The organism is Streptomyces sp. NPDC051684 (assembly GCF_044453445.1).
Taxonomy (GTDB): domain Bacteria; phylum Actinomycetota; class Actinomycetes; order Streptomycetales; family Streptomycetaceae; genus Streptomyces.
Map to the genome: position 1 here is coordinate 1 of NZ_JBITCS010000033.1, position 54,662 is coordinate 54,662.

Genomic DNA, 54,662 nt, shown 5'->3' on the forward strand with positions numbered 1-54,662 from the left:
CGACGACGCTCCGCGTCGCCTCCCTCCTCCGCCTTGCGATCGTACGCACCAGGCCCCGCTCCCTGATCCGGCCTGATCCAAACGACAAGCCCTAGTCGGTCCAGGCGTGCTCCAGCAGCGTACGGAAGCCGACGGGCTCGCGGCCGATCAGCTCGGCGAGCGTCGGGTCGACGGCGCTGAACTCGCCCTCGCGCCCCGCCACGAAGACGCTCAGCATCAGGTCGGCGGCCGGGGCCGGGACGCCGTGCGACAGCGCCTGCTCGCGGAAGGTGTCGTCGGGGACGACGGTGCGGGTGAAGGGGCGCCCCGCGGCCTGGGCCGCGAGCCCGGCGACGGCGTCGAAGTCGAGCGCCGCGGGGCCGGTGAGCGCAGGGGTGGGTCCTTCGAATCGGCCTTCGTCGGTGAGGATCGCGGCGGTGGCCTCGGCGAGGTCGTCATGTCCGGTCCAGGCGACGGGGCCGTCCGCGGGCAGACCCATGTCGCCGCTGTGGCGGGAGGGCTCCAGGAACTGGAGGGCACTGGCGGCGTAGAAGCCGTTGCGCAGCGAGGTCCACGGCAGACCGGTGGCGCGCAGCAGGTCCTCGGTGCGGGCGTGGTCGCGGCACGGCTGGAAGCGCGAGTCGTGGGCGGCGCCCATCTGGCTGGTGTAGAGGATGCGCCCGACGCCGGCCTTCACGGCGGCGTCGATGGCGGTGCGGTGGCCCGCGACGCACGCGTCGCCCGTGCGGTCGAGGGAGACGAGAAGCGCCTGGGCCGCGCCCTCGAAGGCGTGCACGAGGGAGTCGGGGTCGTCGAAGCTGCCCTGCCGTACGCGCACGCCGCGGTCGGCGAGGTCCTGGGCCTTGCGGGGATCGCGCACGCTGACGCCGAGGCGGTCGGCGGGGACGCGCTTCAAGAGGCGCTCGACGATGCGGCGGCCGAGCTTGCCGGTGGCTCCGGTCACGATGATCACGGGATTCTCCGAACGTCGTTTCCATCGGAATCACCGCAACGATAACACTGGAACTAACACCGGAATCAAAACGCCGTTATCATCGATACATGCCTACCCGTGACACCGCAGAGAGCCCCCGCCGCCGCATCGTCGAAGCGGCGGTGGAACTGCTGGAGGCCGGAGGGTCGGACGCGGTGAGCACCCGCGCGGTCGCCGCCGCGGCCGGGGTGCAGCCGCCGGCGATCTACCGCCTCTTCGGCGACAAGGAGGGCCTCCTGGAGGCGGTCGCCGAGCACGGCTATGCGCAGTTCCTGGAGAGCAAGCGGGCCCAGCTCGCCCCCGCGCCGGAGGATCCGGTGGAGGAGCTGCGGCGCGGCTGGGACATGGTGGTGGAGTTCGGCGTCTCGCGCCCCGAACTGTTCGCGGTGATGAACAGGTGCACGGGTCGGGAGGTGAACGTGGCTCACCGTGCTGGTCTGGAGATTCTGCACGGCCGGGTGCGCCGGCTCGCGGCCGGAGGGTGGCTGCGGGTCGACGAGGAGCTGGCCGCGCAGATCATCCAGGCCACGGGGCAGGGCGCGGTCATCACGTGGCACGCCACCCCGGCGGAGCGCCGCGATCCGGCGCTCCTTACCGTCCTGCGCGAATCCATGATCTCCGCGGTCACCCGCACGGAACCCACCTTCTCCTCGACCGAGGCCGGCCCAGCCCCGGCGGCCCGGGCGCTGCGGGCGGCGCTGACCGACAAGGCGGAGGTGTTGAGCGAGCCGGAGCAGGCGCTGCTGCGGGAGTGGCTGACGCGCCTGGCGGCGGACGGCGGCGGGCAGCAGCCCTGATTCCACGTCAGCAACCCTCTGCGGTGTGGGGCATGTGGCCGACAGGGCCGGCACTGTCCTGCCCGGGTTGACCGCCTCCGGCAGGCGGTGCTGGAGGCGGCACGTGGACAGCACCCCCGCCAACCGGGGGCTCTGGAACCGGATCAGCAGTCCCTACCGGCACGAGCACGACCCGCGGATCGGTGCCGCACCTCGGCTGCGGCGCGGGGCAGTGGCCCAGGGCACTCGCCGCGGAGGGCGCCGCCGTGTCGCCAGTCCATGGTTCGAGGCCTGCTACGGCGAAGCTGCCGGCCGTGTGACCACGACGCTTCAGCCCGGAACTGCTCTGCGTCACCCACGAACCGTGAGTCCCGCCGCGCCGAGCGCCAAGGGGTGCCCGCGCGCGGTCAGCCCGTGGTGAGGGACACCTCGGTCGCCTTGATGAGCGCGGTGACGGGGGAGTCGACGGTCAGGCCGAGGTCCGTGACGGCCTCCTTGGTGATCGCGGCGGTCAGTTGGCCTCCCGCGACGTCCACCTTGACGGTCGCCATCGCGGTACCCGCGGCGATGTCGCGCACTGTTCCGGGTAGCCGGTTGCGGATGGACAGACCCTCCACCGCGCCCGTGGTGAGCGCCACCTCCGTCGACTTGACCAGCGCGCTCACCGCGGAACCCTCGCTGATTCCGAGGTCCTTGACAGCGTCGACGGTGATGGCGGAGACGAGGTTCTGGCCGCCGTCGAGGCGGACCTTCACGGAGGCCATGGCCTCACCTGTGGTGACAGCGGTGACGGTGCCAGGGATCTGGTTGCGGATGCTCAGGCTCATGGGAACGCCTCACGGTGCTGGGGTGATTCGCGGTGATTTCGTCCGCCTGTGCCGTTCACCTTAGCCCGGCCCGGGCGCCAGGTTTCCGGCGAAGGTGCGGCGACTGGGCGCGAGTCGTCGGTGCAACCTCCAAGTGGAGGCCGCTCGCTGCCCAGGAATTCGACTCTTCCCCCAAGCATCCGCCAGCCCTCTATGGAAAACATTGCCGCAGATGCAAGATGGAAGGCGTAGTTCGGTGCGCAAATGCTGCTGCTCCGGCAGGTTCTATCCCGCAGGGCGAGGTACCCATGGTCATGCGCACGCACGACGGCAGCGCCGGTGACGTCGACTACGGCGCCATCGGCTCCGGCCACGTCTCCTACCGCCGCCCCGACGTACGCATCGCCCACACCATCGCCCAGGCCCTCGGTGACACGCGCAACGTGCTCAACGTCGGCGCGGGCACCGGCTCTTACGAGTCCGCCGCGCACACCGTCACGGCGGTCGAGCCCTCCCTGGCCATGCGCGCCCAGCGACCGGCCGAACTCGCCACCGCCGTCGACGCCGTCGCCGAGCACCTGCCCTTCGCCGACGGGCAGTTCGACGCCTCCATGGCTCTGTTCAGCGTCCATCAGTGGTCCGACGCCGAAGCCGGGCTGCGCGAAATGCGCCGCGTCACCAGCGGCCCCGTCGTCCTGCTCACCTGCGACCCCCTGCGCGTACGCGACTTCTGGCTCTACGACTACGCGCCCGACGTGCTCGACACCGAAGCCCGCCGCTATCCGCGGCTCGGCGCGCTGACGGAGGCACTCGGCGGCACGGTCTCCATCGAGCCCGTCCCCATCCCGCTCGACTGCACCGACGGCTTCAACGAGGCGTACTACGGCCGCCCCGAACTGCTCCTCGACCCCGCGGCCCGCCAGGCCTGTTCGGCGTGGAGCTTCATCGACGACCGGGCCCGCCAGGACTTCGACACCTCGCTGCGTCGCGCATTGGGCTCGGGCGCCTGGGACGAGGCCTTCGGCCAGCTGCGCGGCCGGCCGACCTACAACGGCTCGCTCGTCCTCCTGCGTGCCACTCCCTGACCCGGAAAGGGGCCCACGGTGGACCCACTCGCACGCCACAAGATGATCGCGCAGGTCCAGGTCGAACGAGAGCGGCTGATGCCGCAACACGCGGAGGCGACCCGGACGACGATCGACATGCTGCGCGCCGGCACGGGCCACGACCGGGACCCGCACGTCGTCCCGTACGTCAACCTCGCCTACCTGCTCGGCGTCAAGAACACCTACGGTGAGGACGAGTTGATGGCCTTGGCCCTGTCCGTGGCGAACTGGGCGACCACCGCGATCAACGACCTCGCCCGCAACACCGGCCGCACCCCGCAGCAGATCATCGACCGCTACGAGACGGACGTCATCGCGGTCGAGCAAGGACTCGACTGATCAGGACCACCGCTTGACGATCCTCGCGGGAGCCTCCGGGCGTACGCGGGATCAATCCGCCGCCATGGCGCTCAGTTCCCCGGCCATGGTCCGAACGTTCCCTCCCAGCCGCCCCCGCACCATCGAGGAAGTCCTGGCCGCCTCCGCAGGTGAACGGGCCTGCGGCAGCCTCCCCTTGAGGTGGAATCACCCACGAAGGAAAGCAGGGCCGCTACAAGGCCGGTCAGACTGAGGAGATGACCACACACCCCGACCGCGTCGACCACGAGCTGATCCAGGCAGCGGCGCACGTCGCGGCCACACGCTGCCGCGGTGACAACCACACCATGGCGGCTGCGGCCCGTGCCCGGGACGGCCGGATCGTCACCGCGGTGAACGCCTACCACTTCACCGGAGGACCGTGCGCTGAGCTGGTCCTGATCGGGACCGCTGCCGCCGAGGGCGTCTATGACCTGGACACCATGGTCGCCGTGGGCGACCGTGACCGGGGCGTGGTGCCCCCGTGCGGCCGCTGCCGCCAGGTCCTTCTTGACTACTTCCCGGAGCTGAACGTCATCGTCGGGACGAACGACGGCCTCCGGATGGTGCCCGTCTCCGGCCTGCTTCCCGAAAGCTACATTTGGGCGGATCACCAGATCGCGCCGCCGCACGCCGATCCCACGCCATAAGGACGCCTGATACCCCCATCGCGGATTCCTGCCTTCCGCCGCCGTGAGCATCGTGTTTCCCTCACATGAACTCACGCCGTGGTGAGAGGAAACCCCGTGACCGCACTGCACACCGCGACAGCCATCCTCGTGGTCGTCCTGCTCATTCCCGTGCCGAAGGTGGAACCGGTGATCGCCCTGGTCATCGGCTCGCTGTATCTCGGCATCGCGACCGGCCTCGGTTTCGAGGGCACCATCAAGACGATCGTCGACGGCTTCGGCGACATCATGGCCGAAGTGGGGCTGCTGATCGGCTTCGGCGTCCTGCTCGGCTCACTGCTGAACTCCATGGGGGCGCTGCAGAAACTCGTCGAGAAGCTGCTGCGCGTCCTCGGACCCGGCAAGCTTCCCTACGCACTCGCCGGCGCCTTGAGTAGCTGTTTGTATTCCTGTTGGCGCTTGGTGGGGTGGAGCCGCAGGTTCGCGTGGGGTGCGGTTTGTCGGGAATGCGTAGTGGGCTCGTAGGCTGGCGGGGTGGATGACCTGTTGACCGATCTGATGTCTCGTGTGCGGGGTCGTGGGACGGCGCTGGCGCGCTGGGCCGCAGAGTCGGACGAGACGGGGGTGCGGATGGAGGCTCCGGCCCCGTTGACGTTGATTGCGGTGGTCCGGCGCGGTTGCGCGGTTGCCCTGGAACGTCAGGACGCCGTGATCGTGGCGGCCGGTGAGGCGGTTCTGCTGTCCGGCGCCGGACCGTACACGGTCGCGCCCCTTGCGGGTACGGTCCCCGATCTGGTGGTGTCGGGCCCCGACCGGTACACGGACGCGGCCGGGCGTCCTGTGCCGGGGCTGACGGTCACCGGCACCCGCACTTGTGGGTATCCCTCGGACGCGGGGACGTCGTTGATCGTGACGGGTTCCTACGGGTGGGCCGCCGATGTGGGTGAGCGGCTGCTGGCCGCCCTGCCGCCCGTGACGCTGCTGCGGCAGGAGGAGCTGCCCGCCGAGTTGCTCTCCCTGCTCGTGCAGGAGACCGCCGTGGACGCGCCTGGCCAGCAGGCCGTTCTGGACCGGCTGCTGGATCTCGTGCTGGTCCGCGCGGTCCGCGCTGTCTTCGCCCGTCCTGGCACGGTGTCGCCACGGTGGTGGCTGGCACGGGCAGATCCGGTGGTGGGTCCGGCTCTGCAGGCTCTGCACGAGTGTCCGACCGAGCCGTGGACGGTGCCGCGGCTGGCGGACACGGTCGGGGTGTCGCGGTCGACGCTGGCGCGGCGGTTCGCCGACCGGTTGGGCACGAGCCCGATGGCCTACCTCGCGGACTGGCGGATGACGCTTGCCGCTGATCTCCTCGCCGACCCGCACACCACGGTCGCAGCAGTGGCCCGCGCGGTCGGCTACCGCGACGAATCCTCCTTCGCCACCGCGTTCAAGCGTCTGCGCGGCCACTCCCCGACCTCCCGCCCTCTGACTCCGGCCCCGCGGGGGTTCGGGCAGCCGCCGGGGCGGGTCTGAGCCGATCACGAAGGTGCATGAGCGTTGCGCACCTGGCCGGGGCCGCCGATCCCGGGTGTGCTGGAGGCACAGAGCCTCTGGCCGCCGGGCCGGGGCGCGCAACATGGAACGGAGACGGTCGCATGCTGACTGACCAGGTCAAGAAGCAGGTCCTGCAGCGGTACGTGGACTGCTGGAACGCCGACGACGTCGAGGGAGTCCTGGCCCTCTACGCAGACGAGGCGACGGCCGAGGACCCGGTCGGAACCGAGGCAGCAGTCGGCATCGAGGCGATCCGGGCGAAGATGCTGCCCGGCAAGGGACAGGTCATTCGGATCACCCTGGACGGACCTATCCGCACCACCTACACCAACCGGGCCGCGATGGCCTTCACCCTCGACTGCTGGTTCGGCGAAGAAGCCAAGCGCGTCAAGGTCATCGACGTCATCAGCTTCGACGACCACGGCAAGATCCTCGCCCTCGAAGCCCACTGGGGCGACGACGACATCATGCCCCTCCCCGCCGACCAGCACTGAGAGGCGCCGGATCACCGGGAAGCGCTGGTCCAGTCGGCGCGGGGGCCCTTGCGGGTCAGCCGCCGGCTCATGAGCGTGATGAACGCCCAGTTCAGATGGGCTTCGGCGTGCTGGGGAAGTCGCTCGTAATCGCGGCAGTTCCGGCGGGCGTTCATGATCCAGCCGATCGACCGCTCGACCTTCCACCGGAGGCAGGACGACGAAGCCACGAGTTCCCTTGGGCCGGAGCACGGGCCGCAGGGTCATCCAGGGGTGGCCTGCGGTCCAGGCGGGCAGCAGGTCCCGGCCGACGGTCGAAGCCGCCTTCAACGACTGTGAATCGACGATCAGCGTCACCGGGAACGGGCAGCGGCCCTTGCCCGTGCGGATGCCGCGCCGCAGCTGGTCCCGAATGAAGGTGACCACCCCAGCCCGGTTCCACCGGGCAAAGAAGCCGTAGACGGTCTGCCACGGCGGGAAGTCCGCGGGCAGGGATCTCCACTTCGCCCCGTTGTCGACCAGGTAACGAATCGCGTCGACGATCTGTCGGCGGGGCCACTTCTCGGGATGGCCGCCGGTCTTGGTCCGGCATGCCTCGACTGGCAGCAGGGCTTCGAGCAGGGCCCATTCGGCGACGGTGGTGTCGGACGGATAGCGGCGAGGCCGGTGACGGACAGTGGTCGGCATGACGGGACCCGGGTCAGGACCGGGAGGGCTTCGCGAGCTGGGCGAGGGTGGAGCGGACGCCGGTGAGCTGGTCGGTGACCAGTTGGGCCCAGTCGTCATCGGGGTAGCGGGCCAAGTGGGGGGCGAGCGTCCCCGTGATCATCCGGGTCAGCCGGCCCAGGACCTGGGCCAGCTGCTTCTTCTCGTACTCGATCCAGTCCGCGGGGTCGTCGGAGAACATGTAGCCGTCCTTGCGCCGCCAGATGATCGGGGTGAGGTGCTCGGCCGCCCCGACGTCGCGCAGGTGCCGGATTCCCCGGGCGACCTGGGAGCGGGTAATGCGCGTGGCCACCATGAGCTGGTAGGTGTGCAGGCCCGCAGGCCGTGCTTCCATCAGCGCGACGCGTACCAGGTCGCCGTAGTGCTCGGACAGCGGCCGCGCCGACGGACGCCGGCCCATCGCCTACTCGCCCTTGAGCAGCTGGGTCAGCTGCTCGTCCAGGGTGAACTCGCCGTGGTCGAGGGCGCTCTCCAACCAGTCGGCCGCAGCGCGGACCCGTGCCAGTTGACGCCGGACCGTGTCGCGCTCGTCGTCGGTGAACTGCTGGCCGCGCATCTTGGGGACCAGCCGCCCCAGGGTGGCTACGAAGCCGTGGCACGAACCGACGAGGTCCACGTACTCGAGGGTGTGCTCGATCTTGCGGACGGCCGGGACGCGGTCACGGATCTTCTCGCGGCTCTCGGCGGTGTTGTCGAACTGAGCGCGGTTCACCAGCATCCGGGTGGTGTCGTCGCGCATCGTGGAGCGGGCCACCGCCGGTCGGCGCAGCAGGTCACGGGTGACTTCCTGGGCGGTGTCGTCGTCGCGGGTCAGCTCGGTGACCACCCGCATCCTCTCGGCCGGGGTGACGTGCTCGGTCACCTTGGGCCGCCTCAAAAGGTCGGTGGCGACCTGGGCGGCGACCTCATCGTCCCGGGTCAGATCAGCGACGGCCGCGACCTTCTCATCCAGCGTGACCGGGCGGTCGACCCGCTGGCCGACCACGCGCTTGGCGCCGTCCGGCGTCCACTGCCTCGCTCCGGTGCGCGGGTTGAACGGCGCATCCTCGATCGCTGCCCACCGCTCGTCTTCGTCCGCGACCGAGGCCAGGATGCGGTGCACGGTGAACGACACCCCCTCCTTACGCTTGTCCTTGGGCCACCGGTTGGCGGTATAGCGCCAGTCCACAACGGTTTTCCGCTCGACACCAACATCGTCGGCGAAGATCTGCAGCGACTCCTCGACGGTGAACAGGTCATCCGTGCCGTTGGGCATCGACCCGCCCACCGGGCGCATCGGCTCGATCTCCAACGCCATGTCGCCCAGGGCGAACTGGGCGCGGGCGACCTATGCGATCAGTTCCTTGGCCTGGGCCACGAGCTGTTCGTAACGCTGCCGGGTGACGTTCCCCACCCGGTCCGTCACCTCGGTCATGACGACCACCGCCCTCACCGGGCCCGGCCCGGCCGCCCACGAGGCGACCGGTCACAGGGCACCGGCCCCGGTCACCGGCCACCCTCGCGCGAGGCCGCCCGGCGCAGACAGAGCACAAGAAGGGGGTATTGGAAGCACCCGCCTGAAAATTCCAACTCCCATGCCAAACAGGGGGTGTTGAAAGGATCTGCGAGGCGTTCGCCTACGGCGTTTCCGCAACACCAAATCGCGACGCCCGCCGCTGACGGCAGGCCCGTACCCGGCAACGGTCCGAGCAGTACACCGCCGCCCTCGACCGCTCCACCCCCACCGTCCACGACCGCCCGCACACCGGACACACCGCCTGCTCACCCCGCTGAATCGCGGCCACCCGCAACCGCGTCCGCCGCATCCTCCGCCACCGCCGCGACCTGCACCGACTTGAGCAGAACACCGCGGCCGCCGCCATCGTCACCGGCAACGGATCACCACACTCCCGGCAATACCGCCGAGTCGTCCCGCCAGCCCCCACACCACAGATCATCCAGCCGTACGCACCTCACGGCCAGAGATGAAAGACAGCTACTGAGCGCCGTCTTCCCGTCGATCTACGTGGACGTCCAACTCGTCCTCGCCGCCCCGCTCGCCACGTCGGCCGCGCCCCGCATGGGGCGCTACGGACTGCCGATGATGGGCGGCGCCCTGAGCGCCGGAATCCTCGTCGGCTACGTGTTCGTCGTGCCGGGCCTCGGCACCCTGGCGGTCGCCGGTCTCCTGCATGTGCCGCTCGGCACGATGCTGGTGTACGGCTTCGTCCTCGGCCCGCTCGCCGCGCTGCTGACCACGTTCCTGTACGGTCGGCTGCTGCGCCGCGGCCTGTGGAACCCGGCGACCGACGAAGTGCCCGACGCCGAGGATGCAGTGGGCGAACGGGCCGCTGACACCGACGCCGTGGCCGTACCTGACGTATCCGAGAACGACCACCCGGGGGCCCGCCGTCCGCTGCCGCCGCTGTATCTCTCCCTGCTCCCGATCCTCGTTCCGCTGCTGCTCATCGCCACTGGCGCCATCGCCGACGCCGCGGGCGTGACCTCGGATCTGCTCGCCTTCCTGGGTAACCCCGCGTTCGCGCTCTTCGCGGGACTGGTCGGCGCGTACGCCCTGGCGAAGCGGGTGCTCACGGGCGAGAGGGTGGAGCAGGCGGTGACCGAAGGCTTCCACAGCACCGGGCAGATCCTGCTCGTCACCGGCGTGGGCGGATCGCTCGGAGCCGTCATCGGCAAGACCGGCCTCGACAAGGTGCTCTCGGGGATCTTCTCCGCTGACGCGGGCATGTCCACTGTGGTGACGATCCTGCTGGTGTGGCTCATCGCGGCGCTGCTGCACCTGGCCATCGGCTCGATCGGCGTCGCCGCCATCGCCGCGGCGGGGATCATCGCCCCGATCATGGGAGACCTCGCCGTGCCACCCGCGGTGCTCGCCCTGGCGATCGGCTCCGGCTCGCTCTTCGCCCTACAGGTCAACAGCAACTTCTTCTGGATGTTCCAGCCGCTCCTCGGGGTGACCACCCGGGGCGCGCTCAAGGCCCTCACCTTCGTGACCGCGATGGCTTCGGTCGTCTCGCTGGTACTCGTCGTCGCCGTGAGCTTCGTGGTGTGAGACCCGCGCGCCGCGCCGGCAGCAACCAGGCAGCCCCACAAGCACGTACGAAAGAAACAAGCACATGCAACCCCTCCGCGACATCACCGTCGTCTCGCTCGAGCAGGCCATCGCCGCTCCGTACGCCACCCGACAGCTCGCCGACCTCGGCGCCCGCGTGATCAAGGTGGAACGGCCCGGCGCGGGCGACTTCGCCCGTGCGTACGACAGCCGCGTGCGCGGACTCAGCTCGCACTTCGTGTGGGTCAACCGCAACAAGGAATCGCTCACCCTCGACATCAAGGACCCGCAGGGCATGGACGTGCTGCACCGGCTCCTCGCGGACGCCGACGTCTTCGTGCAGAACCTGGCGCCCGGCGCGGCCGAGCGGGCCGGTCTCGGCTGGGCCGAACTGCACGCGGCCCACCCCCGCCTGATCGTCTGTGACATCTCCGGCTACGGCGCCCCCCGGCCCGTACGCCACCGCCAAGGCGTACGACCTGATGGTGCAGAGCGAAGCCGGACTCCTCTCCGTGACCGGCAGCGCCGAGGAGATGGCGAAGGTGGGCATCTCCGTGTCCGACATCGCCGCCGGGATGTACGCCTATAGCGAGGTCCTCGCGGCCCTGCTGGAGCGGGCCCGCACCGGCGAGGGCGTACATGTCGACGTGTCGATGCTGGAGGCCACGGTGGAGTGGCTGGGCTTCCCGCTGTACTACGCGTACGACGGCGCCGAGCCGCCGCCGCGTGCGGGCGCGGCGCACGCGACCATCTATCCGTACGGCCCCTTCACCGCCGGCGACGGCAAGGTCGTCATGATGTGCATCCAGAACGAGCGCGAGTGGGCGGCCTTCTGCGAACGCTTCCTGGGGCAACCGGCGCTGGCGACGCACCCCGACTACGCGGGCAACGCCGCCCGCAACGCGCACCGCGAGGCCCTGGGCGCGATCATCGCGGCGCGGTTCGCCGAACTCACCGCCGCCGAGGCCGTCGACCTCCTCGCCGCCGTCCCGGTCGCGCACGCCAGGGTCAACTCGCTGGCCGAGGTGTGGGAGCACCCGCAGCTGACCGCCCGCGACCGCTGGCACCAAGTGGGGACCCCGGCCGGGCCGATCCCCGCGCTGGCCCCGCCGGGGCTGGTCGACGACACCCCGCGCATGGACCCGGTGCCCGGCCTCGGCGAGCACACCCGCAGCATCCTCGCCGAGGTCGGCCTGACCGCCACCGAGATCGACGAACTCGCCGCCCGGGGCGCCGTATGACCGGCTCTGCGGACCCGCTGGCCACGGCCGTGACGTGGCTGTTCGTACCGGCCTCCCGCCCCGACCGGTTCGCGAAGGCGGTCACCAGCGGTGCCGACGCAGTTCTCATCGACCTGGAGGACGCCGTGGCGGCGGGCGACAAGGCGGCCGCCCGCCTGGGCGATCTACATCGTCGTGGGCCTGTCCCTCGCCTACTTCGCCTACCGGCACGACCTGCCGTTGTCGATCCGCAGCTCGCTGTATCCGCTGCTCGGCAAGCGCATTCACGGACGCACCGGAGACGCGGTCGACACCCTGGCCGTCTTCGGGACGATGTTCGGCGTCGCCACCTCCCTGGCGTTCGGAGTCCTCCAGGTGAACGCGGGCCTCGCCAGCCTCAACATCCTGCCGCAGTCGACCACCGTCGAATTGGTACTGATCGCCGCCATTACGCTGGTCGCCACCTTCTCCCTCCTGTCGGGAATCGACAAGGGAATGCTCCGCCTGTCGGTCACCAATCTCTGCTTCAGCCTCGTCGTCATGACGTTCGTCCTGTTCGCGGGGCCCACGATCGATGTGTTGTCGAGTTTCGTGCAGCAAGTCTGCGACTACGTCCAGACGTTGCCGCAGACGACGCTGTGGACGGACTCCGGGGCGCATTCCGGATGGCAGGCGTCATGGACCATTTTCTACTGGGGATGGTGGGTCAGCTGGGCGCCGTTCGTGGGCATGTTCATCGCCCGGGTATCGCGTGGGCGCACCATCCGTGAATTCGTCTTCGGCGTGATGCTCGTCCCCGCCGCCCTCACGTTCTTGTGGCTCGCCGTCTTCGGGAACACCGCCTTCTCCGTCGACGCGGCGACCGGCGGAAAGCTGTCGGAGAAGGTGGCGCAGGACCCCGCGATCGCCCTGTTCGGCCTGCTCGACGAGCTGCCCCTCGCCAAGACCGTGACCGCGCTCGTGGCCCTGTACTTCGTCACGTCCTCGGACTCGGCAGGACTGGTCATCGACCTGCTGACCTCGGGAGGCAAGGTCGACGCCCCGAAGATCCAGCGGGTGTTCTGGTCCGTCCTGGAGGGAGCCGTCGCGGCCGTCCTGCTGCTCGCCGGATCCGGTGGCCTCGTGGCGCTGCAGACCGCCTCGATCACGACCGCGCTGCCGTTCAGCCTGGTCATGATCGTGATGTGTTACGGCCTGGTGCGCGCGCTGTACGCGGACGACCGTCAGATGTCGCTCGACCGCGTCACGCTCTCCGAGCCGAAGCACGAACGGGTCCCCGAATGCGAGGACCCGAAGGCCAGTCCGTTCCGGGACGAGGTGCAGGGCGCGCCCTGCACCACCGCCGTCCGTGGCCGGGTCCCCCGGGCCCGGCCGCCACGACGTAACGCGGCCGTGCTCATGTCGCCGGCCCGCACTGCGGCTGCGTGGGTACGGCGGACAAGCCCGTGGGCCGGTCGGCACCGGGTTCGTGCTCCACGGTGACGGTGATCCGGGCGCCGAGCGCCTTCGCGTAGTGCCCCATCGTCTCCAGGTCGAGTGTCTCGCCGCCCTCGATCTGGGCCGCCCACAGTCGGGAGACCCCCGCGGCGGCGGCCGCCTGCCCGAGGGGCACTCCCTGCTCCTGGCGGATCTCCCGCAGGCGCCGCCCCAGGAGGTAGGTGTGCGCCGCCGGATGTGTGTGCCGCCCGGGCCGCACGATGTCGATCTCCTGCGTGTCCACGAAGTCGTCCGTCACGCCCGGCCCCCGTAGACCGCCGCCAGCCCGCGGTCCAGTTCCGGTGCCACGGTCTCCGCGCCGAGGGCGACCACCCTGTGAGTGCGGGACAGGAAGCGGTGCAGGACCTTGGTGTCGAAGCGGAGCATGGCCACGCCGAGTTCGGAGTGGAGTTCGACGACGGTGTACGAGGATCCGCGCGGCGCGACCCGCACACAGCCCACCCCGGCGGGGCCGGCGAGCCCTTCCGTGAGCAGGGTGCGGGCGAAGGTCCACGTCGAGTCCTCGCCGTCGGTCGTGACGCGCGCCGGGAAGTCGAAGTGGACGGCGAGGGGGTCGGACGAGGTGTAGCGGAGGTTCACCGGAACGGGCAGTTGCCCGTCCATGGTGACGAGGACCGCACTGGTGGAGAGCTCCAGTGTGATGTTCATGAGGGGGCTCCGATGGGACGTCTGGGGTTACAAGGGCGGGTGTGGCCCTTGCGACGTGAGAGCACCCATAGGGCGGGGCATTACGCGGTTCGTGACGGTCATTTGATATGACCTGCGTCACAAGTCGTGGGGGTGGATCGGTGCGGTGCGTCGCGTGGCCGTCGTTACGCTCGCAGGCTCAAGGCACCGTGAGCACGATCTTGCCCTGGATGTGCCCCTGGGTGGCGCGCTTGTGTGCCGCTTGGGCGTCCGCGAGCGGGAACGTGCTGTCGATGGCGACGCGGAGCGTGCCTGCGTCCATCAGGCGCCCCAACTCCGCGAGCTGAGCGCCGTTCGCTCGTACCTGCGTGCCGGACACGGTGACGTCCAGCCTCGCGTTCTCCTCGTCGTCGAACTCGCCGAAGTACACTGGGAAGAGCGCGCCGCCGCGCTTGAGCGTGGGCAGGAACCGTCGGCTGGCGGGGCCGCCGACGGCGTCCAGTACGAGGTCGACGTCGCGGACGACGTCCTCGGGGCGCTGCTTGGTGTAGTCGATGTACTCGTCGGCGCCGAGGTCGCGGAGGAAGGTCTCGTGGGCGCCGGAGGCCACCGCGATGACGCGGACCCCCTTCCACTTGGCCAGTTGCAGGGCGAGGTGGCCGACGCCGCCGCCGGCCCCGTTGATGAGCACCGTGGTGTCGCTCCCCAGTGACACGGGGCGGTGCCCGGCCTCCTGGAAGGGCGAGGGGTGGTCGTGCCCGACGTCGATCAGGTACTGCCACGCCGTCAGTCCCGACATGGGCAGGGCGGCAGCGTGCGTGTGGTCGACGGTGGCCGGCTTGGGTGCGAGGTCGGATGCGGGGGCGGTGACGTACTCGGCGTACGCGCCGCTCTGCATCAGGACGGGGAAGCGCAGCAGTCCCACGACCTCGTCCCCGGCTGCGAAGCCGGAGACATCGGCGGCGACGGCCTCCACGACCCCCGAGATGTCGGTCCCCGGGATCAGGGGCAGGTCGAACGGGGGCCTGAACTTGGGCGGGATGCCGGGCATGCCCTCGCGTACGTACCAGTCGGGCGGATTGAGGCCGACCGCCCGCACGCGGACGAGCACCTCGCCCGAAGCCGGTTCGGGAACGGCGACCTCATCGTGACGCAGCACCTCGGGGCCGCCGAACTCGTGCAGCTGGATCGCTTTCATCGTGCGGATCGGCATCGTGTTCCTCCTGCTCGCGGCACGGTATACGCTTATTCGGATCAGCGAACCACATAAGTGATTCACTGATCCGAATATATGGATCAGTGAACCGTTTGGTCAAGCGAGGAGACCGATGCGAGCCGACGCGCAGAGAAACCGCGACCATCTGCTCGACGTGGCTGGGCCCGTCGTGGCCGAGCAGGGCATCGACGTGTCGATGCGCGACATCGCGCGCAGGGCAGGTGTCGGGCTCGCGACGCTGCTGCGGCACTTCCCGACGCGCGAGGCGCTCCTGGAGGGCCTGCTCCACGCGAGCTTCGGCGACCTGACGACCAGGGCGAGCGAGTTCGAGGCGGCGCACACGGCCGAGGAGGCTCTCGTCTCATGGGTGCGCGACTGCGTCGCCTGGACGACCGAGTACCGAGGAGTGACGGTCCTGATGGCGGCGGCCATCGAGGACCCCGAATCCGCCCTCCACGCCTCGTGCGTCACCCTGCGCGCGGCCGGTGCACGACTCCTCACCCGGGCCCAGGCAGCGGGCGCGGCCCGCAAGGACCTCGACGGCGACGACCTCTTCGCCCTGATCGCCATGCTCGCGTGGGTCGGCGACCAACCCACCCTCGCGCCTCGCGCCGACCACCTCTTCGACCTCGTGACGGGGGCTGTGCTGACGCGTGTTGGCGGGGCGGGCATCAGTGAACGGTGAGCCCCCGTTGCCGACAGGCCGCGTCCTCAGCGCGCGTGGCCCCGGGGGCACTGGGCGCCAAGGGAGCCGATGCCGCGCCAGTGTTGAGCGCAATAGGGGACGTCGCAGTCGGGACAGAACCCGGCGTCGCCCTTGAGGTCCGCGCCGTGCACCTGCGCGTAGGTGCGTGGATAGCGGAACGCTGTGCGAAGACGATCGACGTCGGCTGTACCGAGGTTCTCCCCGACGCCGTTCTCGTACGCGTCGCTCTCGACGATGAGCCACCACGAGCCGGGGATGCGCACATGCTCGTAGAACGCGCGGGGCTCTGGTCCCCAGGAGTACCAGCTGACCGGGACCACGCCGGGCGGCGCGAACTCCAGGCGGGCCACCTGCACCTTGCACAGCGCGCACGCCACGCTGAGGACGAACCAGAGGGCGGGTAGCTGTCTCATCTGGCCCTGCCTGGTGGAGAGTCGGGCACCTGACCGGTTCATCTTTGCACGGTGCAACGCCTGAGACGTTTGAATTGCGCAAACGTAAGGAATCGGAAGCGATGCGGCGTAAGTGATGGCGGGTCAGGCGCCGCGTCCCGACGGCAGATCGGCCCAGCCCAGCGGGTGCAGATCGGTGCCGGCGGCCTCCGGGACGGGAGGTTCGCCCCCAGCCTCGTTGAACGCGGTCAGCGCATCGACGAGCGAGGCCCGGTGCTCAGGAGTGAGGCGTTCGACGATCCCGGCGATCTCCTGGCGGCGTCGCACGGTCACGTTCTCCACGATGAGCCTGCCCTCGCCGGTCAGCTGCAACAGCGTCTCGCGCCGGTTGTCCGGGTTGATCTGGCGGTCCGCGAGTCCGGCGGCGATCAATCGGTCCACCATGCGCATGGCGGTCGACGGTGCCACGTGCAACAGCTCGGCGAGAGTCACGAGTTTGGTCGCGCCGCGCGTCGAGAGGACCACCAGCATGCGGAACTGCGGCAAGGTCACCCGGTCCTCGACCTCCGCGAGCGACCTCGCCGACACGGCGACGAGCAGCCGCGAAGCCGTCAGCACGGCGCGGGTGACCGCGGCGACGTCGTCCATGCCCTCGGGAGAGGCGCTGCGCTTCGACATGCCCCCTTTTTACCGCGCCTTCTCGGGTGACGTCGCCTTCGCGCGTGAGGACCGGTCTGCTTTCCGAGGACCCGCAAACGCCGATGGGGCCGGTGCGCACCCCCGTGGTTGGTGGGACCGTGTGCACCAAGACGACTGCCCCCGGCAGGAGTTGAGTGGCGAACCGGGGGCATTCGGCTGGCATGGCAGCTAGTGGATCGGCGACGAAACTCGGCCTCGGACGGGCTCGAAGCGCGGCGAAGAGCCCCGCGATCGCGGTGGCGGCGCGAGCGGGCTTCCTCGGGCGCGGGGTCATCTACCTCCTCATCGGTTTCCTCGCTCTGCGCATCTCCTTTGTCGACGGCGGAGGCGGCAAGCAGGCGGACCGCGGTGGCGCGGTCGCGGAGATCGCCGAGAAACCCTTCGGCATGGCCCTGCTCTGGCTGCTCGGCATCGCCGTGGCCGGAATGGCCGTGTGGCGGCTGTCCGAGGCGGCCTTCGGTCAGGCAGGCCCGGACGGGCGGAAGGCGGGCAAGCGGGCGATGGCCGCCGGCCGCTGCGTCTTCTACGGCTTCGTCGCGTACTCCGTGCTGTCCTTCGCGGCCGGGGAGAAGTCGAGCGGCGGCAGTTCCGACAAGAGTTCCAAGGACGTCACGGCGAAGGTGCTGGAATGGCCGCACGGCCAGTGGATCGTCGGCGCCGCCGGGCTCGCCGTCGCCGCGGCCGGCGTGTGGATCGCCGTACGGGCGCTCCTGCGCAAGTTCCACAAGCACCTGAAGATGTCCGAAATCCCCTCCCGGGCCCGCAAGTTCGTCGACTTCCTTGGCGTGTCCGGCGGCGCCGCCCGCGGCGTGGTCTTCACCGTCGCGGGTGTCTTCGCCGTCACCGCGGCCGTACGGCACGAGCCCGGCCGGGCCAAGGGCATGGATGACACGTTGCGCTCCTTCACCGACACTCCGGCCGGTCCGTGGCTGCTCATCCTGATCGCCGTGGGGCTCGTCGCCTTCGGGCTCTTCTCCTGGGTCAACGCCAGGTGGCGCAAGGTCTGACGGGGCATCAGCACGAGACCCTGGGTCGGCAGTTCACGGGAAACGCCGGATGTCGCGCCGCGTGCACTCCTGACGCGCCAGGGGGCGGAGACGTTTAGACGGCTCCGGAGCGGCCACGCGAAGGTCAGTACCTGCGATCGCAGGAACCGCGAGAGAAGGAACGGATGGTGAACAGCATGACCGCGAGTGAGAAGGCCAAGGCACAGGCGGAGCGGACAGCGGGCGCCGTCATGGAGGCTACGGGACGCGCCGTCGGCAACGAACGCCTCACCGCCAAGGGCCGTGCGGCCAAGGCCATGGGGTCGGCCCGGCAGGGCAAGGAGTCGGCGAAGGACTTCGGCAACCAATGAGCAGGCACTGAGCAAGCACTGAGCAAGCACTGGGCCCACCTCGTACACGGACCTTGGCGCGGGGACGGCCGTGTCCCGACCGTCCCCGCGCCCTCGTGCGGTGTCCGCCCGACGCCCCATTGGTGCACAATGCGGCGATGGACGAACCCAAGTTGGAACTCGCGCTGCAGCGTTACCAGGACGCCGTCGCCGCACTCGACGCGGCCCGCACGGATCTCGAGGCCGAGGCGGCAGCGGTCCTTCGGTCGAGCGAGGCGACGACGGAGGACTGGACGCATGTCTCGCAGCTGACCGGCTGGACCGAGCAGGAACTGCGGCGCCTGGTCGACGCGGCACAGACCGTCGAGATGCCGTAGGAGTGCGTACCGCCTCCGGCCGCTCCCCGGCGCGGCCGCGTTCGTAACGCCCGATCCTTTTGGTCTGGTGCAGGCGCTGTCTGCCGCTTCGCATACAGGTTTCGTTGATGTACGGCGTCCACCGGCGCCTGGTACGGGGGGCTGACCTCGGGAGGAGAAGAACAGCACCGCGATCGCGTCCGACAAGGCGTTCACTGGCTGGTCCAAGATTCACCGACCCACGGTTCTACGCGGCGTTCGTCGACCGTCTCGCCTTCACGCCACCCTCGTCGAGTCCTACCGGCTCGCTCGCGCCCAAGGCGGACAAGGTCAACGGGGCGAAATGGTCGGCCTACGCCGCCGGTCCGGAACGCGAAGACTGCGCTCGTGACGGGTCCGGCTGCGGCGTGAAGTTGCGAGCCAGCACCTCCAACGCTTCCATGACCTCGGTCATCCGCCGGGGATCATCGGATGCCAGGGCCGCGGTGACCGCATCCTCGACGCCGACGGCACGGACCTGCGCCACACGTGGTGAGACCCCAGGGTTCGCGCGCACCAACATGCGGCGCCGGTCGGCGGGATCGGGCGACGTCTGTACCGATCCGGCTTCCTTGAGCCGGGCGACGGCCGTGGACACCTGACTCTGCGGCAGGCCGGTGCGGGCGGCGATCTCGCCGACAGTGGTATCGCGATGAGCGGCGATGTCGCTGGCCACGACCAGGACCATGCGGGCACTGCCCGCATACCGCGCGGCCCCGCCCGGGGGCTCGGGCAGGGCTTCCTCGCCGATCTTCATCAGGGCACGCCCCAGCAGGAACAGCTCGACTCCATCCACACGACCAAGATACATCGAACTTGATTCATCCATATTGATGCATCCACGTCGATGAATTATGTTTGCCGAGGAAGACGACGGAAGGACCGCCGCAGACAAGGGGGACCCCTATGCCCACGACTCTGACCACGGGCACGCTCACCGCTCCCGGCGCAGCCCTGCACTATCAAATCCGCGGTGCCGGCCCGATGCTGCTGATCTCCCAGAGCGGCGAGGGCGACGCCGACCGCACCACCGACCTCGCCGCCCGACTCGCCGGTGCCTACACGGTGATCACCTACGACCGCCGCGGACTGTCCCGCAGTCGCCTCGACACCCCTGAGTGCGGCGCGACACTCACCGAGCACGCCGAGGACGTCCACCACCTCCTGGCTTCACTCACGGACAGCCCAGCCCTCATGCTCGGCTGCAGCCTCGGAGCCGTCATCGGCCTGCACACCGCCGTGCGACATCCCGGACAGATCCGCACCCTCATCGCCCACGAACCCGTCGCACCACGCCTCCTGCCCGACGTCGAACGTGCTCACCATGAACACGAACTCGCCGCCCTCCAGGACCTCTACCTCCGCGAGGGACTCGGCGTCACCCTTCCGGAAATCGCCCGAACCCTGGGCATCGATCCCACGAGCCGGGACACCGAACCGGACCTGACACCCCAGCCGATGAACGCCCGACGCAAAGCCAACTTCGACTACTTCATCCGGCACGACTTCACGGCGATCATCCACGACACACTCGACATCACCGCACTGCAGAGCACCGGCACACACATCATCCCGGCGGCCGGGCGCGCCACGCCACGGACCGTCTTCGACCACCAGTGCGCAACCTCCCTGGCGGCACAGCTCGACCGGGAACTGCAGGAACTGCCCGGCGGCCACAATGGAAACACCAGCCACCCGCGGGCCTACGCAACACGCATCCGGGAGCTCCTGACCACCGTCGACGGCCGTCGACGGGCCGAATAGGACGGACAAGCCCACACCTCGCCTTCCCCCTTGGCGCCAGCCGCTACTGGATCGCCGCGTTCGCCAGCCCCGCACCCGAGTCGATCGAGATCACGTGCGCATCCTCGGCGATGCGGCCGTGAAGTCGGGGGCGTAAATTCAACGGCCTTCTCCCACTTTCGGTGGTAACGGAGGGTGAGGCTCCCCCTGTGGCCTGGACAGCCTGGTGCTGGGACCGTGGTCCAGGAGGAAGAAGTCACAGGTAGTGAGTGAGAAGAGCAATACGAGTAAGTCGTACACGGCCGAGTTCAAGCGGGACGCGGTCGCGCTGGCGCTGTCGTCGGATGAGACCGTGACCGAGGTCGCCCGGGACCTGGGGGTGAGCCCGGAGGGCCTGCGGAACTGGGTGAAGCAGGCAAGGATCGACCGGGGCGATGGATCGACCGGGGTGAAGGGCCGGTCGGGGCGCTGACCACGGCCGAGCGCGAGGAACTGGCACGTCTGCGACGCAAAGTCCGCGAGTAGGAGGCGACGATCGGGGTGCTGGGGAAAGCGACCGCCTTCTTCGCGCAGCAGAAGACGACGTAGCTGCGCGCTACGCGTTCATCGATGCGGAGAAGGCGTCTGAGACCAATCGTGGTCAGCCCGCCGCGCGAGCGGCCCAGGGCCTCGCCGGGCGCGCCATCGCCTCCCGGCGGCTGTGGCGCATGTGTGGGCGCACGTGAACTGATCTTCGCGCGGCCCCCTTTTTTCAGCCAGCAGGGCCGGTGGCGGCTTCCTCCGTGCACCGGCTGCGTGCTGATGTGCGCGTATCGAGGTCGAGTCGACGTTGACGTCCCAGGCGATGCCGCTCACCGCGTCGGCCTGGAGGTGGTGGAGCAGGCGTTCCCAGGTGCCATCGGCCGACCAGCGCAGGTGGCGCTTGTGGACGGTCTTCCACGGGCCGAAACGCTCCGGGAGTTCTCGCCACTGCACCTCGGTGCCGAGCCGGTGGATGATCCCGTTGATCACCTGACGGTGGTGCCGCCACCGCCCGCATCGGTTGTTGCTCACCGGCAGCAGTGACTCCAGCACGACCCACTCGGCGTCGGTCAGATCACCCCGGCTCATCATGAGCGGCACAACGAGCGACCTGACGCCAGCGGCACGGTCAGGCCGACGCGTGACCAGCTTTTTCCGGACGTCCACCATGCTGGAACCACTCCGGCGCCAGGATCGACATCACCGTCGCGTCCACCCGCTCGCCCTCCCAGAGCAGTGCGTTACGCAGCACGCCCTCGGCAACGAACCCGACCTTCTCGTAAGTGCGGCGGGCGCGCGGATTGAACGCGTAGACCTCCAGCGAGATGCGGTGCAGCCCCAGTTCCTCGAAGCCATACCCGACGATCAAACGGGTTGCCTCCGTCCCCAGCCCCGATCCATAGGTGCCGGGCACCAGGCAGATGCGGAAGCTGCAGCTCTCGTTGCCCGGGTCCCACTCGTTGAGGACTGCCTCGCCGACTACGTGCCCGGTCGCCAGCTCGACCACGGCAAGGTCCAGCCGGTCATCTTGCTCCCGACGGCTGTCGTACCAGGTACGTATGCGCCCTTCATCGAGTGCCCCGTCGTCATGGCTGCCGGTCAGCCGAGATGCCTCTGCGTCCAGGAACATCGGCATCAGCGCACGCACGTCATCCACTGTGACTGGCCGGAGCAGCACCTGTTCCCCACGCAGCGACGGCTTGCTGAGGAAGTCCGGGCGTGGAGCTCTTCGAACGTGACCAACCATGGCCGCATTGTGTCCGGCCGACCCGTCCGACGTCCTCCCGATATTCATCACAGGACCGTGATCGAGGAGACAGACCCTAGTGCTCGAGACCTGGAGTCAGGGAGCCGCGTTGCCCGCATGCGCTCGCGACCAGCGAAAACACCCGAGCGTGAAGAGAGACCACCGTGATCTACTGCGGAATCGACTGGCCGGAGAAGAGCCACGACGTGGCCCTGGTCGACGAGAGCGGCCAGTTACTGGCCAAACGGCATATAACCGACGATGCGGCGGGATACAAGATCCTCCTGGAGCTGCTCGCCGAGCACGGCGACACCGAGGACACCACGATCCCAGTCGCGATCGAGACCTCCCGCGGCCTGCTCGTCGCCGTTCTGCGGACCGGCAAGCGTCAGGTCTTCGCCATCAACCCGCTGGCCGCTACCGCGACCGGCACAGCGTCTCGCGCAAAGAGTCCAACCCCGGCGACGCCCTGGTCCTGGCCAACGTGCTGCGCACCGACATGCACGCCCACTGAACCGCCCCGGGTTCGGTAGAGATCTTAGATTGTGGTTGTGACCTGGGGTTTTGTGGCTGCCAGGTGGTAGCTGGTTTCGTATTCGACCGGTGGGACGTGGCCTATCTCACCGTGCAGGCGTCGGTGGCAGTACCAGTCGACCCACTCAGCGGTGGCCAGCTCGACCTCGGACAGGGTCTTCCACGGATGAGAGTGCACCAAAGTTGATGCGGTGACGGGTGGGTGCCGCGATTCTTCTGTCGTCGGTTTCGGGGTGGCGGCAGAGGGGCGGCTGACGGTGGTCTTGGACCCGCATCGCTGGCTGGAGTTGAGGCGGTTTCGTGCCCTGCATGAGTCTGGCGCGATGAGTCTGCGGGAGATCGCAAAGGAGACGGGGCTCAATCGCCGGACGGTGGCGAAGTACTTGTCGGGTCAGGTTCCGGCAGCACCGCCGCGGCGGGGACGATCTGCTCAATTGCGTGGGTCAACCGAGGCGCCCTCAGCGCACAACACGTTACCCGACGCCCCGTCAGGAAAGTCAGCAAGTACTCAGCATCGAGACTGCCAGAGCTGGTCAAACCCTGCGATACCTGCAACTGCGGTGCGGTTCGAGAATGTGTCCTCACCTGCAAACTTGCTGCTATGCGGCGCAGTCGTATGCTGTCCCCGCGCCCGTATAAGAGAACCAGTCGAACCACTGACTCCGCATTGCGGCGAGTCGGCTCCACGGTTGGGTTAGTGCATGACCTCACGGCGTGTCCGGGACGAGGCCTTCGCTACCTCTACCTAGCGGCTCAGTGTGGTTGCACCGAGCGCGGTTCGCTGTCGCAGTTGCGGCCGCATCAAGGGTGCGACCGGCGATGTGGGAGGCGCGCTGATTCGACGGTTGGCCCGCTGGCTGAGGTTGTGTCCCGGGAGGTGGGGGCGGCTGACGTTGAGTGCGAGGTCCCCGGCGGCGACACGACGATTTGTGGGAACCAGGCAAATGGCTGCCGTGAGTCAGCAACGTTCCGATGGGGGAGTCGTCTTGAGTCCGTCCGGCTTCTGCGCATAGAAGTCTGCCGTGGAACGCCGACCTGAGAACTTGGAGCTCAAGGTGCCGCGTTTGGTTGGCGGCCGTAAGTCAATCAGACCTGACAACCTGTCACGAAAGTCAGCATTGGGTCAGCATGAGGCTGACCAGACGTGCCCATGGATGGCGAAACCTGCGACTCGAACACGCGCGCTCGGGCGCGTCGACGAGCATTTGCGATTGCGTAACCTGAGGGGCGGGTGGGCTGGTTCGAAGCCCACTCGGACTCATGCGGCGCGTACAGTAGAACGAGCAGTTCAGCGCACTCGTCCCCGGGGTTTTAGCGGCACAGGTGGCAGCTCCGGTGCGTCCAGTCGATCCCCGTCGTACCCCTTCACTTCCCCAAATCGCGACCCGTTCATCCAGTCTTCCCGGGCCTGAGTGATATCGTCCTGCGACCTGCCGATGAAGTTCCAGAACATCACCAGCTCCTCCTCGAACGGCTCCCCGCCGAGCAGCATGAGGCCCGCGTCCGACCGCGCGCGCAGCGGGAGTTCGGTGCGGCCGCAGCCGAGGTAGAGCATGGAGCCGGGGAGCATGGGGACGTCGTCGACGTGGGAATCGCCGGACATCGACAGGACCGCGTACTCGAAGTCCGGGTTCAGGGGGAGGCGGGTTTCCGTGCCCTGGGTGAGGGAGAGGTCGGCGCCCACGATCGGGGTGTACGTCGTGCCGGGGGACGCCGCGCCGTCGAGGGAGCCGAGGATGACCGTGGCCGTCAGGCCGGGGGCCGTGACCGTCGGCAGCGCGCCGTGGTGCTCGAAGTGCGGGTCCACGTGGCGGTGGGAGTCGGGGAGCGCCACCCAGAGCTGGGCGCCGTGGAGGTAGCGGGCGTGTGAGCGCGGGCTCTCCTCGGAGTGGGAGATCGCGCGGCCCGACGTCATCAGGCCCAGCTCGCGGGGGCGGATCGTCTGGAGGCTGCCCGTCGAGTCCCGGTGCAGCACCTCGCCCTCGTGCAGCCAGCTCACCGTCTGCAGACCCATGTGCGGGTGCGGCGGTACCTGCATGCCGGGCTCGTCCGCGATGTCGTCCGGACCGTAGTGGTCGACGAAGGCCCACGCCCCGACCATGCGGCGGCCCAGGTTGGGCAGGAGGCGGCGCACCTCCGTGGAGCCGCCGAGCCGCACACGGCGCGGGCTGAGGAGTTCGCGCACCGGTTCCGCCACGACGAAGCCGCGTCCGCCGCACACCGAGGGCACTGGTTCGCGGTCAAGATTGCTCATGACGGACAACCTAGACCCGCGGGGCGCCTGGGCGCGCCCCCGCCGCCCGTACGGGTCACCCGACGCGCCGAACGGCGGGCCAGCCACTGGAATGGTCGGGTGCGCCTCGTGAACGGTGGGCCCGGCACCGCGCCGCCCGACGACTGTCTCGCCCGCAACGACTGGATCTGCGGCGAGTATCTGAGCACGCGTCGGCACATGCTGGTGGACGCCACCGTGCAGCATCTGGAGATCACCCTCGTCGCGGTGGCCATCGCCGTCGTCATTGCCGTCCCGCTCGCGCTGCTCGCGCGGCGCTGGGGATGGGCTGCCGGGCCCGTGCTCGCGCTGACGACCGTGCTCTACACGATCCCGTCGCTCGCCATGTTCTCGTTGCTGCTGCCCGTCTACGGGCTGTCCGCCACGCTGGTGATCGCCGGGCTCGTGCTCTACTCGCTCACCCTCCTCGTACGGAACATCCTCGCCGGACTGCGTTCCGTGCCCGAGGACACTCGGCAGGCCGCACGCGGCATGGGATACGGGCCGATCCGGCTGCTGCTCACCGTCGAGCTGCCGCTCGCGCTGCCCGCAGCCCTTGCCGGGCTGCGTATCGCCACCGTGTCCGCCGTCTCGCTCGTGACCGTCGGCGCCATCGTCGGGTACGGAGGTCTTGGCAATCTCATTTACAGCGGCATGAACACGTACTTCAAGGCCCAGGTGCTCACCGCCTCCGTGCTGTGCGTCGTCATCGCGCTCGTCGCCGATGTCGTGCTGCTCGGCATCGGGCGCGTGCTCACGCCCTGGACGAGAGCGAGCCGCGCGTGAACCTGCTCTCCGACTCCTGGAACTGGCTCGCCGACTCCGCGCACTGGGCCGGCGACAACGGCGTCTGGCACCGGCTCGCCCAGCACGTGACCCTGACCGTCGTCTGTCTCGTCATCAGTTGTCTGATCGCCCTGCCCATTGCTCTTGTGCTCGGGCATCTCGGCAAGGGCGGGGCGCTCGCCGTCAACATCGCCAACGTGGGGCGCGCCGTGCCCACCTTCGCCGTGCTCGTGCTGTTGCTGCTCACGCCGCTCGGGCAGTACAGCGAGGGGCCCACCGTCGTCGCCCTCGTGCTGTTCGCGGTGCCGCCGCTGCTCACCAACGCGTACGTCGGGATGCGCGGCGTCGACCGGGAAGTCGTGCGGGCCGCGCGGGGCATGGGGATGACGGGGCGGCAGATGCTGCTGAAGGTCGAGATGCCGCTCGCGCTGCCGATGATCCTCAACGGGGTGCGGATCGCCGCCGTGCAGCTCGTCGCCACCGCCACCATCGCCGCCATCGCCGGTGGCGGCGGACTCGGGCGGATCATCACCGCCGGGTTCAACCTCGCCAGCACGCCGCAGGTGGTCGCGGGCGCCGTGCTCGTCGCCGTCTTCGCGCTCGTCGTCGAAGCGCTGTTCGAGCTCGTCGAGCGGTTCGGACCGGGATGGCTGCGGGGGAGGGCCGGATGAGCAAGATGCTGCGGAGGGTTGCCCTGTTCCTCGGGCTCGCGCTGCTCGTCGGAGGGTGTGCGAGCGGGCCCTCCCTGGAGGACCGGGGCGAGGTGACCGCGCCGCCCGGCGACAGCAAACACCTCGTCATCGGGTCCGCCGGATTCACCGAGAGCGACCTGCTCGCCAACATGTACGCGCTGCTCCTCAAGCAGGCGGGGTACCAGACCGAGCTGCTGTCCGTGGGCAACCGCGAGCTGTACGAACCCGCCCTGGAGTCCGGGCAGATCGACGTCGTGCCCGAGTACGCCGCCACCTTCGCCGACTGGCTCAACGCCAAGAAGAACGGTGCCGACGCCAAGCCCGTCGGCTCGCCCGACCTCGACGCCACCATGAAGAGCCTGCGGGCGCTCGCCGCGCCCCGCGGACTCGATGTGCTCGACGCAGGGAAGGCCGTCGACCAGAACGCGTTCGCGGTGACCGAGGCGTACGCGAAGAAGCACGACCTCAAGACGCTCAGCGACCTCGGCGCGTCCGGCCTGAAGGTACGGATCGCCGCCGGGGACGAGTGCGTACAGCGGCCGTACTGCCAGCCGGGCCTGGAGAAGGTCTACGGCATCGACGTCACCGGAATCGACCCCAAGGGCGTCGGCACCACGCAGGCCAAGAACGCCGTGCAGAACGGGCAGGACCAGATGGTGCTCACCACGACCACCGACGCCACCCTCGGCGACTTCGGGCTCGTCCTGCTCGACGACGACAAGAAGCTGCAGAACGCCGACTACCTCGTGCCCGTCGTCAACCGCTCACGGGCCGGCAACGAGAAGGTCGCCAAGGCGCTCGGCGCGCTCAACTCCGTGCTCACCACCGCCGACCTCGCCGCCATGAACCAGCAGGTCGACAGCTGGCGACGGCTCCCCGAGGACGTCGCGCGCACCTATCTGGAGGACAAGGGACTGCTGCGGCAGGGCGGCTGAGAGGTGTGTGGCGCGGTTCGCTGGGCAATCGGGGACGTGACCACCGCCGCAACAGGAACTCGTACAGGAAGCCGCATGAATCGAGCCGTCGTCGTCGGAGCGGGCGTGCTGGGCGCCTGTGTCGCCTACCACCTCGCCCGCGCGGGCGTCGAAGTCGTCGTCCTGGAGGAGGCCGGACCCGCCTCCGGCACCTCGAGCGCCACCTTCGCCGCCGACGTCACCCACCTGAAGACCCCGCACGCGTACTACCGCCTGAACCGCCAGGGCTCCGACGGCCACCGCGCCCTCGCCGAGGAACTCGACGGGGCCACCTGGCGGCACCCGGCCCCGCTCGTCCAGTGGGCCGACACCGACGAGGCGCAGCGCGCTCTGCACGAACGGGCGCACCGCGTACGGGAATGGGGCCACGACTGTCGCACCGCCCCGGCCTCCGTCCTGTGCGAACTGGCGCCCGCCGCCGACCCGGCCGCCTGCGCCGCGGACGAGGTCGTCGTGCACACCGGCACCGCCTGGTTCGACGCCCCGCGCCTGGTGCGCACCCTGCTGGACGCGGCCGTCCGCAGGCACGGCGCCGAGACGCACTACGGCACCCGCGTCACCGGCCTGCTCCGCAGCGGCACGCGGGTCGTCGGGGCGGAGGCGGGGGAGCGCAGCTGGGGCGCGGACACCGTCGTGAACTGCGCGGGGCCCGCCGCCGACCAGATCGCCGCGCTCGCCGGGGCGCGACTGCCGCTGCGGCACGTGCCCGGACTCGTCGCCGAGAGCGCGCCGCTGGCCGCGGAGCCGCTGACCGCGATCCTCTCGGCGCCCGGCATCGACCTGCGGCCCACGGCGGACGGCGGGGTGCTCGCCCTGTCGTGGGAGGTCGACGCGCGACTGGCGGGCACCGCCGCCGACGGCCTGCCGTCGGAGCTGCACCGGCGCGCGAGCACCGTCGTGCCGGGCCTCGACGGCCCCCGGATCGCCGACGCGCGCATCGGCGTACGACCCGTGCCGCTGGACGGGTTGCCGCTGGTCGGCGAGTGCGACACGGCGCCCGGCCTGTACCACTTGGTGTCGCACAGCGCGGTGACGCTCGCGCCGGTGCTCGGCCGGCTCGTCGCACAGGAGATCACGAGCGGCAGCCCGGCAGGGGAACTGGACGCGTACCGCCCCGACCGGGCGATCAACGGCGACGTACAGGACGAGAATCTGCGGGCGATGAACCGCCACGGGGCAGAATCTCAACCTCAACTTTAGGGTTATGTTCACGTGGGCCGTGCCGCTCGATCAGGCGTCCGCCACCGAGTCGAAATCGACCTCGTCGCGCGCCACGCCCTGCGCGTCCGCGTCCACCGACCGCCGCAGCGCCTCGTGCAGCTTCGCCGGGGTCAGCACCCCAAGGAAACGGGCGCCGTCGAGGACCGCGACCCAGCCCGCGTCGTGCTGGAGCATCACGCCGAACGCCTGCTTGAGCGGCGCTCCGACCGGCACCCACGCCCGCATCCGGTGCGCCAGGTCGCCCACCCGGCCGTCGGGACCGGCCAGGGACGCCTCGTCGAGGCCGATCCAGCCGTGCAGGTCACCGGCCTCGTCGAGCACCACCGCCCACCGCGACCCGTCCTCGCGCATCCGGGCAGCGGCACGCGCAGGCTGCTCGTCGAAGCGCGCCACCGACGGCTGCTCCAGGTCGTCCGGCTCGATCTCGGTGACCGACAGCCGCTTCAGGCCCCGGTCCGCGCCGACGAACTCGGCGACATACGGGGTGGCGGGCGAGCCGAGGACCGCGCCCGGAGTGTCGTACTGCTCGATGCGCCCCTGCCCGTACACCGCGATGCGGTCGCCGAGTCGGACCGCCTCCTCGATGTCATGCGTGACGAGCAGGACCGTCTTGCGGACGGCGGCCTGCATCTTCAGGAACTCGTCCTGCAACTGCTCGCGCACCACTGGGTCGACCGCACCGAACGGCTCGTCCATCAGGAGGACCGGAGGGTCGGCGGCGAGCGCACGGGCGACGCCGACGCGCTGGCGCTGACCGCCGGACAGCTGCTCCGGGTACCGGCTGCCGTACGTGGACGGGTCCAGGCCCACCAGGTCGAGCAGCTCGGCGGCGCGCGCCCTGGCCTTCGCCTTCTTCCAGCCGATGAGCGCGGGTACGGTCGCGGTGTTGTCGAGGATGGTGCGGTGCGGGAAGAGGCCGACCTGCTGGATCACGTAGCCGATGCGGCGGCGCAGCTGCACGGGATCGACCGTGGAGATGTCCTCGCCCTCGACGTGGATGTGACCCGACGTCGGCTCGATCAGCCGGTTCACCATCATCATCGTGGTGGTCTTGCCGCAGCCGGACGGGCCGACGAGCGTGACCAGTTCGCCCTCGTTCACCTCGAACGAGAGGTCGTCCACCGCCGTCGTGCCGTCCGCGTACCGCTTGGTGACATGGTCGAACCGGATCATGCCATCAACGCTAGCCGCGCCCTTCGGTCGCCGCCCTTCAGCCGCCGCTCATCAGGTCGCTCACCAGGACGACCTCCAGGGTGCGGGGGCCGTGGACGCCCTCGACGCGGTCGAGTTCGATGTCGCTGGTGGCGGAGGGGCCGGAGATCCAGGTGAGGGGGCGGGTGGGGTCGAGGCGTTCGAGGGCCTGGGGGACCGATGACACCACCTGGTCGGGGACCCGGACGACGCAGATGTGGTGGTCGGGGACGAGGGTGATGCGGCGGCGGCCCTGGTCGGGGGTGCCGTCCAGGACGATGGTGCCGGTTTCGGCGACGGCGACGGCGCAGGCGGTGACGACGCTGTCGACGGCGTCGAGTTCGGCGGGGGTGTTCGCGGGGCTGTCGGGGACCTGCGCGGCCTCCGCCTCGGCCAGCCATCCGCCGGGCAGCTCCGCGGGCACCGCCACGGTCCGTGAACCGTGCTCGGCGAGGAGGCGCGCGACGGTGGCCGGCAGTTCACCGGCGGTGGCGCGGTGCACGATGGCCCGGTAGTCGGCGAGGTTCTCGGCGAGGAGTTCGATCGTCTGCTCGGTGGTGCGGGTGCCGTGCTCGCGCAGATAGCCGCGGTCGATGTCCGTGGCGTACGACTCCGGTGCCTGGACCGGGCCGCCGAGCGCGCGCCGCACTCGGCCGAGGATCACGTCCCTGCTGCTCACTTCGTTGTGTCCTTTCCGCCGTTCGTACGCTTCCACCAGTCGCGGAAGGGTTCCGCGGGCACGGTGGGCAGGTCGCGGGTGTCGGTCCAGGCCTTGCCGGGGCCGGGCATGGTGCGCGGGTGGAAGCGTCGGGTGCGCGAGGCCAGGCGCTGGCCGGTGGCGAGGGCGGCGGGGTGGGTGAAGGCCCAGGTGGCGGCGCGCATCGCGGCGCGTTCGGCGGCGTGACCCTTGGCCGGGCGCAGCATCACCTTGTTGCCGTTGCGGGTGGCCGGTCCACCCGCGACGACCCGCTCACGCAAATGCACCAGCACCTCGGGGATGTCGATGGCGACCGGGCACACCTCGTAGCAGGCCCCGCACAACGACGACGCATACGGCAGCGAGGCGTCGATGTCGGAGCCGGTTCCGCGCAGTTGCGGGCTGAGGATCGCGCCGATCGGGCCGGGGTAGACGGATCCGTAGGCGTGGCCGCCGGCCCGCTCGTAGACGGGGCACACGTTGAGACACGCCGAGCAGCGGATGCAGCGCAGGGCCTGGCGGCCGACCTCGTCGGCGAGGGTGTCGGTGCGGCCGTTGTCGATCAGGACCAGGTGGAAGGTCTGCGGCCCGTCCGAGTCCGTCGTGCCTGTCCACGTCGACGTGTAGGGGTTCATACGCTCGGCGGTCGAGGAGCGCGGCAGGGTCTGGAGGAAGACCTCCAGGTCCTGCCAGGTCGGGACGATCTTTTCGATGCCGACGACGGAGATGAGGGTCTCGGGCAGGGTCAGGCACATGCGGCCGTTGCCCTCCGATTCCACGACCACGAGGGTGCCGGTGTCGGCGACCATGAAGTTGGCGCCCGAGATGCCGACCTTGGCGCGCAGGAACTTCTCCCGCAGGTGCAGGCGGGCCGTCTCCGCCAGCTCGGCGGGGGTGTCGGTGAGGTCGTCCGGGGCCGGGCGGCCCCAACTGCCCATCTCCTTGCTGAAGATGTCGCGGATCTCGCCACGGTTGCGGTGGATCGCCGGGACCAGGATGTGCGAGGGCTTGTCGTGGCCGAGCTGCACGATCAGTTCGGCGAGGTCGGTCTCGTAGGCACTGATGCCCTCGGCCTCCAGGTGTTCGTTGAGGCCGATCTCCTGCGTGGCCATCGACTTGACCTTGACGACCTCGGTCTCGCCGGTCTCGCGGACCAGCGAGGTGACGATGCGGTTGGCCTCGTCGGCGTCGCGCGCCCAGTGCACCGTGCCGCCGGCCGCCGTGACCGAGTCCTCCAGCTGGACGAGGTAGTGCTCCAGGTGGTGGAGGGTGTGGTCCTTGATCTCCTTGCCGGCCTGGCGCAGCAGTGCCCAGTCGTCCAGCTCGGAGACGGCACGGGCCCGCTTGTCGCGGATGGTGTGCGTGGCGTGCTTCAGATTGGCGCGCAGGGTGGTGTTGCGTACGGCGTCGTGCGCGGCCGTGGGGAAGGCGGGCATCCCGACAAACGTTCCGCCGCTCATGCGTGGGCCTCCTCGTCCTCGGTGCCGGCCAGGATCTCGGCGATGTGGACGGGGCGCATGCCGACCTTCAGGCGGGACATGGTGCCGCCGATGTGCATCAGGCAGGAGTTGTCCGCCGCGCACAGCACCTCTGCGCCGGTGGACTCGGCGTTACGGACCTTGTCGGTGCCCATCGCCGCCGACACGTCCGCGTTCTTGACCGCGAAGGTGCCGCCGAAGCCGCAGCACTCCGCCGCGCCCGGCAGTTCCACCAGCTCAAGTCCCTTGACCTCGCTGAGGAGTTGAGTGGGCCGCTCGCCCAGGCTGAGGGAGCGCAGGCCGTGGCAGGTGGGGTGGTAGGTCACCTTGTGCGGGTAGTACGCACCGACATCCGTCACCTTCAGTACGTCGACCAGGAACTCCGTCAGCTCGTACGTCTTGGGGATGACCGGCGCGAGCGTCGCCGCGAGGCCGCCGCCGCGGCCTTCGGAACGGGCTCGATCACCCATCCTCGGGTACAGCTCCCGCACCATCGCCGCACACGAACCCGACGGCGTGATGATTGCGTCGTAATCACCCGAGGCGAGGCCGGGGCCGAAGGTGTCGGCGTAGTGGGTGGCCAACGGCTCGGCCTCGCGGCGGTACCCCGTGTTGTAGTGCGGCTGACCGCAACAGGTCTGCGCGGCGGGGAAGTCGACCTCCACGCCGAGCCGGGTCAGGAGCTTGACGACGGCGCGGCCCGTGTCCGGGTACAGCGTGTCGTTGACACAGGTCAGGAAGAGCGCGACACGCATCGGGGGCCCCTTCGGTCGGTCGGATTCGGTCGGTGCGGGTGGTGCATCGGTGATCATCGGACGGGTGCAGCGTACGTCGTGGACGGGGGCTGGTCACGGGGTGCGGACGCGTGCCGCCGCCGCGTCCCACGCGCCGCGGTCGCCGCTCGGCGCGTACCGCGCCAGGGGCTGGGTGTCGGCGACGAGTCGGCGCATCGCCGCCCGGTCGCCGATGACACCGTCGGCCCGCGCCTGAACGAGTACGTTGCCCAGCGCGGCGCCCTCGGCGGGACCCGCCACGACGGGCAGCCCGCAGGCGTCGGCCGTGAGTTGGCACAGCAGCACGCCCCGGGCGCCGCCGCCGACGATGTGCACCACGTCCACCGGGCGGTCGGCCAGGCGGGACGCGTCCTCGATGGCGCGGCGGTGCGCGAGGGCGAGCGAGTCGAGGATGCAGCGGGTGGTCTCGGCGCGGGTTCGGGGCTCGGGCTGGCCGGTGGCGCGGCAGGCGGCGGCGATCCGGTCCGGCATGCCGCCGGGCGGCAGGAACGTGGGGTCGCCCGCGTCGACGACCGAGCGCAGCGGGGTCGCCTTCGCGGCCTCGTCGAGGAGTGCGGTCAAGTCCGGCTGGTTCCAGGTGCGTTGGCACTCCTGGAGGAGCCACAGGCCCATGATGTTGCGCAGGTAGCGGACCGTGCCGTCGATGCCGAGCTCGTTCGTGAAGTTCGCGGCGCGGCTCTCCTCCGTGAGGACGGGCGCGTCGAGTTCGAGGCCCGCGAGGGACCAGGTGCCGGTGCAGATGTACGCGAAGTTCTCCTCGGTCGCCGGGACCGCGGCCACGGCCGAGGCGGTGTCGTGCGAAGCGACCGTCGTGACCGGCACCGGACCGGTGAGGCCCGTCGCGTCGAGGACGTGGGGGAGGAGTTCACCCGCCGGGTCGCCGGGGCGGCGGATCGGGGCGAAGAGGTTCACGTCGATGCCGGCGCGAGCGGCGATGCCGTGGGCCCAGTCGCCGGAGCGGGGGTCGATGAGCTGGGTGGTGGAGGCGTTGGTCAGCTCGGTGCCCTGCTGTCCCGTCAGCCAGTACGCGAGGAGGTCGGGGATCAGCAACAGGCGGCGGGCGGCGTCGAGGTGTGCCGTATCGCGGGCCGCCGTGAGCTGGTAGATCGTGTTGAACGGGACGTACTGGAGGCCGGTCGCCGCGTACAGCTCCTGCGGCGGGATCGTCGCCCACAGCTTCTCGGCGGTGTGGTCCGTGCGGCTGTCCCGGTAGTGGTACGGGTTGCCCAGGAGGACGTTGTCCGCGTCGAGCAGTCCGTAGTCGACGGCCCAGCTGTCGATGCCGAGGGAGCGGACCGGGCCGGACTTGCGGAGTCCTTCCAGGAGCCCTGCGTACAGCCCGAGGATGTCCCAGTGCAGGCCGTCGGGAGTACGGACGGGGACGTTCGGAAACCGGTGTGCCTCTGTGAGGGCGAGGGTGTCCGGCGTGACCCGGGCCGTCATGACCCGGCCGCTGGAGGCGCCCAGGTCCATGGCGGCGTAGGGAGTGGGGGAGGTGGGCATGAGCGGGCTCCGAGCGGGAGGGCGGGCAGATCAAGCCCCTGCGGCGATTGAGCAGCGGGGTCCGGGGCGGAGCCCCGTGCGGGTGGGCGCGCCGCAACGGGGGCGTACCGAATCGGTGGGCGCGCCCCAGCGGCTGGACGCGCCCACGGCGGGTCAGCGCAAGAACGCCGCCGCCACACCCGCATCCACCGGAACATGCAACCCGGTCGTGTGTGTAAGGTCGCCCCCGGTCAAAGCGAACACCGCGTTCGCCACATGTTCCGGCAGCACCTCCCGCTTCAACAGCGTCCGCTGCGCGTAGAACTCGCCCAGCTTCTCCTCCTCCACCCCGTACACCGCGGCGCGCTTCGCGCCCCAGCCGCCGGCGAAGATCCCGGACCCGCGCACCACACCATCGGGGTTGACCCCGTTGACCCGGATCCCGTCACTACCCAACTCGGCCGCGAGGAGGCGTACTTGGTGGGCCTGGTCCGCCTTCGTCGCCGAGTACGCGACGTTGTTCGGGCCCGCGAACACCGCGTTCTTGGAGGCGATGTAGACGATGTCGCCGCCCATGCCCTGCGCCCGCATCACCCGCGCCGCCTCGCGCGAGACCAGGAACGAACCGCGCGCCATGATGTCGTGCTGGAGGTCCCAGTCCTTGGCCGTGGTCTCCAGGAGCGGCTTCGAGATGGAGATGCCCGCGTTGTTGACGACCAGGTCCACGCCGCCGAAGGCGAGCGCCGCCGCCTTGAATGCGTCCGCGATCTGCTCCTCGGAGGTGACGTCGACCGTCACCGCGACCGCCTTGTCGGGGCCGCCCAAGTCCTCGGCCACCGCAGCCGCGCCGTCGGCATTCACATCAGCGACGACCACGCACGCGCCCTCGGCGACGAGCCGGTGCGCGATGGCCTTGCCGATGCCGGAGCCGGCACCCGTCACCAGTGCCACCCGCGTGGCGAGCGGCTTCGGCTTCGGCATCCGCTGGAGCTTGGCCTCCTCAAGTGACCAGTACTCGATGCGGAACTTCTCCGACTCCTCGATCGGCGCATACGTCGACACGGCCTCCGCGCCGCGCATCACGTTGATCGCGTTGAGGTAGAACTCGCCGGCCACCCGCGCCGTCTGCTTGTCCTTGCCGAACGAGAACATGCCGACACCCGGCACCAGCACGATCGCCGGGTCCGCGCCGCGCATCGCGGGGGAGTCGGGGCTCGCGTGCCGCTCGTAGTACGCCGCGTACTCGGCGCGGTACACGGCGTGCAGCTCCTTCAACCGCTCGGCCACGGTGCCGAGTTCGGCGCTGGGCGGGAGGTCGAGGACGAGCGGGCGGACCTTCGTACGAAGGAAGTGGTCCGGGCACGAGGTGCCCAGCGCGGCGAGGCGCCGGTGCTCGGCGGACGCCAGGAAGTCGAGGACGGGGCCCGAGTCGTCGAAGTGGCCGACCTGCGGGCGGTCCGTGGAGGCCAGGCCCCGGATCAGTGGGGCGAGTTCGGCGGCCCGCGCCCGGCGCTCGGCCGCGGCAAGGGCCGCGTAGCCCTCGATGACCGGACCGAACGGCTCCTCCTTGCCGCGCTCGGCGAGGAACGACTCCGCGGTGCGGATCATGTAGAGCGAGTTGGCCTCGCACTCCTCGGCCCTGGCACCCCAGGCCGTGATGCCGTGGCCGCCCAGGACGCAACCGATGGCGTTCGGGTTCGAGGCCTTGATCTCCGCGATGTCCAGGCCGAGCTGGAAGCCGGGGCGCCGCCACGGCACCCACACGACCTTCTCGCCGAAGCATTCGGCCGTCAGCTTCTCCCCGTCGGCGGCGCAGGCGAGCGCGATGCCGGAGTCCGGGTGCAGGTGGTCGACGTGCGCCGCGTCCACGAGGCCGTGCATGGCCGTGTCGATGGACGGCGCGGCGCCGCCCTTGCCGTGCAGACAGTAGTCGAACGCGGCGACCATCTCGTCCTCGCGCTCCACGCCGGGGTACACCTCGGTGAGCGCCTTGAGCCGGTCCACGCGCAGCACCGCGAGCCCGGCCTCCTTGAGCGTGCCCAGGTCGCCGCCCGAGCCCTTGACCCACATCAGCTCGACGTCGCCGCCGGTGACCGGGTCGGTCCCGGTGGCCTTGGCGGAGGTGTTCCCGCCGGCGTAGTTGGTGTTGCGGGGGTCGGCGCCGAGCCGGTTCGAGCGGTCGATGAGGGCGGCGACCTGGGGGTGCGTAGCCATGAAAGGTCCTAAATACCTGAGGAGTTGAGTGAGCCGAACGACGAGAGAACGGTTACGCGCCCCACCCCGCCTGTTCCCCGCCGACCCGCTCGGCAACGATCCGCTCCTGCCACCCGGACGCGGCGTACGCGGCGACGGGGTCGGCCGCGAGCCCCTGCTCCTCGCGCCACTCGGCCAGCAGCGGCCGCACATCGGTGTTGTACGCGTCCATGATCACTGCGTTCGCGGTCAGGACGTCGCCCGCCGCCTGCGCGGCGCTCAGCGCCTCGCGGTCCACGAGCAGCGCCTTGGCGGTGGCCTCCTGCACGTTCATCACGGACCGGATGACCGCCGGGATCTTCGCCTCGATGTTGTGGCACTGATCCAGCATGAACGCGACGTTCGTGGCCGGGTCGAAGCCGCCGTTCTTCGCGACCTCGTGCAGGATGCGGAAGAGCTGGAACGGGTCGGCGGCGCCCACCATAAGGTCGTCGTCCGCGTAGAAGCGGGAGTTGAAGTCGAAGCCGCCGAGCTTCTTCTCGCGCAGCAGCAGCGCCACGATGAACTCGATGTTCGTGCCCGGCGCGTGGTGCCCGGTGTCGACGACGACCTGCGCCTTGTCGCCGAGCTTGAGGCACTGCATGTAGGAGGTGCCCCAGTCCGGCACGTCCGTCGTGTAGAAGGCCGGCTCGAAGAACTTGTACTCCAGGAGCAGGCGCTGGTCGTCGCCGAGCCGCTCGTAGACGGCGGCGAGGGACTCGGCGAGGCGGTCCTGGCGGGCCACGATGTCGTCCTGGCCCGGGTAGTTGGTGCCGTCGGCGAGCCAGATCTTCAGGTCCTTGGAGCCCGTGGCGTCCATGATGTCGACGCAGTCCAGGAGGTGGTCGAGCGCCTTGCGGCGGACCTTCGGGTCCGGGTGGCACACGCTGCCGAACTTGTAGTCGTCGTCCTGGAAAGTGTTGGAGTTGATGGTGCCGAGTTCGACACCGCGCTCCTTGGCGTACGCGGACAGAGCCGCGTAGTCGTCGACCTTGTCCCACGGGATGTGCAGGGCGACCTTAGGGGCGATGCCGGTGAACCCGTGCACCTTCGCCGCGTCGTCCAGCTTCTCGTGGGGCGTGCGCGGCACACCGGCCTGGGCGAACACCTTGAACCGGGTGCCGGAGTTGCCGTAGCCCCAGGACGGCGTCTCGATCCGCTGGTTGGCGAGTGCGGCCTTCACGGCAGCGATGTCAGGCATGTCCACCTCTGAGTACACGGGTCTGCGAGCCGTCCGATGAATCGTCTGCACAATGAACCCTTTGTGAATCGATTCATTGTGCAGCGAAGCTAGTCCCCCCTCGTGGGGTGCGTCAAGGGGGTGGGCGAGGACTCCCGTGCGTTACGGAATCGTTTTGTACGTCGTCGTATTCCGGACGTTCAGACCCCTTGACCGGGGCGCCGGGGCGTGGCTAGCTTCCGGAACGTTTCACTGAAACATTTCACGTCGGGTGCCCTGCGAGTCACGTCGGGTGCTCTTCGACCCTCTGGAGACCTGTCATGACGCCACCTGAACCGGAGACCACTCCGGTGCTCGCCCTGGAGGGGGTGAGCAAGTCCTTCGGTGCCGTGCGCGCCCTGCGTGGTGTGTCGTTGAGCCTGATGGCCGGCGAGGCGCACGCCCTCGCCGGCGAGAACGGCGCGGGAAAGTCGACGCTCATCAAGGCCCTCGCCGGGGTGCACCGCCCGGACGACGGGACGGTTCTGCTCGACGGCTCCCCGGTCGAGTTCCACGGCCCTGCTGACGCCCGCGACGCCGGTGTCGCCGTCATCTACCAGGAGCCGACGCTCTTCCCCGACCTGTCCATCTCCGAGAACATCTTCATGGGCCGCCAGCCGCGCCGCTCCTTCGGCCGCGTGGACCACGCGGGCGTCAAGGAGGCCACGGCCGCGCTGTTCAAGCGGCTCGGCGTGGAGCTCGACCCGGACCAGCCGGCCCGCGGCCTGTCCATCGCCGACCAGCAACTCGTCGAGATCGCCAAGGCGTTGTCCTTCGACGCCCGCGTGCTGATCATGGACGAGCCCACCGCCGCTCTCACCGGCAGCGAGGTGGCCCGCCTGTTCGGCGTCGTACGCACGCTGCGCGAGCAGGGCGCCGCCGTGCTGTTCATCTCGCACCGCCTGGAGGAGATCTTCGAGCTGTGCCAGCGCGTGACGACGTTGCGCGACGGCGCGTGGGTGGCGAGCGAACCCGTCGACGGGCTCACCGAGGACGACCTCGTGCGCCGCATGGTCGGCCGCGACCTCGACGAGCTGTACCCCAAGCAGGACGCCGAACTCGGCGAAGTCGCCCTCAGCGTCCGGCGGTTGACCCGCGAGGGCGTGTTCACCGACGTCTCCTTCGAGGTGCGGCGCGGCGAGATCGTCGGCCTCGCCGGGCTCGTCGGAGCGGGCCGCAGCGAGGTGGCCCGCGCCGTGTTCGGCGTCGACCGCTTCGACGGCGGCGAGGTGGAGGTCCTGGGGCAGAAGCTCAAGCCCGGCGCGCCCAGCCTCGCCATGCACGCGGGCCTGGCGCTGGTGCCCGAGGACCGGCGGGCCCAGGGCCTCGTGATGGACATGTCCATCGAGCGCAACATCGGGCTCACCGGCTTCGCCGACACCTCGCGCGCGGGCCTGATGAACCGCAAGGCGGAGCGCAGCCGGTCCCTGGACTGGTCGGTGAAGCTCCAGGTCAAGTACGCGCGGCTCGCAGACGTCGTCGGCACGCTCTCAGGCGGCAACCAGCAGAAGGTCGTCCTCGCCAAGTGGCTGGCCACCGGTCCGCAGGTGCTCATCGTCGACGAGCCCACGCGCGGCATCGACGTCGGAACGAAGGCCGAGGTGCACCGCCTGCTGTCCTCGCTCGCGGCCGACGGCGTCGCCGTCCTGATGATCTCCTCCGACCTGCCGGAGATCCTCGGCATGGCCGACCGGGTGCTCGTCATGCACGAGGGACGGCTCGCCGCGGAGCTGCCGCGCGCGGAGGCGAACGAGGAGTCCGTGATGGCGGCGGCGACGGGGAGGGCGGCGTGAACTCCGTCAGGGACCCGGGCGCCGTCGTGAGGCACGCCGAAGCGCGCGTCACGCGCGCCTCCCGCTTCCGGCAGCCGCGCCCCACGTCGGACGAGGCACCCCGCGCGACCGCAGGGCCCGCGCGGCCCGCCGCGGCAGGTGCGGACCACTCATGGCCCGCCGCGCCCGGTGCGGACCACGCGCTGCCCGCACCCGTGCACACCGCAAGGAGCACCGCATGACCATCACCGCACCACCCGTCCGCGAGGACGGGGCGCCACCGCCCACCGCCGGGCGGCGGCTGCTCGACAAGGTGTTCAAGGCGCGCGAACTCGCCGTCGCCGCCGTGCTCGTGGTGATGCTGCTCGCCACGCAGGTCTCCAACACCGAGTTCCTCTCGCAGCAGGGCGTCAAGGACCTCCTCCTGAACGCCACCATCCTCGTCCTCGTCGCCACCGGCCAGGCGATCGTCGTCATCACCCGCAACGTCGACCTGTCCGTCGGCTCGGTGCTCGGCATCTCCGCCTTCGCCGCGGGCGACTACCTTCAGGGCGGCGGCAGTTCACTGATCGCCGTCGTGTACGCCGTCGCCATCGGCACCGTCTTCGGCGTCCTCAACGGCGCGCTCGTCAGCCTCGGCAAGGTGCCCGCGCTCGTCGTCACCCTCGGCACGCTGTACGTGGTGCGCGGCATCGACTCCATCTGGGTCGGCTCGCAGCAGATCGTCGCCGCCGACCTGCCCGACTCCTTCGTCGACTTCGGCCACGACGGCCTCTGGATCGTGCCCTACCTGGCCCTGCTCGCCGTCGCCGTCCTGCTCTGCGTCGGCTACTACCTGCGCAGCTACCGCAGCGGCCGCGAGATGTACGCGCTCGGCTCGAGCCCCGAGGCCGCGACCCTCGCCGGCATCCCCGTCCGCAAGCGGATCATGACGGCGTACGTGCTGTGCGGCGCGCTCGCCGGACTCGCAGGCGCCCTGTATCTCGCGCGCTTCGGCAACGTCGACTCCGGCACCGGCAACGGCTACGAACTGACCGTCGTCAGCGCCGTCGTGGTCGGCGGCGTGGCCTTCACCGGCGGCGCGGGCACCGTCTACGGCGCCGCCCTCGGCGCCCTCTTGCTGACCTCCATCAACAGCGTGCTGCCCGCCATCGGCGTCAGCTCCGTGTGGGTCACCGCCATCAACGGAATCCTGCTGCTGCTCGCCATCGCCGTCGACCGGATCGTCGCGCTGCGCGTCGCCGCCGTGCTGCGCAAGCAGGCCGCACAGATGAGGAGCGCCCGCCATGCCTGACTCCCTTAAGCACTCGGTGCGTTGGGACACTGCTGTCGGCGCCCTGCTCGTCGTACTGCTGCTGTGCTCGTTCGCGTTCGTCGACAACTTCGGCAACGCGCTCAACCTGTCGTTCCTCATCGGCAACACCCTGCCCATCGCGATCATCGCTCTGCCGATGACGATGCTCGTCATCTCAGGCGAGGTCGATCTGTCGGTCGGCTCCACGGTCGGCCTGTCCGGGGCCGTGATGGGCGCGCTGTGGAACAACGGCATGGCCATCGAGACGATCATCCCGCTGTGCCTGCTGCTCGGTGTCGTCTGCGGACTGATCAACGGGCTGCTCGTCACCCGCCTCGGCCTGCCCTCGCTCGCCGTCACCATCGGTACCATGGCCGCCTACCGCGGCATCGCCCAGATCGTCCTCGGCTCCGACTCGGTCACCGACTTCCCCTCCCAGTACCTGGACTTCGGCGCGAACCGGATCGGCGACACGTTCATCCCGTACGCCGCCCTGCCCTTCGTCGTCCTGCTCGCCATTGCGATCGTCGTACTGCACGCCACCCGCATGGGCCGCTCCCTCTTCGCGATCGGAGCGAACGAGGAGGCCGCCCGGTTCGCCGGCGTGCGCGTCAAGCGGCTCAAGCTGTCGATGTTCGTGACGACGGGCGTGCTCTCCGCGCTCACCGGCGTCTTCTGGGCGCTGCACTACGCCAGCGCCCGCTACGACAACGCCACCGGGCTCGAACTCTCCGTCATCGCCGCCGTGTTGCTCGGTGGCATCGACTTCGACGGCGGCAAGGGCACCCTCGGCGGCGCCATCGCCGGTGTGTTCCTGCTCGGCTCGCTGCAGAACGTGATGAGCCTGCTCAACGTCTCCGCGCAGTCCCAGATCGTCGTCACCGGCGTGCTGCTCGTCATCTCCGTGCTCGCGCCGCGCGTCGGCCGCCAGATCGCGCAGGCCCGGTCCCGCAAGAAGACGGCGACAGCCGCCCCCGTCGCTCCGTAGCCCCACCTCGCCCTGAGCCCTAAGGAAACGCCATGAACGCTCGCACCCGCCGGCTGTCCGCCGCGCTCGCCGTCTCCACCGCCCTCATGGTGGCCGCCACCGCCTGCGGCGGCACCACCAAGTCCGACTCCAACAAGGAGGACGCCAAGTCCGCCGCAGCCGGAAAGGCCGATCCGAACGCCAAGACCAAGAAGGGCCTCACGGTCGCCTTCCTGCCCAAGCAGGTCAACAACCCGTACTTCACCACCTCCGACAACGGCGGCAAGAAGGCGGTGCAGCAGCTGGGCTCGACGTACAAGGAGGTCGGCACCAGCTCCGGCACGGATACCTCCGGACAGGTCTCCTACGTCAACACCCTCACCCAGCAGCAGGCCGACGCCATCGCCGTGTCGGCGCAGGACCCGGGCGCGCTGTGCACCGCGCTCAAGCAGGCGATGAAGAACGGCGTCAGCATCGTCACGTACGACTCCGACACCAAGGTCGACTGCCGCAACGCCTTCGTCTCGCAGGCCAGCGCCGAGGACCTCGGCCGCACCCAGGTGCAGCAGATCGCCAAGCAGATCGGCAACAAGGGCGAGATCGCGATCCTCTCGGCGGCTCAGACGGCCACCAACCAGAACACGTGGATCAAGTACATGAAGGACGAGCTGAAGAAGCCCGCCTACAAGGACATCAAGCTGGTCACGACCGCGTACGGGGACGACGACGCCCAGAAGTCGTTCCAGCAGACCCAGGGCCTCCTCCAGGAGCACCCGAAGATCAAGGGGATCATCTCCCCGACCACGGTCGGCATCAAGGCCGCCGCCCAGTACCTGTCCGGCTCCAAGTACAAGGGCAAGGTCAAGCTGACCGGCCTCGGCACCCCCAACGACATGCGTGCCTACGTCAAGAACGGCACCGTCGAGGCCTTCGAGCTGTGGGACCCGGCGAAGCTCGGCGCGCTCGCCGCGCACACCGCCGTCGCCCTGGAGTCCGGGCAGATCACCGGCAAGGCCGGGGAGAAGTTCAAGGCCGGCGACATGGGCGAGTACACGATCGAGAAGGACGGCGTCGTCACCCTCGGCAAGCCGACCGTCTTCAACAAGTCGAACATCGACGACTACAAGTTCTGAGCGGGAAACGACACATGAGTGACACGCAACGCGTCTGCTTCCTCCTCAAGGTCAAGGCCGACCGCATCGACGAGTACAGGGCCCGCCACGCGCCCGTATGGCAGGAGATGCGCGAAGCCCTGACGGCCACCGGCTGGCACAACTACTCGCTCTTCCTGCGCGAGGACGGACTGCTCGTCGGATACCTGGAGACCGAGGACTTCGACAAGGCGCGCGCCGCCATGGACGCCACCGACGTGAACGCGCGCTGGCAGGCCGAAATGGGCGAGTTCTTCGAGGCGTTGGACGGGCAGGCGCCCGACGCCGCGATGCGCCCGCTCACCGAGGTCTTCCACCTTGCCTGAGCGTTCCGGCGTGGGCATCAAGGACGTCGCCCGGGAGGCGGGTGTCTCGGTGGGCACCGTCTCCAACGTCCTCAACCAGCCCGACCGGGTCTCCGGACCCACCCGCCGCCACGTCCAGCAGGTCATCGCCCGACTCGGCTACGTCCGCAGCGAGTACGCCCGCCAACTACGGGCCGGGCAGAGCCGGATCATGTCGCTGCTCGTCCTCGACATGGGCAACCCGTTCTTCGTGGACCTCGCGCGCGGCGCCGAACGCGCCGCGCGCGAGGCCGGACTCGGGGTGATGGTGTGCAACAGCGCGCAGAGCCCCGCGGTGGAGGCCGAGTACCTCTCCATGTTCGCCGAGCAGCGGGTGCGCGGCGCCCTGATCACGCCGGCCGATCCCAGCGGCGCGACGCTCCGCGCCTTTCGCCGCCACGACATCCCGTACGTCGTCGTGGACCGGGTCGCGGGCGACGAACCGGGCTGCTCGGTGGCGGTCGACGACGTGGCGGGCGGCACGCTCGCCGTCCGCCACCTCCTCGACACGGGGCACCGCTCCCTCGCCTACGTCAGCGGCCCGCCCCACCTCAAACAGGTCCAGGACCGCCGTGAGGGCGCCCACAAGGCCCTCGCGGAGGCGGGCCTCCCTGACACGCTGCTCACCGAACTCCCCACGGAACGCCTCGACGTGGCCGCCGGCCGCGACGCGGGCGCCCGACTCCTGGGCCTGGCCCACCGCCCCACGGCCGTCTTCTGCGCCAACGACCTCCTCGCCCTCGGCGTCCTCCAGTCCCTGTACGCGGCGGGTGTCCGGGTCCCCGACGACATCTCCCTGGTCGGCTACGACGACATCGAATTCGCCTCGGCGGCCGCGGTCCCCCTCACATCGGTCCGCCAGCCGGCCACGAGCCTGGGCACGATCGCGGCCCACCTCCTGCTCCAGGAGACGGGGGAGCGGGCGGCGGACCATCGGCATGAACACATCGTGCTGAGGCCGGAGTTGGTGGTGAGGGGGTCGAGTCGGGTGGTGAGGTGAGGCCCTGGGACGTGGTGGGGCGCACCGACCGGCGGCGCCATCAACTCTTCTGGTCTCCCGCCGTGTCGGTGTCCATTTCCTCTGCCCACCGTCGGCTCCAGGCGGTCAGTGGGCTGAGCGCCTCCATGAGGTCCTCGCCAAGTCGGGTGAGGTGATAGGCGTCGCCGTGCATCGTGAGCACGCGGGCGCCGGTCAGCTCGCCCAGCCGGGTGCTGAGCACGCTCGACGACATGCGTTCACACCGGCGCTGCAACTCCCTGAAACCTGCCGGGGTTCGCCGAAGTTCCCACAGGATGCGCAGCGTCCAGCGACGTCCGAGCAGATCGAGAGCAGCCATGACCGGGCGCCCTGTTTCGGACCCACGTGCCGGTGCGCCCGGCCGAGGCGTGCTGGCTTCCATCACCACTCCTTGCGCTTCGACTTTCGAAGCATCATAGTGGTTCGAAAATCGAAGCAGGAGGCGCCGATGCCGCGCATCGAACCGCTCACCTCGCCATATCCCGCATCCATCGACCAGGCGCTCCGCCGATGGATGCCTCCCGGCGTGACGCACGAGCCGCTCGCACTGTTCCGGGTGCTGCACCGCAACCCGGAACTGGCCTCACGCATGTTCGCGCTGGGGTCCGGTCTGCTGGGCCACGGGCTACTGCCCGCCATCGACCGCGAGATCGTCATTGCCCGAACAACCGCGCGCACGGGCTGCGCCTACGAGTGGGGCGTACATGCCGCGGCTCTCTCCCGCCAGGCCGGACTGACCGGGGAACACCTGCGGGCCACCACCGACATCGACACCGCAGCCGGGACCGTCTGGTCGCCTCGCCACGCGGCACTGATCGACGCCGTCGACGAACTGCACGACACAGCGCACCTCTCGCAACCGGCCTGGGAGTCTCTGAGCGCCTACTACGAAGACGCCCAACTCCTGGAATTCCTCGTGCTGGCCGGCTGGTACCGCACCATCAGCTACCTGGCCAACGGGCTCCTCCTGGAGGAAGAGCCCTGGGGCACTCCGTTGCCCGGCACCGATCGATCCGATTCTCGACTTGAACCCTGACACGTACGTCCGAACACAGGAGGTTTCCATGGCCAAGGGCTACTGGGTCAGTGTCTACCGCACCATCTTCGACCCCGAAAAGCTGGCCGCCTACAACAAGCTGGCCGGTCCGGCCGTCCGGGCCGGGGGAGGGCGGGTACTCGCCCGCGGCGGTCGAACTGTCGCCCACGACGCCGGAATCGCCGAGCGCACCGTCCTGATCGAGTTCGAAACCTTCGAGCAGGCGGTCGAGGCACGCGAGAGCGCCGCCTACCAGGAGGCGCTGGACACCCTTGCCGACGCCGTCGAGCGCGACTTCCGCATCATCGAAGGCGTCGACTGATCGCCGGTTCTGCCGACAAGGCCGGCGGGCACGCCACGTCCCGTCGCGCAAGCGCCTTCGCATCCGGCTCGCCACTACGCCGCGCGTACGTCATCCGTGCACGCACCTCGGGCAGGCTGCGAGGGCGATAACTGGGCCCACCGCAGCAGCTCTTGTGAAAGCCCACGCCCGCGTTGAACAGAACCGTGAGGGTTCGCCACGCGGCGATGTCCCGTTGCCGGGGCGCGGTGAACGCGGAACCGTCAGTCTTCGCCGGTGGCGCACTTCGGTTCGGATGAGGACGTAACAACGAGCCTTCTGCCTCGCAGATCGGTTCGCTGCCAGGCTGCTTCGATCTGACTCAACGGAACACGTTCCAGGTCGAAGGTGAGACTGCCGTCGCGCGCCCACTCCACCACTTGGTTGTAGGCGTCCGCCATGGAGGTCGCGTCCAAGTTCTTGCCCACGCCGCAGATTTCGACGCCGGACATGCGCAGGCTCTGGGCGGCGATGGTGAGCGCCGGGCCGGCCGACTCCCCGGCCTGCACAAGCCGAGTGGGCTTGGCCATTTTGAGCTTCTCGGGAGTGAGTGCGCGCAGCAGCATCTCGGTGGGACGTCCCCAGAGGAAGTCCAGCACCACGTCGTAGCCCCCGACCGCGGCATCGGTGTAGGCGCGCACAAGGGCCTCGTCCGAAACAGCGGTGTTGATCACTGTGTCGGCACCGAGAGTGCGCAGTTCTTGTAGCGCGACGTCATCGCGGCCGGTGCACACGATGCGCCCTGCGCCCAACAGCCGGGCTACCTTGACCGCCAGGCGGCCGGCCACTCCGGTCGCACCCTGGATCAGGACTGTCTCGCCAGGTGCCAGCTCGGCGGCCGTCCTGACGGCGAAGCCGGTTACGGCGGAGGAGAGGGCCACAGCGACCGCAGGGTCGACACCCTCCGGCGCGGGCACGATGTTGCTCTTCGCGACGACCGTTCTTTCGGCCAGGGCGCCATACGGTGGGCGCGGCCGGCCGAACCCGACGAGAGTGCCGTCGGGCAGGGTGCCGATCCCGTCGAAGCCGGGGATCGCGGGCAGCTGGGTCAGGAACTGTTTGCTGGCGAAGTGCGTTCCTGTGGCCATCGCCTTGTCGACGTTCTCCACTGCGACTGCTTTGACCTCGACCACCACCTCGCCGTCACCCGCGACCGGTTCCGGGAAGTCCTCATACCTGGGAATGCCGCCGATCTCGTGCAGTACCGCCGCCTTCATCAGGATCACCTCTCCACTCCCCATTGGTCCTCTAACAGTGTTAGAGGACGACCCTAACACTGTTAGGGTGGCGTTCCGGGAGGTGAGAGATCATGGCGCTGGACAGGCAACGCATCGTCACCGAAGCCGTCGCACTGCTCGACGAGGGCGGGCTCGATGCAGTGACCCTGCGCAAACTGGCCCAGCGGCTCGGTGTGCAGGCGCCCACCCTCTATTGGCACATCCGCAACAAGGCGGAGCTCATCAACGAGCTGGCCGAGGCCATCCTCGAAGACCTCACCACGCTGGTCCCACCGGCGGACGGCGAGCCCTGGCGGGACTGGCTGACCCTCGTGGCGCAACGTATGCGCACAGCGATGCTCGACCATCCCGACGGCGCGCGGATCGTCTCCGCCGCGCACCTGTCACCGACCCTCGCGGCCGTCTCGGAGCTGGCCATGAGCACCCTCGTTCACCGAGGACTGCACCTCAGGCAAGCCCGCCTGACCGTGCTCGCGGTACAACGGTTCATCATCGGTCACGTCCTGGAGGAACAGTCGCCCCCACCGGACCGGGCAGCACTCCATGGCTTCGACGCAAGCACCTTCGCCGCGCGACACCCCACGATCACCGCAGGAATCACCGACTACTTCCAAGACGGCCGTACCGTCGACGACCTCTTTCGTGACAGCATCGAAGTGATCCTTCGCTGACCCCGACTGATCCACAACTATTGACAGTTACTCACAGCGCGGGGTGGACCCGTCGGCTCTCACGCAGTGAACCCAAGGTCCCTCCCTCGGGCCACGCCGTGATCTTGCTGTGGATGTCTCGGCCCAGGTTCCACCGCTCGATCGCGGGGTGGAGCAGGTGTAGTTGCCCGTTGGTCGGAACGGGGGGGGCGAACGCGTCCACGAGGACCCTGTTCCTCGACGTGTGTACGCGGCGTTGGTCCCCACCGGATACCGGTGGGGACCAAGAGAGCCGCGCAGTCGGTTCAATCCGTGCGCACGCTCACCTCACCGCACCGAACTCGTCACCCGATACGTCCCCGACCGCAGCCGGAACGTCGCCCTTCCCTCCGTGAAGCTCTCCAGGCGCACCCCTGCCGCCTTCCCCAGCGGCGTGCGGCCCTCGCGGACCGTCTCGGCCGACATCGCCGGGAGGGAAAGCGTCGCCTCCGTGTTCGGTGGGACCACCGCCTCGTAGGAGAGCGTGCCGTCGCCCGCCAGGGACCACTTGCTGGTGATCTCGCCGTAGGGGGAGAGGTGGCGGCCGTCCACCTCCGTGATCTTCCCCGTCGGGTCCAGGTGTGGCTGGAGGACGAAGTGCTGGAAGCCCGGGTGGTCGGGGTCCGTCGTGATGCCGGCCATGTAGGCGTACATCCACTCCATGATCGCGCCGTACGAGTAGTGGTTGAAGGAGTTCATCTCCACCGGGCCGAAGCCGTCCTCCTTGGAGTAGGAGTTCCAGCGTTCCCAGATCGTCGTCGCGCCGTTCTTCACCGAGTACAGCCAGGACGGCATCGCGTCCTGGTGAAGGAGTTCGTACGCGAGGTCCGCGCGGCCCTCGTCCGTGAGGACCGGAGCGAGGACGTTCGCGCCGAGGAAGCCGACCGAGAGGGTGTTCTCCGCGTAGTCGACGCGGGCGCTGTCGGGGTGGGCGGCCTTGTACGCCGCGTCGTTGCCGATGTTGTCCGCCAACAGGCCGACCAGGGCGCGGCGTTGGGCCTGCGTGTCGTAGAAGCCGAGTTTGAGGACCCACAGCAGCGCCGACTGGCTGTTGTCCTCGGGCTCGCCGCCCATGCCGGGCTTGCCGCCGAGGCTCGACCGTACGGTGATCTTCTCGCCGTCGACCGCGATGTACTTCGCCATGAAGGCGCGGCGGATCCGGGTGAACAGGTCCTCGTATGTCTTCGACTCCGAGGTCCGACCCGTGGCGCGCGCCATCTGTGCCATCAGGCGGACGCTGTACGCGTAGTAGACGTCGCTCATCAGCTGCGTGCCGGTGTTCTGGAAAGCGAGCCAGTCGGCGAAGATCGCGCCCTGGCCGGCGTAGCTGTCGCCGCCCTTCTTCTTGATCCAGTCGATGTAGTGGGCCATGGCGTCCCAGCTGCGGTCGATGACCGTCCGGTCGCCGCTCATCTGCCACACCGTCCACGGCACGACGACCCCGCAGTCCGCCCAACCGCTGCACGGCTCCGCCGCGTTGTAACGGTTGCCGGGCGCCACCGCCGTGAACTGCGCGCCGTCGACGCCGTACGTCTTCTGCGACTCGATCAGGATGTCCTCGAAGTGGCTGAGGAAGGCCACCGAGTCCGAGTTGTACAGGCCCGTGCGGGAGAACACCTGGGTGTCGCCGGTCCAGCCGAGCCGCTCGTCGCGCTGCGGGCAGTCGGTGGGAACCCACAGATAGTTGCCGCGCTGGCCCCAATGGACGTTGCTGATCAGCTGGTTGACGTCGGTGTCGTTGGTCTTGATGCTGCCTGTCTCGTGGAGGGCGGAGGTGGCGACCTTGCCGGTCAGGTCCGAGACCGTGACTTCGGCGTCCTTGGTCGTGACCGCCACCGACACGTAGCGGAAGCCGTAGAAGGTCAGCGAGTCCTCGTGGGTCTCGTCCCCGCCGCCCTTGAGGATGTACGTGCTCGTGGCCTTCGCCGAGCGCAGATTGGCCCGGTACAGCGAGCCCACCGGGCCGTCCGCGCCCTTGCTGTCGTCGTTGAGCATCTCGCCGAACCTGACGACGACTTCGGCCCCTGCGGGGCCGCGCAGCGTGTAGCGGGGGACGCCGACCATGTTCTGGCCGAGGTCGAAGACGGCGGTGTCGCCGGTGCGCAGGGTGACCGGGCCCGGCTTGCCGTCCGTGGAGCGGGCGGGGTCGGGGACGATGCGGCCCTTGCCGTTGGCGCTCGACTCCTCGCCCGTGACCTCGGAGTAGACCGTCAGCGACTGCGGTATGCGGTCCCACTTCTCCATCAGGCGGGCCGTCTCGCCGGGGTAGGCGGTCAGCCTGGCGTCCGGGTACTTCGCGGCGTAGCCGACCTCCTCGACGTGCGACCAGGTGGAGGTGTCGAAGCCGCTCGCCGTCCAACCGGTGAGTTCCTTGCGGGCGTCGTAGGTCTGGCCGTCGTAGATGTCGTCGGCGCGGTACGGGCCGGTGTCGGTGGCCCTCCAGCCTGCGCCGGGTTTTGTGACGAGGGTCTGCGTGCCGCCGTCGGCGTAGCGGATGAGGAGCTTGGCCTTGAGGGCCAGCGGATTGCCGTCCTTCGAGTAGTACTTGCTGCCCTCCGAGACACGGGCGTTGTACCAGCCGTTGCCGAGCACGGCGGCGAGCGTCACGTCCCGGCCGCCGCCGTGTGCGACCAGCTCCGTGACGTCGTACGTCATGTAGTTGACGCTCGTGTCGTAGTTGGTCCAGCCCGGGGTGAGCAGTTCGGCCGTGTGGCCCCCGCCCTCGGGGACCGTGACGCGCTCGCCGTTGACGTATGCCTCGTAGACACCGAGCGCCGTGACGTACAGGCGTGCCTCGCGGATCCGTCCCTTGCGAAGAGTGGCCTGACCACGCAGCAGCGGCGCGCCCGCCGAGTTGGGCTTCTTGCCCTTCATGCCGATCCACTGGGCGCCGTCCCAGCGGGTGACGCCGTCGCTGCTCAGCAGGGCCGTCTCGAAGCGGGCGGCGGGGGAGATGCCGACCTCACGGCCGGTGGTGTCCCAGGCCGTCACCGACCAGAAGTAGCTGGTGGACGGCTTGAGTTCGGGACCGTCGTAGCGCACGGCCACCGAGTCGGACGACTTCACGCGGCCGCTGTCCCACACGTCGGCGCGGGTGAGCCGGGCCGCGCTGGACGCCACCCGGATCCGGTACGCGCCCTGCGCCAGGCCGCGCTTGTGCGAGCCGATTCGCCAGCCGAACCGGGGCCGGGCGGCGTCGGTGCCGAGGGGGTCGACACGGTGCTCGGTGGTGAGGCCGGTGACCGCGCCGTCCGGGGCCGCGGGGAGGTCGGCGGCTCCGGTGGGGGCCGCGGCGGCGGACGGGGTCGCGGCCGCGATGACGGGCACCGCGCCCGCGCTCGCGGCGAGGACGGTTCTGCGACGTATGTCGCTGCGCATCTCGGGGTGTCCCTTCGTCGGTGAAGGTGTTCCGGTTCAAACGATTCAGGCATGCGCCGCGAGAGGCAAGAGGCGTGCACGAGGTATGCGTGAGACGCATCCGACTTACTGGTGCGGCGAATCGCGTGGACGGAGGCGCGGCGAGTGGCGTACCAGCCACGTGTGCAGGCAGAGTGCTGGCGGAGTGACCGAAACGATTCACCCGGACGTCCGACGTATCGAACACCGACCGCTCCCCGCCACGTACACTCCCACTGCCGCACCAGCTCACCAGGAGGACCACACCCGATGGGACAGTCCGTGGGGATCAAGGACGTCGCCCGTGAGGCGGGGGTGTCCGTGGGCACGGTCTCGAATGTGATCAACCGGCCCGAGGCCGTGGCCGACGCGACGCGTGCCCGCGTCCAGGCCGCCATCGAGCGGCTCGGTTATGTCCGCAGCGAATCGGCGCGCCAACTGCGCGCCGGACGCAGCCGCATCATCGGCCTGCTCGTCCTCGACATGGGCAACCCGTTCTTCGTGGATGTCGCACGCGGCGCCGAGCGTGCAGCCCGCGACGCCGGTCTCGGGGTGATGGTGTGCAACAGCGCGCAGAGCCCGGCCGAGGAGGCCGACTACCTGTCGCTCTTCGCCGAGCAGCGGGTGCGCGGGGTGCTGCTCACGCCCGCCGAGGCGACCGGCCCCACCGTGGAGGCATTCCGCCGGCACGACATCCCGTTCGTGCTGGTCGACCGGGTCGCCGAAGGCGCCACCGAGTGCTCGGTCTCGGTCGACGACGTCAACGGCGGCGCGCTCGCCGTGCGCCACCTCGTCGACGCGGGCCACCGTTCCATTGCGTACGTCAGCGGACCGCCCACCCTCAACCAGGTCGCGGACCGCCGCCAGGGCGCCCTGCGCGCACTGAAGGATGTGGGACTCCCGTCGTCCGCGTTGCGCGAACTGCCGACCGAACGCCTCGACGTGGCCGCCGGCCGGGACGCGGGCGCCCGCCTGCTCGGCCTCACCGAGCGCCCCACCGCCGTCTTCTGCGCCAACGACCTGCTCGCCCTGGGCGTCCTCCAATCCCTCTACGCGGCCGGGGTCCGGGTCCCCGACGACATCGCGATCGTCGGGTACGACGACATCGAGTTCGCGGCGGCGGCGGCCGTCCCGCTCACCTCCGTGCGGCAGCCCGCGGTCCACATGGGCGCCCTCGCGGCGGACCTCCTGCTGGAGGAGATCGACGCGGCGGACGACCCGGAGAGCGCGCACGAGCACCGACGGGTGGTGCTGCAGCCGGAGTTGGTGGTGCGCGGGTCGAGCCTGGGCGCCCGCTGAGCGTCAGTGGACCGCTCGGCCCTACCCGGGGCGCCCGCCCACGGTTAACGTGCTGCGGAACCGTCGCCAACCGTGCGTGGGGAGGCCGCAATGCCGACCAAGGACCGTGCGAAAGCGCCGTGGCTGCCGCCGCGCTGGTTCATCCATCTGGCCTGGAAGGTGCACCGGGGCGCGTACCGGGCCTTCGGCGGCCGGATCGGTCTGTGGAAGCCCCGCCCCGACAAGTGGGGCACCCTGCGGCTCACCACCAAGGGCCGCCGCAGCGGACGCCCGCGCGGCGTGATCGTCGCCTACGTGGAGGACGGCCCGCACCTGGTCACGCTGGCGATGAACGGGTGGGGCGAGGGCGAGCCCGCCTGGTGGCTCAACCTCCAGGCCCACCCTGAGGCGAGGGTCCATCTGGTCAACGGGCGACGGGCGGTACGCGCGCGTGCCGCGACCGGCGAGGAGCGGGCGCGACTGTGGGACCGCTGGCGCGCGATCGAGACGAACCTGGACGCGCACGCGGCGAGGAGGCCGCGCGAGACCGCGGTGGTGGTGCTTGAACCGCTGTCATGACACGGGTCCATGGTCGTCCCGCAGTCGCGTGGCGAACTTCCGCGCGGCCGCCAGATCCTGCTCGTTCGGACGCTGCCTGTTGGTGCCGCCGACGAGCTTGAACGGCGCCCATGTGTCGAACGCCCGGCACGTGAAGCTCCCGGCCACCTCGTAGCCCTTGCTCGCGAGGAGGCGGGCCAGGGGTCGGGCGAAGCGCGTCAGCGGCGTCTCGGGGAGCCCGCTGGTGGCGAAGACGAAGGCCCGGGCCCCGGGGTGGGAGACTGCCCGGACGCACCATCCGCACCACCGCACAGGAGCAGCATTGAGCGCCGCCAGCTATCGACAGGCCGGGGTCGTCCTGACCGACCGTCGGTTCTCCGTCCCCCTGGACCACGACGTCCCCGACGGGGAGCGCATCGAGCTCTTCGCGCGGGAGGCCGTCGCTCCCGGGCGCGCGCACGAGAACCTGCCGTGGCTGCTCTACCTCCAGGGCGGCCCCGGCTTCGGGGCCAACCGGTTCTCCGGCCCGGCGGCCTGGCTCGGCCGGGCGCTCAAGGACTACCGGGTCCTCCTGCTCGACCAGCGCGGCACCGGCGCCTCCGCCACCGTCAACCGCCAGACGCTCCCGCTGCGCGGCGACGCCGAACAGCAGGCCGCGTACGTGGGCCATTTCCGCGCCGACTCGATCGTGCGCGACTGCGAGCTGATCCGCCGCGAGGTCACCGGCGGCGCGCCCTGGACGATCCTCGGCCAGAGCTTCGGCGGCTTCTGCGCCGTGCGCTATCTGTCGTCCGCGCCGGAGGGACTGGAGACCGCGATCGTCACCGGCGGACTGCCGACCCTCGACGACCACGCCGACGACGTCTACCGTGCCGCGTACCCGCGCGTCGAGCGCAAGGTCCGCGCGCACTACGCCCGTTACCCGATGGACGTCGAGCGGGCGAAGGAGATCGCCGCGTACGTCCAGGAGCACGAGCCGGTCCTGCCGAACGGCTACCGGCTGACGGTCCCCGCCTTCCAGTCCCTCGGCATCTGGCTCGGCACGGGCGACGGCAGTGACCGGCTGCACTACCTCCTCGAGGACGCGTTCGTGCGGACCCCAGGCGGGCGGGAACTGTCCGACGCGTTCCAGGAACAGGTCGCGGGCGCTCTCTCGTACCGCTCCCACCCCCTGTACGCCGTGCTGCACGAGGCGATCTACGCGCAGGGCGGGCGGGCCACCGACTGGTCCGCGGAGCGCGTGCGCGGTGAATTCCCGCAGTTCGACGGCGACAAGGCCCTCGCGGGCGGCGGGCCGCTGCTGTTCACCGGCGAGACCATCCACCCGTGGCAGTTCGACTCCGACCCGGCGCTGCGCCCGCTGCGCGAGGCCGCCGAGCGGGTCGCGGCCCGCACCGACTGGGCGACGCTGTACGACCCGACCCGGCTCGCCGCGAACGAGGTGCCGGCGGTCGCCGCCGTCTACCACGACGACATGTATGTCGAGACGGAGCACGCCCTGCGCACGGCCCGGTCGATCCGCGGCCTGCGCCCGTGGGTGACCAACGAGTTCGAACACGACGGCCTGCGGGCCGGCGGACCGCGCGTGCTCGACCGGTTGCTGGCGATGGTGCGGGAAGAGGTGTGAGCCGTCGGGGCGCTACGCCTGGCACCTGAGCTTCCACGGTGGCCCCTGCTGTCATCGCTGATCGGGTTCTTGGGACCAGCGTGGCGATCGGTGGCGTGGCCGCGTGGGTGAAGGGGTTTCACTGGTCGGGCCTCGGCGCGTGACGGTCCGATGCCGCCGCAGTGGGTAACGGCATATGCATGTTGGGTGAGGTTGTGGCCATCAGTTCATGGCCGTGTCTACGATTCCCACATGTCCGCCTTACAACCTCCTCGTGGAACTCGGTCCGTTGAGGAGCTCAACGAGCAGATCCGCCGCCTCATACTGGCCTCCGGTGGATGGCTCAGCGACGAACAACGTGTCGCCTACGCGG

General features: G+C 69.8%; 58 protein-coding genes and 6 pseudogenes (1 of these 64 running past the window's edge). 37 read left to right on the forward strand and 27 right to left on the reverse strand.

The features are described from left to right. Positions 1–91: 91 nt before the first annotated feature. Positions 92–952, reverse strand: coding sequence for an SDR family oxidoreductase (locus ACIA8D_RS31595; RefSeq protein WP_399237570.1), 861 nt, complete (start codon positions 950–952; stop codon positions 92–94). 89 nt (positions 953–1,041) lie between these two features. Between ACIA8D_RS31595 and ACIA8D_RS31600 the strand changes: the two genes are divergently transcribed. Further along, positions 1,042–1,770, forward strand: coding sequence for a TetR/AcrR family transcriptional regulator (locus ACIA8D_RS31600; RefSeq protein ID WP_399237571.1), 729 nt, complete (start codon positions 1,042–1,044; stop codon positions 1,768–1,770). A gap of 386 nt (positions 1,771–2,156) precedes the next feature. Here ACIA8D_RS31600 and ACIA8D_RS31605 read toward each other — a convergent pair whose 3' ends face one another. Then, complete coding sequence (locus ACIA8D_RS31605; RefSeq protein WP_399237572.1) at positions 2,157–2,576, reverse strand: molybdopterin-binding protein; 420 nt, start codon at positions 2,574–2,576, stop codon at positions 2,157–2,159. Between the two features lie 293 nt (positions 2,577–2,869). Between ACIA8D_RS31605 and ACIA8D_RS31610 the strand changes: the two genes are divergently transcribed. The 6 genes from ACIA8D_RS31610 (at position 2,870) to ACIA8D_RS31635 (ending at position 6,674) form a co-directional block, all read left to right on the forward strand. Then, positions 2,870–3,640: a class I SAM-dependent methyltransferase gene (locus tag ACIA8D_RS31610; protein ID WP_399237573.1), complete on the forward strand. Its 771-nt coding sequence runs from the start codon at positions 2,870–2,872 to the stop codon at positions 3,638–3,640. An 18-nt stretch (positions 3,641–3,658) separates the two neighbouring features. Next, positions 3,659–4,000 (forward strand): hypothetical protein, encoded by a 342-nt coding sequence (locus ACIA8D_RS31615; protein WP_399237574.1) that lies wholly within the window; start codon positions 3,659–3,661, stop codon positions 3,998–4,000. Positions 4,001–4,236: 236 nt separating this feature from the next. Beyond that, positions 4,237–4,668, forward strand: coding sequence for a cytidine deaminase (locus tag ACIA8D_RS31620; protein WP_399237575.1), 432 nt, complete (start codon positions 4,237–4,239; stop codon positions 4,666–4,668). Between the two features lie 96 nt (positions 4,669–4,764). After that, positions 4,765–5,172, forward strand: coding sequence for a hypothetical protein (locus tag ACIA8D_RS31625; RefSeq protein ID WP_399237576.1), 408 nt, complete (start codon positions 4,765–4,767; stop codon positions 5,170–5,172). A gap of 9 nt (positions 5,173–5,181) precedes the next feature. Then, the gene (locus ACIA8D_RS31630; protein WP_399237577.1) at positions 5,182–6,159 is read left to right on the forward strand and encodes an AraC family transcriptional regulator; all 978 of its coding nucleotides are present in this window, start codon (positions 5,182–5,184) and stop codon (positions 6,157–6,159) included. A gap of 122 nt (positions 6,160–6,281) precedes the next feature. Then, on the forward strand, positions 6,282–6,674 hold the full coding sequence (locus ACIA8D_RS31635; protein ID WP_399237578.1) for a nuclear transport factor 2 family protein: 393 nt from the start codon (positions 6,282–6,284) through the stop codon (positions 6,672–6,674). A gap of 41 nt (positions 6,675–6,715) precedes the next feature. On the opposite strand, the pseudogene ACIA8D_RS31640 reads toward ACIA8D_RS31635, so the two are convergent. From ACIA8D_RS31640 to ACIA8D_RS31650, 3 genes and pseudogenes are all read right to left on the reverse strand, one after another. Then, positions 6,716–7,340 (reverse strand): annotated as a pseudogene (locus ACIA8D_RS31640) (transposase); the annotation flags it as partial. Between the two features lie 13 nt (positions 7,341–7,353). Further along, on the reverse strand, positions 7,354–7,779 hold the full coding sequence (locus ACIA8D_RS31645; protein ID WP_399237579.1) for a hypothetical protein: 426 nt from the start codon (positions 7,777–7,779) through the stop codon (positions 7,354–7,356). Between the two features lie 3 nt (positions 7,780–7,782). Beyond that, positions 7,783–8,676, reverse strand: coding sequence for a DUF6192 family protein (locus ACIA8D_RS31650; protein WP_399237580.1), 894 nt, complete (start codon positions 8,674–8,676; stop codon positions 7,783–7,785). A 708-nt stretch (positions 8,677–9,384) separates the two neighbouring features. On the opposite strand from ACIA8D_RS31650, the gene ACIA8D_RS31655 reads away from it, so the two are divergent. The 4 genes and pseudogenes from ACIA8D_RS31655 to ACIA8D_RS31670 all read left to right on the forward strand — a co-directional run bounded on the left by ACIA8D_RS31655 (position 9,385) and on the right by ACIA8D_RS31670 (position 13,133). Next, on the forward strand, positions 9,385–10,431 hold the full coding sequence (locus ACIA8D_RS31655; RefSeq protein ID WP_399237581.1) for a GntP family permease: 1,047 nt from the start codon (positions 9,385–9,387) through the stop codon (positions 10,429–10,431). 64 nt (positions 10,432–10,495) lie between these two features. Beyond that, positions 10,496–11,672: pseudogene (locus tag ACIA8D_RS31660) on the forward strand (CaiB/BaiF CoA transferase family protein). After that, positions 11,669–11,773 (forward strand): annotated as a pseudogene (locus ACIA8D_RS31665) (CoA ester lyase); the annotation flags it as partial. The pseudogenes ACIA8D_RS31660 and ACIA8D_RS31665, both read left to right, overlap by 4 nt. 73 nt (positions 11,774–11,846) lie before the next feature. Beyond that, on the forward strand, positions 11,847–13,133 hold the full coding sequence (locus tag ACIA8D_RS31670) for a BCCT family transporter (protein WP_399237675.1): 1,287 nt from the start codon (positions 11,847–11,849) through the stop codon (positions 13,131–13,133). On the opposite strand, the gene ACIA8D_RS31675 is transcribed toward ACIA8D_RS31670, so the two are convergent. The 3 genes from ACIA8D_RS31675 to ACIA8D_RS31685 form a co-directional block, all read right to left on the reverse strand. Then, complete coding sequence (locus ACIA8D_RS31675; RefSeq protein ID WP_399237582.1) at positions 13,048–13,386, reverse strand: helix-turn-helix domain-containing protein; 339 nt, start codon at positions 13,384–13,386, stop codon at positions 13,048–13,050. The two genes, ACIA8D_RS31670 and ACIA8D_RS31675, sit on opposite strands and share 86 nt — an antisense overlap. Continuing rightward, entirely contained in the window at positions 13,383–13,796 is a 414-nt protein-coding gene (locus ACIA8D_RS31680) for an SsgA family sporulation/cell division regulator (protein WP_399237583.1), read from the reverse strand. The genes ACIA8D_RS31675 and ACIA8D_RS31680 overlap by 4 nt, the downstream gene beginning before the upstream one ends. Before the next feature lie 178 nt (positions 13,797–13,974). Beyond that, positions 13,975–14,988, reverse strand: coding sequence for an NADP-dependent oxidoreductase (locus ACIA8D_RS31685; RefSeq protein WP_399237584.1), 1,014 nt, complete (start codon positions 14,986–14,988; stop codon positions 13,975–13,977). Positions 14,989–15,103: 115 nt separating this feature from the next. Between ACIA8D_RS31685 and ACIA8D_RS31690 the strand changes: the two genes are divergently transcribed. Continuing rightward, positions 15,104–15,676, forward strand: a complete 573-nt coding sequence (locus ACIA8D_RS31690; protein ID WP_399237586.1) for a TetR/AcrR family transcriptional regulator — start codon at positions 15,104–15,106, stop codon at positions 15,674–15,676. 26 nt (positions 15,677–15,702) lie between these two features. Here ACIA8D_RS31690 and ACIA8D_RS31695 read toward each other — a convergent pair whose 3' ends face one another. Together ACIA8D_RS31695 and ACIA8D_RS31700 are read right to left on the reverse strand one after the other, a co-directional pair. Further along, positions 15,703–16,110, reverse strand: coding sequence for a hypothetical protein (locus ACIA8D_RS31695; RefSeq protein WP_399237587.1), 408 nt, complete (start codon positions 16,108–16,110; stop codon positions 15,703–15,705). Positions 16,111–16,233: 123 nt separating this feature from the next. Then, complete coding sequence (locus ACIA8D_RS31700) at positions 16,234–16,737, reverse strand: MarR family winged helix-turn-helix transcriptional regulator (RefSeq protein WP_399237676.1); 504 nt, start codon at positions 16,735–16,737, stop codon at positions 16,234–16,236. Between the two features lie 212 nt (positions 16,738–16,949). On the opposite strand from ACIA8D_RS31700, the gene ACIA8D_RS31705 reads away from it, so the two are divergent. The 3 genes from ACIA8D_RS31705 (at position 16,950) to ACIA8D_RS31715 (ending at position 18,501) form a co-directional block, all read left to right on the forward strand. After that, positions 16,950–17,795, forward strand: a complete 846-nt coding sequence (locus tag ACIA8D_RS31705; RefSeq protein WP_399237588.1) for a DUF1206 domain-containing protein — start codon at positions 16,950–16,952, stop codon at positions 17,793–17,795. A 176-nt stretch (positions 17,796–17,971) separates the two neighbouring features. Next, the gene (locus tag ACIA8D_RS31710; RefSeq protein ID WP_399237590.1) at positions 17,972–18,145 is read left to right on the forward strand and encodes a CsbD family protein; all 174 of its coding nucleotides are present in this window, start codon (positions 17,972–17,974) and stop codon (positions 18,143–18,145) included. 137 nt (positions 18,146–18,282) lie between these two features. Continuing rightward, on the forward strand, positions 18,283–18,501 hold the full coding sequence (locus tag ACIA8D_RS31715) for a hypothetical protein (protein ID WP_399237591.1): 219 nt from the start codon (positions 18,283–18,285) through the stop codon (positions 18,499–18,501). A 331-nt stretch (positions 18,502–18,832) separates the two neighbouring features. Here ACIA8D_RS31715 and ACIA8D_RS31720 read toward each other — a convergent pair whose 3' ends face one another. Continuing rightward, complete coding sequence (locus ACIA8D_RS31720; RefSeq protein WP_399237592.1) at positions 18,833–19,315, reverse strand: MarR family transcriptional regulator; 483 nt, start codon at positions 19,313–19,315, stop codon at positions 18,833–18,835. A 110-nt stretch (positions 19,316–19,425) separates the two neighbouring features. Here ACIA8D_RS31720 and ACIA8D_RS31725 point away from each other — a divergent pair, with 110 nt between their 5' ends. After that, on the forward strand, positions 19,426–20,283 hold the full coding sequence (locus ACIA8D_RS31725; protein ID WP_399237593.1) for an alpha/beta fold hydrolase: 858 nt from the start codon (positions 19,426–19,428) through the stop codon (positions 20,281–20,283). A 244-nt stretch (positions 20,284–20,527) separates the two neighbouring features. Beyond that, entirely contained in the window at positions 20,528–20,734 is a 207-nt protein-coding gene (locus ACIA8D_RS31730) for a transposase (protein WP_399237594.1), read from the forward strand. A 163-nt stretch (positions 20,735–20,897) separates the two neighbouring features. Here ACIA8D_RS31730 and ACIA8D_RS31735 read toward each other — a convergent pair. Further along, a pseudogene (locus ACIA8D_RS31735) lies at positions 20,898–21,372 on the reverse strand (IS5 family transposase); the annotation flags it as partial. A gap of 40 nt (positions 21,373–21,412) precedes the next feature. Further along, complete coding sequence (locus tag ACIA8D_RS31740; protein ID WP_399237596.1) at positions 21,413–22,030, reverse strand: GNAT family N-acetyltransferase; 618 nt, start codon at positions 22,028–22,030, stop codon at positions 21,413–21,415. A 164-nt stretch (positions 22,031–22,194) separates the two neighbouring features. Between ACIA8D_RS31740 and ACIA8D_RS31745 the strand changes: the two are divergent. After that, positions 22,195–22,541, forward strand: a pseudogene (locus ACIA8D_RS31745) (transposase); the annotation flags it as partial. Between the two features lie 27 nt (positions 22,542–22,568). On the opposite strand, the gene ACIA8D_RS31750 reads toward ACIA8D_RS31745, so the two are convergent. Beyond that, a complete protein-coding gene (locus tag ACIA8D_RS31750; protein ID WP_399237678.1) occupies positions 22,569–22,904 on the reverse strand; it encodes an integrase core domain-containing protein in 336 nt (111 codons plus the stop codon). Between ACIA8D_RS31750 and ACIA8D_RS31755 the strand changes: the two are divergent. Continuing rightward, a pseudogene (locus tag ACIA8D_RS31755) lies at positions 22,822–22,998 on the forward strand (helix-turn-helix domain-containing protein); the annotation flags it as partial. The gene ACIA8D_RS31750 and the pseudogene ACIA8D_RS31755 sit on opposite strands and share 83 nt — an antisense overlap. Before the next feature lie 854 nt (positions 22,999–23,852). Here the strand turns inward: ACIA8D_RS31755 and ACIA8D_RS31760 are convergent. Continuing rightward, positions 23,853–24,818 (reverse strand): pirin family protein, encoded by a 966-nt coding sequence (locus tag ACIA8D_RS31760; protein WP_399237597.1) that lies wholly within the window; start codon positions 24,816–24,818, stop codon positions 23,853–23,855. A 108-nt stretch (positions 24,819–24,926) separates the two neighbouring features. Between ACIA8D_RS31760 and ACIA8D_RS31765 the strand changes: the two genes are divergently transcribed. From ACIA8D_RS31765 to ACIA8D_RS31780, 4 genes are all read left to right on the forward strand, one after another. Then, complete coding sequence (locus tag ACIA8D_RS31765) at positions 24,927–25,622, forward strand: ABC transporter permease (RefSeq protein ID WP_399237598.1); 696 nt, start codon at positions 24,927–24,929, stop codon at positions 25,620–25,622. Next, the gene (locus ACIA8D_RS31770; protein ID WP_399237599.1) at positions 25,619–26,293 is read left to right on the forward strand and encodes an ABC transporter permease; all 675 of its coding nucleotides are present in this window, start codon (positions 25,619–25,621) and stop codon (positions 26,291–26,293) included. The genes ACIA8D_RS31765 and ACIA8D_RS31770 overlap by 4 nt, the downstream gene beginning before the upstream one ends. After that, positions 26,290–27,249, forward strand: coding sequence for an ABC transporter substrate-binding protein (locus tag ACIA8D_RS31775; protein ID WP_399237600.1), 960 nt, complete (start codon positions 26,290–26,292; stop codon positions 27,247–27,249). Before ACIA8D_RS31770 ends, ACIA8D_RS31775 begins: the two co-directional genes overlap by 4 nt. A gap of 75 nt (positions 27,250–27,324) precedes the next feature. Continuing rightward, positions 27,325–28,488, forward strand: coding sequence for an NAD(P)/FAD-dependent oxidoreductase (locus ACIA8D_RS31780; RefSeq protein ID WP_399237602.1), 1,164 nt, complete (start codon positions 27,325–27,327; stop codon positions 28,486–28,488). Positions 28,489–28,518: 30 nt separating this feature from the next. Here the strand turns inward: ACIA8D_RS31780 and ACIA8D_RS31785 are convergent, their stop codons facing one another. The 7 genes from ACIA8D_RS31785 to rhaI form a co-directional block, all read right to left on the reverse strand. Then, a complete protein-coding gene (locus ACIA8D_RS31785) occupies positions 28,519–29,682 on the reverse strand; it encodes an ABC transporter ATP-binding protein (RefSeq protein WP_399237603.1) in 1,164 nt (387 codons plus the stop codon). A 37-nt stretch (positions 29,683–29,719) separates the two neighbouring features. Further along, positions 29,720–30,379: a lactate utilization protein C gene (locus ACIA8D_RS31790; RefSeq protein WP_399237604.1), complete on the reverse strand. Its 660-nt coding sequence runs from the start codon at positions 30,377–30,379 to the stop codon at positions 29,720–29,722. Then, the gene (locus ACIA8D_RS31795) at positions 30,376–31,857 is read right to left on the reverse strand and encodes a LutB/LldF family L-lactate oxidation iron-sulfur protein (RefSeq protein WP_399237605.1); all 1,482 of its coding nucleotides are present in this window, start codon (positions 31,855–31,857) and stop codon (positions 30,376–30,378) included. Before ACIA8D_RS31795 ends, ACIA8D_RS31790 begins: the two co-directional genes overlap by 4 nt. Then, complete coding sequence (locus tag ACIA8D_RS31800; RefSeq protein ID WP_399237606.1) at positions 31,854–32,630, reverse strand: (Fe-S)-binding protein; 777 nt, start codon at positions 32,628–32,630, stop codon at positions 31,854–31,856. Before ACIA8D_RS31800 ends, ACIA8D_RS31795 begins: the two co-directional genes overlap by 4 nt. Before the next feature lie 93 nt (positions 32,631–32,723). Continuing rightward, on the reverse strand, positions 32,724–34,172 hold the full coding sequence (locus ACIA8D_RS31805; protein ID WP_399237607.1) for a rhamnulokinase family protein: 1,449 nt from the start codon (positions 34,170–34,172) through the stop codon (positions 32,724–32,726). Between the two features lie 153 nt (positions 34,173–34,325). Further along, positions 34,326–36,365: a bifunctional aldolase/short-chain dehydrogenase gene (locus ACIA8D_RS31810; protein ID WP_399237608.1), complete on the reverse strand. Its 2,040-nt coding sequence runs from the start codon at positions 36,363–36,365 to the stop codon at positions 34,326–34,328. A gap of 52 nt (positions 36,366–36,417) precedes the next feature. Continuing rightward, entirely contained in the window at positions 36,418–37,584 is a 1,167-nt protein-coding gene (rhaI, locus tag ACIA8D_RS31815; RefSeq protein ID WP_399237609.1) for an L-rhamnose isomerase, read from the reverse strand. Positions 37,585–37,883: 299 nt separating this feature from the next. Here rhaI and ACIA8D_RS31820 point away from each other — a divergent pair, with 299 nt between their 5' ends. The 7 genes from ACIA8D_RS31820 to ACIA8D_RS31850 are packed head-to-tail and all read left to right on the forward strand — an operon-like array spanning position 37,884 to position 44,130. Continuing rightward, positions 37,884–39,395, forward strand: coding sequence for a sugar ABC transporter ATP-binding protein (locus ACIA8D_RS31820; RefSeq protein WP_399237610.1), 1,512 nt, complete (start codon positions 37,884–37,886; stop codon positions 39,393–39,395). Continuing rightward, positions 39,392–39,616, forward strand: a complete 225-nt coding sequence (locus tag ACIA8D_RS31825) for a hypothetical protein (RefSeq protein WP_399237611.1) — start codon at positions 39,392–39,394, stop codon at positions 39,614–39,616. The genes ACIA8D_RS31820 and ACIA8D_RS31825 overlap by 4 nt, the downstream gene beginning before the upstream one ends. Further along, a complete protein-coding gene (locus ACIA8D_RS31830; RefSeq protein ID WP_399237612.1) occupies positions 39,613–40,668 on the forward strand; it encodes an ABC transporter permease in 1,056 nt (351 codons plus the stop codon). The genes ACIA8D_RS31825 and ACIA8D_RS31830 overlap by 4 nt, the downstream gene beginning before the upstream one ends. Continuing rightward, positions 40,661–41,656: an ABC transporter permease gene (locus ACIA8D_RS31835; RefSeq protein ID WP_399237613.1), complete on the forward strand. Its 996-nt coding sequence runs from the start codon at positions 40,661–40,663 to the stop codon at positions 41,654–41,656. Before ACIA8D_RS31830 ends, ACIA8D_RS31835 begins: the two co-directional genes overlap by 8 nt. Before the next feature lie 32 nt (positions 41,657–41,688). Next, positions 41,689–42,768, forward strand: coding sequence for a rhamnose ABC transporter substrate-binding protein (gene rhaS / locus ACIA8D_RS31840; RefSeq protein WP_399237614.1), 1,080 nt, complete (start codon positions 41,689–41,691; stop codon positions 42,766–42,768). Positions 42,769–42,782: 14 nt separating this feature from the next. Next, positions 42,783–43,112, forward strand: coding sequence for an L-rhamnose mutarotase (locus ACIA8D_RS31845; RefSeq protein ID WP_399237615.1), 330 nt, complete (start codon positions 42,783–42,785; stop codon positions 43,110–43,112). Continuing rightward, positions 43,105–44,130: a LacI family DNA-binding transcriptional regulator gene (locus ACIA8D_RS31850; RefSeq protein WP_399237616.1), complete on the forward strand. Its 1,026-nt coding sequence runs from the start codon at positions 43,105–43,107 to the stop codon at positions 44,128–44,130. Before ACIA8D_RS31845 ends, ACIA8D_RS31850 begins: the two co-directional genes overlap by 8 nt. Positions 44,131–44,170: 40 nt before the next feature. Here ACIA8D_RS31850 and ACIA8D_RS31855 read toward each other — a convergent pair whose 3' ends face one another. After that, complete coding sequence (locus ACIA8D_RS31855) at positions 44,171–44,530, reverse strand: winged helix-turn-helix transcriptional regulator (protein WP_399237617.1); 360 nt, start codon at positions 44,528–44,530, stop codon at positions 44,171–44,173. Positions 44,531–44,596: 66 nt separating this feature from the next. Here ACIA8D_RS31855 and ACIA8D_RS31860 point away from each other — a divergent pair, with 66 nt between their 5' ends. Then, positions 44,597–45,184 carry a carboxymuconolactone decarboxylase family protein gene (locus tag ACIA8D_RS31860; RefSeq protein WP_399237619.1) on the forward strand — a complete coding sequence of 196 codons (588 nt, stop codon included), beginning with the start codon at positions 44,597–44,599 and terminating at the stop codon, positions 45,182–45,184. 28 nt (positions 45,185–45,212) lie between these two features. Next, positions 45,213–45,506, forward strand: coding sequence for a DUF1330 domain-containing protein (locus ACIA8D_RS31865; protein ID WP_399237620.1), 294 nt, complete (start codon positions 45,213–45,215; stop codon positions 45,504–45,506). Here the strand turns inward: ACIA8D_RS31865 and ACIA8D_RS31870 are convergent. Further along, positions 45,487–45,795 (reverse strand): deoxyxylulose-5-phosphate synthase, encoded by a 309-nt coding sequence (locus tag ACIA8D_RS31870; RefSeq protein WP_399237621.1) that lies wholly within the window; start codon positions 45,793–45,795, stop codon positions 45,487–45,489. The two genes, ACIA8D_RS31865 and ACIA8D_RS31870, sit on opposite strands and share 20 nt — an antisense overlap. Further along, positions 45,749–46,741, reverse strand: a complete 993-nt coding sequence (locus ACIA8D_RS31875; protein WP_399237680.1) for a zinc-binding dehydrogenase — start codon at positions 46,739–46,741, stop codon at positions 45,749–45,751. The genes ACIA8D_RS31870 and ACIA8D_RS31875 overlap by 47 nt, the downstream gene beginning before the upstream one ends. Before the next feature lie 92 nt (positions 46,742–46,833). Here ACIA8D_RS31875 and ACIA8D_RS31880 point away from each other — a divergent pair, with 92 nt between their 5' ends. Further along, positions 46,834–47,433, forward strand: a complete 600-nt coding sequence (locus ACIA8D_RS31880) for a TetR/AcrR family transcriptional regulator C-terminal domain-containing protein (protein ID WP_399237622.1) — start codon at positions 46,834–46,836, stop codon at positions 47,431–47,433. A 306-nt stretch (positions 47,434–47,739) separates the two neighbouring features. Here the strand turns inward: ACIA8D_RS31880 and ACIA8D_RS31885 are convergent, their stop codons facing one another. After that, entirely contained in the window at positions 47,740–50,829 is a 3,090-nt protein-coding gene (locus tag ACIA8D_RS31885) for a family 78 glycoside hydrolase catalytic domain (protein ID WP_399237623.1), read from the reverse strand. Between the two features lie 288 nt (positions 50,830–51,117). Between ACIA8D_RS31885 and ACIA8D_RS31890 the strand changes: the two genes are divergently transcribed. Both ACIA8D_RS31890 and ACIA8D_RS31895 read left to right on the forward strand, forming a co-directional pair. Further along, positions 51,118–52,146 (forward strand): LacI family DNA-binding transcriptional regulator, encoded by a 1,029-nt coding sequence (locus ACIA8D_RS31890; protein ID WP_399237624.1) that lies wholly within the window; start codon positions 51,118–51,120, stop codon positions 52,144–52,146. A gap of 90 nt (positions 52,147–52,236) precedes the next feature. Further along, entirely contained in the window at positions 52,237–52,704 is a 468-nt protein-coding gene (locus ACIA8D_RS31895; protein WP_399237625.1) for a nitroreductase/quinone reductase family protein, read from the forward strand. Here ACIA8D_RS31895 and ACIA8D_RS31900 read toward each other — a convergent pair. Further along, a complete protein-coding gene (locus tag ACIA8D_RS31900; protein WP_399237626.1) occupies positions 52,699–52,995 on the reverse strand; it encodes a hypothetical protein in 297 nt (98 codons plus the stop codon). The two genes, ACIA8D_RS31895 and ACIA8D_RS31900, sit on opposite strands and share 6 nt — an antisense overlap. Positions 52,996–53,005: 10 nt before the next feature. Here ACIA8D_RS31900 and ACIA8D_RS31905 point away from each other — a divergent pair, with 10 nt between their 5' ends. Both ACIA8D_RS31905 and ACIA8D_RS31910 read left to right on the forward strand, forming a co-directional pair. After that, entirely contained in the window at positions 53,006–54,310 is a 1,305-nt protein-coding gene (locus tag ACIA8D_RS31905; RefSeq protein ID WP_399237627.1) for an alpha/beta fold hydrolase, read from the forward strand. Positions 54,311–54,541: 231 nt separating this feature from the next. After that, a protein-coding gene (locus ACIA8D_RS31910) for a hypothetical protein (protein WP_399237629.1) crosses the window boundary here: on the forward strand, positions 54,542–54,662 show its 5' portion. It continues 170 nt past the right edge of the window; only the first 121 of its 291 coding nucleotides appear in the window; the start codon lies at positions 54,542–54,544; the stop codon falls past the right edge of the window.

Coding starts and splice junctions, on each gene's coding strand:
- ACIA8D_RS31600 (WP_399237571.1), top strand. CDS start 1,042: ATGCCTACCCGTGACACCGCAGAGAGCCCCCGCCGCCGCATCGTCGAA.
- ACIA8D_RS31605 (WP_399237572.1), bottom strand. CDS start 2,576: ATGAGCCTGAGCATCCGCAACCAGATCCCTGGCACCGTCACCGCTGTC.
- ACIA8D_RS31610 (WP_399237573.1), top strand. CDS start 2,870: ATGCGCACGCACGACGGCAGCGCCGGTGACGTCGACTACGGCGCCATC.
- ACIA8D_RS31620 (WP_399237575.1), top strand. CDS start 4,237: ATGACCACACACCCCGACCGCGTCGACCACGAGCTGATCCAGGCAGCG.
- ACIA8D_RS31635 (WP_399237578.1), top strand. CDS start 6,282: ATGCTGACTGACCAGGTCAAGAAGCAGGTCCTGCAGCGGTACGTGGAC.
- ACIA8D_RS31645 (WP_399237579.1), bottom strand. CDS start 7,779: ATGGGCCGGCGTCCGTCGGCGCGGCCGCTGTCCGAGCACTACGGCGAC.
- ACIA8D_RS31650 (WP_399237580.1), bottom strand. CDS start 8,676: ATGGCGTTGGAGATCGAGCCGATGCGCCCGGTGGGCGGGTCGATGCCC.
- ACIA8D_RS31680 (WP_399237583.1), bottom strand. CDS start 13,796: ATGAACATCACACTGGAGCTCTCCACCAGTGCGGTCCTCGTCACCATG.
- ACIA8D_RS31685 (WP_399237584.1), bottom strand. CDS start 14,988: ATGCCGATCCGCACGATGAAAGCGATCCAGCTGCACGAGTTCGGCGGC.
- ACIA8D_RS31690 (WP_399237586.1), top strand. CDS start 15,104: ATGCGAGCCGACGCGCAGAGAAACCGCGACCATCTGCTCGACGTGGCT.
- ACIA8D_RS31695 (WP_399237587.1), bottom strand. CDS start 16,110: ATGAGACAGCTACCCGCCCTCTGGTTCGTCCTCAGCGTGGCGTGCGCG.
- ACIA8D_RS31700 (WP_399237676.1), bottom strand. CDS start 16,737: ATGGACGACGTCGCCGCGGTCACCCGCGCCGTGCTGACGGCTTCGCGG.
- ACIA8D_RS31705 (WP_399237588.1), top strand. CDS start 16,950: ATGGCAGCTAGTGGATCGGCGACGAAACTCGGCCTCGGACGGGCTCGA.
- ACIA8D_RS31710 (WP_399237590.1), top strand. CDS start 17,972: ATGACCGCGAGTGAGAAGGCCAAGGCACAGGCGGAGCGGACAGCGGGC.
- ACIA8D_RS31715 (WP_399237591.1), top strand. CDS start 18,283: ATGGACGAACCCAAGTTGGAACTCGCGCTGCAGCGTTACCAGGACGCC.
- ACIA8D_RS31725 (WP_399237593.1), top strand. CDS start 19,426: ATGCCCACGACTCTGACCACGGGCACGCTCACCGCTCCCGGCGCAGCC.
- ACIA8D_RS31740 (WP_399237596.1), bottom strand. CDS start 22,030: ATGGTTGGTCACGTTCGAAGAGCTCCACGCCCGGACTTCCTCAGCAAG.
- ACIA8D_RS31760 (WP_399237597.1), bottom strand. CDS start 24,818: ATGAGCAATCTTGACCGCGAACCAGTGCCCTCGGTGTGCGGCGGACGC.
- ACIA8D_RS31775 (WP_399237600.1), top strand. CDS start 26,290: ATGAGCAAGATGCTGCGGAGGGTTGCCCTGTTCCTCGGGCTCGCGCTG.
- ACIA8D_RS31780 (WP_399237602.1), top strand. CDS start 27,325: ATGAATCGAGCCGTCGTCGTCGGAGCGGGCGTGCTGGGCGCCTGTGTC.
- ACIA8D_RS31785 (WP_399237603.1), bottom strand. CDS start 29,682: ATGATCCGGTTCGACCATGTCACCAAGCGGTACGCGGACGGCACGACG.
- ACIA8D_RS31795 (WP_399237605.1), bottom strand. CDS start 31,857: ATGAGCGGCGGAACGTTTGTCGGGATGCCCGCCTTCCCCACGGCCGCG.
- ACIA8D_RS31800 (WP_399237606.1), bottom strand. CDS start 32,630: ATGCGTGTCGCGCTCTTCCTGACCTGTGTCAACGACACGCTGTACCCG.
- ACIA8D_RS31805 (WP_399237607.1), bottom strand. CDS start 34,172: ATGCCCACCTCCCCCACTCCCTACGCCGCCATGGACCTGGGCGCCTCC.
- ACIA8D_RS31810 (WP_399237608.1), bottom strand. CDS start 36,365: ATGGCTACGCACCCCCAGGTCGCCGCCCTCATCGACCGCTCGAACCGG.
- rhaI (WP_399237609.1), bottom strand. CDS start 37,584: ATGCCTGACATCGCTGCCGTGAAGGCCGCACTCGCCAACCAGCGGATC.
- ACIA8D_RS31820 (WP_399237610.1), top strand. CDS start 37,884: ATGACGCCACCTGAACCGGAGACCACTCCGGTGCTCGCCCTGGAGGGG.
- ACIA8D_RS31830 (WP_399237612.1), top strand. CDS start 39,613: ATGACCATCACCGCACCACCCGTCCGCGAGGACGGGGCGCCACCGCCC.
- ACIA8D_RS31835 (WP_399237613.1), top strand. CDS start 40,661: ATGCCTGACTCCCTTAAGCACTCGGTGCGTTGGGACACTGCTGTCGGC.
- rhaS (WP_399237614.1), top strand. CDS start 41,689: ATGAACGCTCGCACCCGCCGGCTGTCCGCCGCGCTCGCCGTCTCCACC.
- ACIA8D_RS31845 (WP_399237615.1), top strand. CDS start 42,783: ATGAGTGACACGCAACGCGTCTGCTTCCTCCTCAAGGTCAAGGCCGAC.
- ACIA8D_RS31855 (WP_399237617.1), bottom strand. CDS start 44,530: ATGGAAGCCAGCACGCCTCGGCCGGGCGCACCGGCACGTGGGTCCGAA.
- ACIA8D_RS31860 (WP_399237619.1), top strand. CDS start 44,597: ATGCCGCGCATCGAACCGCTCACCTCGCCATATCCCGCATCCATCGAC.
- ACIA8D_RS31865 (WP_399237620.1), top strand. CDS start 45,213: ATGGCCAAGGGCTACTGGGTCAGTGTCTACCGCACCATCTTCGACCCC.
- ACIA8D_RS31875 (WP_399237680.1), bottom strand. CDS start 46,741: ATGAAGGCGGCGGTACTGCACGAGATCGGCGGCATTCCCAGGTATGAG.
- ACIA8D_RS31880 (WP_399237622.1), top strand. CDS start 46,834: ATGGCGCTGGACAGGCAACGCATCGTCACCGAAGCCGTCGCACTGCTC.
- ACIA8D_RS31885 (WP_399237623.1), bottom strand. CDS start 50,829: ATGCGCAGCGACATACGTCGCAGAACCGTCCTCGCCGCGAGCGCGGGC.
- ACIA8D_RS31890 (WP_399237624.1), top strand. CDS start 51,118: ATGGGACAGTCCGTGGGGATCAAGGACGTCGCCCGTGAGGCGGGGGTG.
- ACIA8D_RS31895 (WP_399237625.1), top strand. CDS start 52,237: ATGCCGACCAAGGACCGTGCGAAAGCGCCGTGGCTGCCGCCGCGCTGG.